Source organism: Pseudoalteromonas porphyrae (assembly GCF_001298125.1).
In the GTDB taxonomy this organism is placed as follows: Bacteria; Pseudomonadota; Gammaproteobacteria; order Enterobacterales; family Alteromonadaceae; genus Pseudoalteromonas; species Pseudoalteromonas neustonica.
The window spans coordinates 1-57,671 of record NZ_LHPH01000031.1 but is presented as its reverse complement, the minus strand read 5'-3'; the positions used below and the strand labels follow the sequence as shown (position 1 = coordinate 57,671).

Sequence of the window (57,671 nt, the reverse complement as noted above, 5' to 3'; positions counted from 1 at the left end):
AGTACTGTTCGTTCATTATTTAAACCAAACACTGCAAAACCAAAGCTTTTAACGTTTAAATAACCCTAATAACGGGTTTTAAATGTAAAAAGCCCAGTGATATATCACTGGGCTTTATTTAAATAACTCTAGTTAAGCAATACCATATTGTTCACGGTATGCTTTTACTGATTCTAGATGCTCATCCATAGTACCTTTACTCTCAAGGTAACTGATTAAATCAGCAAGCTTAACGATTGAAACTACTTTAGTTCCAAAGTCACGCTCTACTTCTTGAATTGCAGAAAGCTCTGCTTTTCCTTTTTCTTGGCGGTCTAGTGCTATTAACACACCGCTTAGGTCTGCACCGTTTTGCGCGATGATCTCCATAGACTCACGAATTGCTGTTCCAGCAGTGATCACGTCATCAACTAACATGATTTTACCTTTAAGCTCAGAGCCGACTAATGTGCCACCTTCGCCGTGTGCTTTTTTCTCTTTACGGTTAAAACAATAAGGCACATCTTTATCATGATGATCAGCAAGTGCGACTGCGGTAGTCGTTGCAATTGGAATACCTTTATAAGCAGGGCCAAATAATACATCATATTCAATTGCAGCATCTTCTAATGCTGCGGCATAAAAACGACCAAGGCGTGCAAGGTCACGACCAGTATTAAATAAGCCCGCATTAAAGAAGTAAGGACTAGTACGGCCAGACTTTAAAGTAAACTCACCAAACTTTAGTACCTGCTTTTCAAGGGCAAATTCAATAAACTCTATTTGATAATCTTTCATTGCTATAAACCTATCATTTATTAAGCTAATGCTTGTTTTTGAATATCGATAATTTCGCGAATTGAATGTTTTGCAAGTGTTAGCAGCTCATCAAGCTCGTCAAACGAAAATGGTTCGCCTTCCGCAGTACCTTGAATTTCGATCACTTTGCCTGTTTCAGTAAGAATTACATTCATATCTGTTTCAGCGGCTGAATCTTCTAGATACTCTAAATCACTAATAGCCTGGCCTTTATAGATGCCAACAGATATAGCAGCGATCATATATTTAAGAGGATTCGAATTGATCATACCTTTACTACGCATATGTGTAAGTGCATCGACTAACGCAACACATGCGCCGCTGATAGATGCGGTACGTGTTCCGCCATCAGCTTGAATAACATCACAATCAATAGTAATAGTATTTTCACCTAACGCTTTTAAATCTACAGCAGCACGAAGTGCTCGTGCGATTAGGCGTTGAATTTCCATAGTTCGACCGCTCTGTTTGCCGCGCGCCGCTTCACGACCATTTCGAGTATGGGTAGAGCGCGGTAACATACCGTACTCAGCTGTGACCCATCCTTTGCCTTGGCCTTTCATAAAGCGTGGTACACCTGATTCAACAGTTGCTGTACAAAGTACTTTAGTGTTACCAAATTCAACCAACACAGAGCCTTCAGCATGCAAGGTGTAATTACGTGTAAATGTAACCGGTCTAATTTGGTTAGGTGTTCTTTCGCTTGGACGCATTCACGATCCCCTTAATTCAGAATTTTACGTATTATAAGTCGATGTGTGCTTAGATGCCATGCTGATTTAAACAAAAACCAACTGTAAAATTCTCATCAACAAAAATTTCCGCTAGAGCTTATACAGTGTTACGGTATAATCACTTTAATATTGTCTAAATAAAACTAGGAAACCATCCATGATCCACAGTATGACTGCTTACGCGCGTCGCGAAATTAAAGGCGATTGGGGCACTGGCACCTGGGAAGTTCGTTCAGTAAACCAACGTTACCTTGAAACCTTTATCCGCGCACCTGAGCAATTTCGTGGAATGGAGCCGGTTATTCGTGAGCGCTTACGTAAACATTTGCAACGCGGTAAAGTTGAAGTGTTCTTAAAGTTTGTAGCAAACCCAGCTCATGTTGGTGAGCTGTCGATCAATGAAGCATTGGCAGCGCAGCTTATTAATAGTGCTAAATGGGTGCAACAACAAAGTAATGGTGACATTAATCCTGTTGATATCTTACGCTGGCCTGGTGTTATGGAAGCAGAAGAACTTGATATGGACAGCGTTAACACAGCACTTATATCGGGTTTTGATCAAGTGATCGAAGACTTTAAATCTGCCCGTGGTGATGAAGGTGCTAATCTCGAAGAAATGATAGCGACCCGTCTTGATGCTATTTTAGAACAAGTGAATATAGTAGAAACTCACATGCCGGAAATAGCAAAATGGCAACGTGAAAAACTCGCTCAAAAACTAGAGGATTTAACCGCTAATATTGACGAATCACGCCTTGAGCAAGAACTTATTTACCTAGCACAAAAACAAGATGTAGCTGAAGAGCTTGACCGTTTAAAATCTCACGTAAAAGAAACAAAAAAGATTCTTAAAAAAGGCGGAGCGTGTGGTCGTCGTTTAGATTTTATGATGCAAGAGTTTAACCGCGAAGCAAATACTCTAGCGTCTAAATCTATTAATAGTGATATCACTAGCGCAGCTGTTGAACTTAAAGTATTGATTGAACAAATGCGCGAGCAGATCCAGAACATAGAGTAATGCAATAAGAAGACCCAAATAAATATTTTGCTCTTTCCGTCTATCTATAGGTACTTAAACTAGCATTTAAGTGCCTTTAAATAGACTCTGGTTTTGCAAGAAAAGTATTTAGCTCCCTCCCCTCCCTCCACTTTTTTATTTTAWAAATTCACATTATTTATCATAAATAATTCACTGCCAATAGAATATAATGGGCTATACTTACGTCTAAATAAGCAACAGTGTTGAATTTAGATAAGGTTATACCTATGAAGTTAAATGTTAAATTATACTCTGCATTTTCGAGCATCATCATTTTGATGTTAGTCTCGAGTACTATTGTTTGGTTTAAAGTATCTACTGAAACTCAACGAGCTTTAGAAATTAAAGGCGATGACTTACCTGGGCTTATTTTATACATGGCGCAGCTTGATGAAATGTATCGTATGCAAAATGAAGCTTTAGAGTACTTATCTGGTGATGTGAATAAAGTTAAAGATTTTAATGAGCTATTTACTCAATTCAAGAAAACTAATTCAGAGTTAAGGAAATACGAATCAGCAAAAGCTTCTGATCGTATAAAGATGGATAAAATCTCAAGTCTAATGGAACAGTATCATCAAAGCGTTAATAATAATATTTTTGAAAAATACAATCCTGCAACGCACCAACAAGCTATTGCTCAAGCAAAAAGCCTGAAAAATACATCTGGTAAGCAGTTAGAGACTCTTTTAGATAAATTAAAAGACGAAGAGTTTGCCGACGCCTTTAACACAACTGAAATAAACGAAGCCCTAAACGATGATTTACCCGGGGTGCGTTATTATTTAGAAATGGTTGATGAAGCCGGTGATATGCTGTCGTCGATTAATTCACATCTAGCAGGTGATTTGTCTGCGCAAAATGATTTTAAAAAGGATGCAGCAAGCTTTGCTGAATACCTAACATTAATAAAACCGCTAGAACAAAAGCCCAATGAAATTCAAAATATCAAACAAATTGAAAGTTACTTTGAAACGATAAAACGTGAAGCTGCTGTTGTTTTTAATGCTTATAATCCACAAAACCATACAGCTGCAAAAATCGCAATTAATACTCTAGAAGAAAGTATTATTAATGAATTAGTTGCAATTTTACAATCATCCGCTGATGAAGAAAGAGATGATGCTACTTCTGCTCTAGATCACTTAGATACCGGATTAAATTTTACTTTAACTATTATTATTATAATAACCTTAATAGCAACCATCATTGGATTTAGTGTAGCTTACCTAATTAGTAAATCTATTTTATCAAGACTCTCTTTGGTACTAGATACCGCTCATAGCATTGGTAATGGAGATATATCAAAACCAGCAATCGAACATCGTAATGAAGATGAAATTGACGCACTTGCTGATGCAACCAACAAAATGTCGTTATCATTAAATAACTTACTTGAAGCCATCAGTGGAGTTGTTTCTGATGTGAAGCTTTCAAGTGGTGATATTGCAAATACAAACACCCAAATAGCAACCCGCAGCCAAGAGTCTGCCGATCAATCAACACAGGTCGCGACAGCTATTGAAGAAATGAGTTCAACGGTCTCCGAAGTTGCGCGTCAGAGTCAGCAAGCCTCCAGCCAGGCTGAAAATGCAAAAGATCTCGCAAGCAATGGGGGTATATCAGTAAAAAGTACGGTTGATGAAATCAAAAGTGCCTCAGCGCGCGTACAAACTACTGCAGATACGGTGACTGAACTTGGTGATTTAAGTGCGCAAATAGGCAATGTGATAGGGGTTATAGGCAGCATCGCAGAGCAAACTAATCTGCTAGCATTAAACGCTGCAATTGAAGCTGCTCGAGCCGGTGAACAAGGTCGTGGATTTGCCGTTGTAGCCGATGAAGTTCGTACTTTAGCTGAGCGAACAACTAAAGCAACTGAAGAAGTAGTTAATACTGTGCAATCCATTCAAAATCAAACGCAAGTTGCAGTGAACTCAATGCAAAGTAGTGTTGAACAAGTAAATATGAGCGTAACTTTAGCTGAAGAGGCTGGTAATCAGCTAGAGAACATTGTGATTGGCGCAACTGAAATCGCAGCAATGATCCAATCTATCGCAACAGCCACAGAAGAGCAGTCTGTTGTTGCAAGTGAAATGGCTAAAGATGTGTCACTCATTGAGCAATCAAGCCAAAGCTCACTCCGTGACACTCAAGTTGCTGCGCACTCCGCAAACTCATTAAATAGCCAAGCAGAGCAACTTGCGCAATTAGTTGCTAAATTTAAACTAAGGTAATGTGTAGTTGAGCTAGTTTAGTCATTTACAGTACAATGCTCCTATCAAAGGCTTGGGTAATAGTTAACCCAGGCCTGTTTACTTTATGTAGAGAATTAAATAATGGCGCAAACTCGTGGTAACCTGTTTATTTTATCAGCCCCATCTGGCGCAGGTAAATCAAGCTTAATCAATGCATTGTTAGCTAAGTATAGTGATATGAAAGTGTCTGTATCACACACTACCCGCTCACCTCGCCCTGGTGAAGAAAACGGCGCACATTACCATTTTGTGAATGTTGATGAATTCAAATCATTGATCGAAAAAAATGATTTTTTTGAATGGGCCCAAGTCTTTGATAATTACTACGGCACATCAAAGCAAGCAATTGAGGAGCAACTCGCTGCCGGTATTGATGTGTTTTTAGATATTGACTGGCAAGGCGCGCAACAATTACGCAAACTTGTTGATGATATAGAGACCATTTTTATCCTACCGCCATCAAAAGCAGAGCTTGAATCTCGCTTAAATAACCGCGGACAAGATTCACAAGAAGTGATTGCAAGTAGAATGGCTAAAGCACAATCAGAAACCTCTCACTACGATGAATATGATTATGTCGTCGTTAACGATGACTTTGCCAGTGCATTGAATGAAATTGAAACAATTGTGCTAGCAAAACGCCTATCACTACAAAGCCAAGCTATTCGTCATCAAGATTTACTCGCTGACCTACTGAGTTAAATCTTAATTTAAGCTCGGTAAGTATTTTATTTGTTTAAATTAACCACAAGCTATTGGCGAATCTGGCTCGGTGCAGTAAACTACGTCTTTGCTTAAAAATTTATTTGGAGTGCTGAAGATGGCTCGCGTAACTGTTGAAGATGCAGTAGATGCAATTGGTAATCGTTTTGACTTAATTTTAGTTGCGGCTCGTCGTGCCCGCCAAATTGCAGTTGGTGGAAAAAACCCACTAGTTGACCCTGAAAACGATAAGCCAACAGTTGTTGCTTTACGTGAAATTGAACTTGGTTTAGTTGATAGCTCATCGATGGATCTTATTGATCGTGAAGAGCAACAACACCAAGAAGCAGCTGAAATGGCTGCCGTTGCTGCTATTGTAGGTGGCAACCAATAATCTGACTTCCCGGTCCGATTTAGCCAACGACGTAGTATTTCTACTCTAGTCGTTGGCAATCCCTCCTTTTCATCGTATATTCTTAACTTACCGTTACCTATTTGCTTCACTCGAACATTGGAGTGTGAATGTATCTTTTTGAAGGTCTAAAAAAGAAAATATCAGAATACTTACCTGCTGCTGATGTAGAGCTGGTACAAAAAGCCTACGTGGTAGCCCGAGAGGCCCATGAGGGTCAAACTCGCTCAAGCGGCGAACCTTACATAACCCACCCTGTTGAAGTAACCCAGATTTTGGCTGGCATGCACTTAGATCACGAAACATTAATGGCAGCATTGATGCATGACGTGATTGAAGATACCGACTTTAGCCAACAAGATTTAGCCGAAATATTTGGCGAAACAGTTGCTGAATTGGTGGAGGGCGTCAGCAAGCTTGATAAACTAAGCTTTAAAGATAAAAAAGAATTTCAAGCTGAAAACTATCGAAAGATGATTATGGCCATGACCCAAGATATTCGGGTTATTTTAATCAAACTTGCAGATCGTACTCATAATATGCGAACTTTAGGGGCACTTCGTCCTGATAAACGTCGTCGCATTGCACGTGAAACGTTAGAGATTTATGCACCGATTGCCAATCGTTTAGGTATTCATGATATTAAGAATGAATTAGAGGATTTAGGATTTCAAGCCCTCTACCCAATGCGCCACCGCGCACTTAAATCAGAAGTTGCCAAAGCGCGCGGAAACCGTAAAGAAGTCATTTCAAATATCCAAACAGAAATCACAGCACGTTTAGAAGAAGCCGGCATTAAAGCAACCGTCTCAGGTCGTGAAAAACATTTATACAGTATCTATAAAAAAATGCTGAATAAAGAACTACTGTTTAATGAAGTAATGGATATTTACGCATTTAGAATTGCGGTTGATTCAATGGATATCTGCTACCGTGTATTAGGGGTGGCTCATAACCTCTATAAACCAATTGAAACTCGCTTTAAAGACTACATCGCAGTACCTAAAACCAACGGTTATCAATCACTACACACTTCATTAGTCGGTCCTCATGGTATACCTGTTGAAATCCAAATTCGTACTCATGATATGGATCATATGGCAGATAAAGGTGTAGCGGCGCATTGGATGTATAAAAAATCAGGTGACAGTGCCGGTCACACTGCACAGCAACGTGCTCGCCAGTGGATGCAAAGCTTACTCGAATTGCAGCAGAGCGCAGGTTCATCGTTTGAATTTGTTGAAAATGTTAAAACAGAGTTATTCCCTGAAGAAATTTATGTCTTTACCCCTGATGGTCGTATTGTCGAGCTACCTATGGGTGCAACTGCTGTAGATTTTGCTTATGCCGTACACACTGACGTAGGGAATACCTGTGTTGGTGCACGTGTTAATCGTAAACCGTACCCACTAAGTAAAGCACTGGATACAGGCCAAACAATTGAAGTTATTACTAGCTCAGGCGCGCATCCAAATGCCACTTGGCTAAACTTTATTGTTACTGGTAAAGCACGCTTAGGCATTCGTAATTACCTCAAAAGCCAGCATCATGAAGAAGCATTATTACTAGGCCGAAGATTGCTCGATTCAGCTTTAGGTGAAACTAAATTTGATGATATTCCGATTGAAAATATTAATCGTGTACTAGAAGAACATGAACTTAATAGTGTATTAGAGCTACTTGTTGAAATTGGTTCTGGTAATTTAATGAATATGCTTATTGCACGACGTTTATTGCAAAATGATGATTTAGGCGATATTGCCAAAAATGCCAAAGCGACCATTATTGGCACTGAAGGTATGCTAGTTAATTATTCTAAATGTTGTAGACCAGTACCAGGGGACGCTATCACTGCGCATATAAGCCAAGGTAAAGGGGTAACCGTTCATCGTCAAGAATGTAAAAACATTCGAGGCTGGGAGTCAGAGCGATCAAAATACCTCGTTGTAAAATGGGATGATAATCCAGAGAAAGAATACATTGCAGCACTGCGTGTTGAAATTATCAATCACCAAGGTGCATTGGCAAAATTAACCAATGTTATTGCTACAACCCAAGCAAACATTGTCGAAATCGCTACCGATGAAAAAGAAAGTAATTTATACGTGATAGATTTAGGGGTTACGGTTAAAAACCGTGTCCATGTTGCCAACATTATGCGTAGAATTCGTGTGATGCCTGACGTGCAAAAAGTCTATCGTAAAAAATAAAATAGGAAAATCATGAACAAAGCATTTATTTCTACTGATCAAGCACCTGCGGCAATCGGTACTTATAGTCAAGCCGTTAAAGTTGGCACCGCAGTTTACCTTTCAGGGCAAATCCCATTAGTGCCAGATACTATGGAAGTGATTTCTGAAGACTTTGCGGAACAAACACATCAAGTTTTTAAAAATATTCGTGCTGTGTGTGAAGAAGCCGGTGGTGAAATTCAAGACCTAGTAAAAGTTAATATTTACCTAACCGATCTTTCTAACTTTGCGACAGTAAATGAAGTAATGAGTCAGTATTTCAAAGCGCCTTATCCTGCGCGAGCAGCAATTGGGGTTAGAGCTTTACCAAAAGGCGTACAAGTTGAAATTGATGGCATTATGGAACTACCATCAACTAACTAACCCACTGTTGATAGCGGCCAAAATTAACTTTTGTCCGCTATCAACATTAAAGCCTCAGCGATTTTCTTGACAGTTATACAATTCTCTAGCACTCTTAAATTCATAAACCTTTAATTCTAGCGTTGCAAAAGGATAGTGTGTGTTTAAGCTTGCTCATAATGGTAATGTACTACTCGATGTTATTGAACATTCGCCCCCGAGTGCGGCTTTTGTTATCGAAGCCCTTGAAAAATCAAAATTCTGCGATTGCAAAATTGAGCTGAACACAATCAATGCTTACTTCAAGAAACCGAATAAAGAACGCACATTAGTCGTAGCAGTTAAATATGATGCCTCGTTTAATGTCGTTATTAGCGACGATAAAATGCTTGCTACAGGCGAATTAACACTCGCACAAGGTGGTAGCATTATTGATCTTGATACTGCAAAGCAACACCTAATCAAAGCTGGTGTTGCAAGAGGGTACAAACAAGTATTTTTAGAACAGTTACTACAACAACAATTTGAAATACCTGCAGGTCAAATAGCAAAAGGCACTTTAGCCAAAGGTCGCCTGCCAACCGATGGTCAACCATCAAGATTAATACCTCTCGTGAAAACCTTAAAAGAGCGCCTCAATGCACCGACACTACGTGAAGACGGTACCGTTGATATGCGAGACTTTGGCAAACTAGCGAGCGTCGAGCCAGGTGTATTATTGATCCGCCAACAACCTGCAACCCCAGGTAAAGAGGGCTTTACTGTTTTAGGGGATGTGTTACCCGCAAAACCAGGGGAGAGCTCTCCTTTAGTCGCGGGTGAAGGTGCTGAAATATCAAAGAACAATCCATTAGAGCTCGTTTCAACTATTCCAGGGGTTCCTGTTGATATTCGTAATGGCATGCGAGTTGATGATATTTATACCATTGGAGATGTAAATGTTAAAAGTGGCCATGTTTACTTTGATGGCAGTGTAATTGTTACTCACAACATAGAACCTGGTATGAAGGTAACAGCCAAAGGTGACATTACTGTATTAGGTACTGTTGAATCTGGTGAGCTCATAGCCCAAGGAAATGTAACAATAAAGCAAGGTGTTATTGGCCACCAGCTCGATGATAAATCTTTGTCTTGTAAAATAACCTGCCAAGGAGACATCCACCTTCTTCATGCACAATATAGCCATCTTGCTGGCAACAATATTTTTATTGAACGCCAAGCAAGTCATTGTGAAATGAAAGCAACACGACTTTTGCAAGTAGGCCAAAGCGATCACCCTAAGGGTAAATTATTTGGCGGTGAAATTTTAGACGCAGGAATGATTATCGCCGGAGAGATCGGCAATGAATCCGGCGCTAAAATGATGATAAATATGGCTGTTTCGGGACAAAACATTATCAAAGAAACAGATGACTGTTTTAAAGAACTCGCTCGTACTGACGAACAGCTCGACACTCTTCAAGCAGCCCTTGAAAAAGCTGACTTAGTGAAAGATAAAGAAAAGAAAAAATTATTGATGACTAAGATTGGAGCCACTCAACAACATTATTGCCAACAAGCGGAACAGCTTGAGCAGCGCTTATCTAGCCTTGATCATCATTTAAATAAGCTGCTTAGCGAAGCTAACTTGGCTGTGAACCAAAAGCTTCATTCCGGAGTAGAAATTCACATTTTTGATAAAGTCTTAAAAACTAATCGTACCTACCCCCCTTGCAATGTAAAACTGCAAGAAGGGAAAATAGAAATTGAATTTAAAACCAGTTGATCATTAATTTCTTAATAGAGGCTAAATCAGATTTAGCCTCTATTCATTTCAATATATTTTATAAAATACCCGTTACTTGCAGTCTTAACTCTTCAGGCCATACACTCGCTTGTACTTGGCCAATATGTGGTTTTTGCAATAACAGCATTGCTAACCGAGATTGACCAATGCCACCGCCTATTGTTTGCGGTAACTCCTTAGCTAGTAGCTGCTTATGCCAGTCAAGCTCTAGCCGCCCTTCATCACCTGTAATTGCCAATTGTGCGACTAGCGCTTCTGGTGATACACGAATACCCATTGACGATATTTCAAATGCGTCTTCAAGCACTGGGTTCCACACTAAAATATCCCCATTCAAGCCCGCGTATTGATCACATGTTTGAGTGGACCAATCGTCATAGTCAGGGGCACGTACATCATGAATTTTACCATCAGCAAGTGCGCCGCCAATGCCGATTAAGAATACCGCGCCATATTCTTGAGTAATTGCTTTTTCACGTTGTTTAGCTGTAAAGCCAGGATACATTTGGCGTAATTGCTCGCTGTGTACAAACGTAATCTCGACAGGTAAAAATGGGGTGATCCCAAATTCATCAGATACAAATTGCTCAGTGGCCTTTAAACCTTTATATAAAGCATCCACCGTTTCTTTTAATTTATCCAAAGAGCGCTCACTGCTTGCACAAATCACTTTTTCCCAATCCCACTGATCTACATACACTGAATGTATTGGACTTAATGAATCCTCATCTGGGCGTAGAGCTTTCATGTGGGTATATAACCCTTCGCCTAAAGCAAAACCATGATCGGCTAATGTTTTACGCTTCCACTTTGCAAGTGAGTGAACAACTTCAAACTGACTGTCGGGGATAGTTTTAACATTTACAGCAACGGCATTCTCAGTACCACTAAGGTTATCCTGAATACCATCACCAACTTTCGCAAGTATAGGCGCCTGCACTTCAATCAACCCTAGTTGCAGTTCTAATTGCTGTGAAAAAAATTGTTTAACTTTACTAATTTGTTGCTGTTGCTGCACAAAGTGTGAACTCATAATAATTGGCCTCATTCCCAGTTATTGTTACTTGCATGATTGCGTTCAAAGCAGCCATGTCGTTAAAGCAATCCTCAAGCATTTCGTACTTTAATTCAATAACCAATAACAAAAACACCTTTAATATGTAAATTTAATCAATTTAATGGTATAAAAAATAAAGATTCAATAATTTAAAGCGGGTATTTATATGGAAAATTATCAAATCGATAATCTCGATAAACAGATCCTCCACGCATTAATGGATAATGCTCGTATAGCCTATGCTGAATTAGCTAAACGTTTTACCGTTAGTGCAGGTACAATTCATGTACGGATTGAAAAAATGAAGCAGGCAGGGATCATCACAGGTACCCAAGTAAGCGTAAATGCCAAGCAATTAGGCTACGATGTATGCTGTTTTATAGGTATTAATCTCAATAATGCCCGCGACTACCCGCAAACCTTATTGTACTTAAAAGAGCTTGAAGAAGTCGTTGAAGCTTATTACACCACAGGTAATTACAGTATTTTTATTAAAGTAATGACTCGTTCGATTGATCACTTACAAGATGTACTAATTAACAAAATTCAGGCCATCGAAGCAATCCAGTCAACTGAAACCTTAATTTCATTACAAAACCCAATTAGCCGCAGCGTAATGCCTTAAGGTATAATGGCGTTAATTTATGAGTTCAGACAAGGCTAAAAATGGAAAACACTCGCTATCACCGCATTAAAAGTGTACTAGATCGTCGTCAAACTGATTTAACAGTGTGCTTAGAAGATGTGCACAAACACCATAACTTGTCTGCTATTGTACGCAGCGCTGATGCTGTAGGGTGTCATAATGTTCACGCAGTATGGCCAGAAAACCAAAAATGGCTGACTAATAACACGTCCGGTGGCAGTAAAAATTGGATCGCCACACACTTGCATAAAGATATCGACGATGCCGTCACACTCATGCGTCAGCACAACCCTCAGGTGCAAATATTAGCGACCAACTTATGCCCTGATGCAGTTGATTATCGCGAGATTGATTACACGCTTCCCACAGCGATTATCGTAGGCCAAGAAAAAACGGGGATCTCCCCACGAGCCCTTGCCCATGCAGATAAAAATATCATCATCCCGATGCAAGGTATGGCGCAATCATTAAATGTATCTGTTGCGGCTGCATTAATTTTATTTGAAGCTCAAAATCAACGCCTTAAAGCGGGTTTATATGAGTCAGGTAGGCTTGATGAAACCATAAAGCATAAAATGTTGTTTGAAGGCTGCCATCCTATCATCGCCCAAAAATGCAAAGAGAAGTCACTTCCTTATCCTGGTCTTGACGAAAATGGTGAAATTATTGCCGATGACGCGTTTTGGCTACGATTAAAACATGCTTGATGCCCTCAGCAATCGCACGTAAACTAAAAACTATCTAAAAATGAAAGATTTGAGCGTACAGTGTCCAAGCTAACGTTAAGCCGCTACCCCATTACCGATCTAAAAGGCGTTGGCCCTAAAATGGCCGAACGACTAAAGAAATTAGGCATTAGCACAGCGCAAGATATGCTCTTTCATTTACCCCTGAGGTACGAAGATCGTACTCGCATTTATGCCATCAGCGATTTAGCAGTCCATAGCCATGTAAGCATTGAAGCTACCATTGAAACGAGCCAAATTACTTTTGGTAAACGTAAGATGCTTGTTTGCCAAGTTAATGATGGCACTGGCCGTTTAACACTGCGGTTTTTTAATTTCACTGCAGCACAAAAGAATGCCTTCAGCAATGGGAAAGTGATCCGCTGCTTTGGTGAGGTACGCCGTGGTCGTGTTGGGTTCGAAATGACACACCCTGAATACAGTTTAAGTGAAACACTATTAGAGCAACCTACTGCGACCACACTCACTCCCGTCTATCCGACAACAGAGGGGTTAAAACAACTCTCTATACGTGCATTGAGCGATCAGGTCATTTCCTTGCTTGAAAAATATCAAATAGAAGAGTTATTGCCTGCGCAATTTCAACATGCAGGCATGGGTTTAAGTCACGCTTTATTATTGTTACATCGTCCAAGTAATGATGTTGATTTAGCGGCGCTAGAGCTAGGGCTTCATCCAGCTCAACAACGTTTGGTATTTGAAGAATTACTTGCGCAAAACTTAAGCCTATTAAAGTTACGTCAACAAGGGCAACAAGTAAAAGCCGTAGCCCTTGCGCCAATTAACCACTTAGAACCAGACTTTTTAGCACAACTTCCGTTTGCCCCCACCAATGCGCAAAGCAGAGTCGTTGCCGAAATAAAAAGTGATTTGCAACACCCCTACCCTATGATGCGTTTAGTCCAAGGGGATGTAGGGTCGGGTAAAACTTTGGTCGCTGCACTAAGTGCTTTAACTGCAATAGCACAGGGCTACCAAGTCGCACTTATGGCTCCTACAGAGATACTTTCTGAGCAGCATGGCATAACCTTCAAAAATTGGTTTGAGCCGCTTGGGATCACTACAGCATGGCTTGGCGGTAAAACAAAAGGCAAAGAGCGTACAGCGACACTTGAAAAAATAGCCTCAGGTGACGCGCAAATGATAGTAGGCACCCATGCGTTATTTCAAGAACAAGTCGTTTTTAATAATCTAGTATTAATCATCATTGATGAACAACACCGCTTTGGTGTTCACCAGCGATTATCGCTGCGAGAAAAAGGCCGCTTTGGCGACTGCTTTCCTCATCAACTGGTGATGACTGCCACGCCAATCCCTCGCACGCTCGCTATGACTGCTTATGCTGACTTAGAGACATCGGTGATTGACGAACTTCCCCCTGGGCGAACCCCAATCACAACCGTTGCACTGCCCGATACTCGTCGGGATGAAATTATTGCACGAGTAAAAACAGCCTGCACAGAACAGGGACGCCAAGTTTATTGGGTATGCACCTTAATCGATGAATCTGAAGTACTGCAGTGTCAAGCAGCTGAAGATAGTGCAGAGCAATTAACTCGTGCTTTGCCCGACTTAACCGTAGGGTTAGTTCATGGCCGAATGAAAGCAGCTGAAAAACAAGCCATTATGAGCGAATTTAAAGCGGGTAACATACATATATTGGTTGCAACCACGGTGATTGAAGTAGGTGTAGATGTGCCAAACGCCAGTTTGATCATTATTGAAAACCCAGAACGACTTGGCCTTGCCCAACTACACCAATTACGGGGCCGAGTTGGTCGTGGAGCAACCGCATCTCACTGCGTTCTTTTATACCATGCACCACTGTCATTTACCGCGAAAAAACGCTTAGCCGTATTAAGAGACAGTAATGACGGGTTTATTATTGCTGAGAAAGACTTAGAGATCCGTGGCCCAGGTGAAGTGCTTGGCACCAAACAAACAGGGTTAGCCGAATTTAAAATAGCGGACTTAACTCGCGATAAACACACGCTCAATCAAGTAAGACCAATAGCACTGCAAATGCTTAATCAATATCCTGAGCAAGTTGATAAATTAATCAACCGATGGCTAGCAGGAAAATCTGATTACGCCTTAGCCTAAAACCAAAGAGAATATATACCCAAGCGATCTCAAAATGCGAGCGTCGTTGAAATTAAAAGCGATTTAAACAAGTGCAAAGTAACGCCTTGATATTAAACACCAGTGAAACACTGAAGTCTGCATCTTGAGGTGGCTTGGGTATATTGGGGTTGCTTAGATATAAAAGCCTTATTCAAGTATGAATAAGGCCATGAAAGAGGGGAAGCTATATCGACTAATTAAAACTTGTATTCAATACCTAAACCTAAGTAATCTTGATCAACATTACTATCCATATCAAAGTTAGAATAGAAGGCAAATAGTTTAGTATTTTTACTTAATTTATGATCAACACCAGCTGATATCGCCGTCTTCTTATCCGCGTCATCAAAATCCATTACCTGATACTGCACTTTAAACGTATTGCTATCTAACGTATAAGCTGCATTAACCAAGTAACCATCAGCATCACCGCTGCCATCTACTTTTTCTTGGGTTTGATACATTGCGCCTAATTTAATATCAGCCACTTTACCCTGTACGGTAGCACGCACTACATCATAGCCATTCACTTCACTGTCAGCTGCAATAGATGCGTACACCTTGCTTTTCTTTAAACCTGAATCGCCATAAGTAAGCGCCAATGAGTAACCATTTTCGCCTTCACTGTCTTTTTCAGCGACGTAAGTGGCAAGTACTTTAAAACCGCTTAGGTCATTTGATGAATACGTTACTGTATCGCTTAAGCGATTTTCACCTTTGAATAAATTTTTAATATCGCCTTCAAGGTCATTAAATAAATCAAGCTTACCTTGCGATTGCTTTAGCGCAGTATCATTACGACCAAGCACAACTTGACCAAAACCACCTTTCAAACCAACATATTGGTTGCGTGAAGTTAACGTATCTTTTGAATCATCTGAAACATTTACTTGGAATTCGAATTTATAGACCGCTTCAAGGCCTTCACTGAGTGTTTCAGAACCCTTGAAACCAATGCGTGATGCATTACTCTTAATTTCAGTGAATGACCCTTCACCATCATCAGATGATTGTACAGAGACATTTGCTTTACCATAAACATCAACATCAGCTAATGCAGAAAAAGATACACCACTCAATACAGCTAATAACAGGCTCGACTTTGCAAAATTCATATTATTTCCTCAATAAACGCAACAGGCTAATTTTTAAAACAGCTGCAGTTTGCCAGCGATAAATTACAGTAATATTACAACAGAAATATTTATGACTTATTTAATTCATAAAAAAGAATAAAAACTGCAATTCATTTAACACTAAAATTTTGTACACCGTTTATTAGTCTATGCGATCTTGAGTATATCGCTATTTTTTCTCGCTAAAATCACTGCTAATGTTTGGGGTTAGCTCAACCAGTAAGTTAACAAGGGTTTCAAGCAATGGTTTTTGCTCATTATCCCTATGATAAGCAACAAAAATATCGCGAGATGTGTGCTCTACATCCGACACTTCAAATAACTCTCCATTCTCAATATGGCTTTTTGCTAACACTTCAGGAATAAATGCACTACCACCACATTGCAATATTAAATCTAATGCAATACGCCCTGTACTTGTACGAAAATACGGAGGCGTACGTCCGGTAAATTGACGTGCGTGCCACAGCGAAAAAGTAGTGCCCCAGTCAACATAAACATATTGGTTATCAAAAAAATTATCATTGGCTGCAGATTCAAAAGCACTCACAGGAATGATGGGTAATGCGCAAATACGCTCTACAACTAATTCATCCACTTTAGGCGGATCAAATAATATAGCCAAATCCAGTGTACGTTCTAACAATAAACGCGTACTTTCTTGCTGTGCTTTAACTTCAGCAACGAGTGACACACCGGGCATAGCAGATACAATATTTGAAATACCAAATTGTAAAAAAGCATCCCATATATTAGGTGTACCCGCTAAACACACTTGCTTATGCATGTTGTCAGCAAGTGCCACATCAACTTTTGCACGTTGCATACCTGTAATAATCATTTGTGCGTGCGGTAATAGACGCTCGCCAGGTGCTGTAAGCTGAATATTGTTACGTTGTCGAATAAACAGGTTAACACCTAAACCTTGCTCTAATTGACGAATTCTAAAACTTACCGCCGATTGCGTGATATAAAGGTTTTCAGCCGCCTTACCAAAGTGGCGAGTTCGCACCACCTCAACAAACGTTTTTAATAAATCGATATCCAATATTTTATCCTCACGATAAAAATTTTTTGTTTAATAAATTACGTAACTTGATCCATACTCCAGCTTAAGATCCGGGTATGAGGAAACAGCAATGAACATTAATATTTCACTACTTCGTCAAGCATTTGTAAGCCAACGTCAGTTCTATGATGATTACAATTTTCCACGCGGATTTTCGCGCAGCGGCAACTTTACGTTACTTGAAGCCAGTATCCTTGAGCAACACGGTGTTGTTCTACAGGGGTTATACAACAAAACCCTTGAACCACAAAATGAAATTCAAGAACAATTTATATCTGTTACTGCAGGTAGCCAAGAGCCGACGAATCCAATCGAGCGTGCTTGGATCAAATACTTAAAATTAACGACTTCAAAAACAAAATTTCACACTTTATTTGGTCGTTCAAAAATGTCGGCACCTACGCTGCCAAGTAGCGACTATTATTCAGAATCTGATAGCATCTAAAATTTCTTTTTAGGCCACTTTCGCGTTGATTTATAAGTGGCCAAAAGACATTGTTATTTGCTTTTTCTTGTTTTAGCGGTTACAACTTGTATAAGCAATTATATTCGGCAAAGCCGAAAACAAGGTGTTACGTGACACGAAAAATACTTATCATTGAAGATACACCTACAATAGCGCGAGTACAAAAGCATATAGCGATGAAAATCGGTTATGATGCGGATATTGCAGGTTCGTTAGCTGAAGCTAAAGAGCTGATCAGTAAAAACTCATATTTTTGCGCTGTAGTAGATTTCATATTACCCGATGCCCCTAGGGGAGAAGCGGTGCCCTGCACTATAGAAGCTGAAATTCCAACTATCGTCATGACCGGAAGTTTAGATTCAACAACGCGTGACACTGTTGAAAAGTATCCAATTATTGATTACATCACTAAAGAAAATAAACAAGCCTATCAATACTTAGAAAAACAATTGCAGCGCCTACCTCGTAACGAAAATGTTAAAGTACTCGTTGTAGATGACTCAGCTGCTACACGTCGTCATATTTGCAGCTTACTTAGCCGCCATAAATACCAAATACTCCAAGCAAGTGATGGTATTGAAGCCTTAGCAATGCTAGAAAAAACACCCGATATAGCTGTCATTATCACTGATAATGAAATGCCCAATATGAATGGTGATGAACTGTGCGGCGAAATTCGCCGACTTTACAGTAATGATGAAAAAGCAATTATTGGTATTTCTGGCTCTGATGCTTCTCATCTTTCAACACGTTTTCTTAAAAATGGTGCTAATGACTACTTGCGAAAACCATTCAACAATGAAGAATTTTATTGTCGTTTAAGCCAAAACGTCGACATGCTAGAGCAAATAGCCACAATCCGACTGCAAGCAAATACTGATTTTTTAACTAAGCTACCTAACCGACGTTACTTTTTTGAAGAAACAACAAAGTCACTGAAAAAAATAGAAAAAAGCAGTCAAGTCTCCTCTTTAGCTATGCTTGATATTGACCACTTTAAATCAATCAATGACACGCATGGACATGATGTGGGCGATGAAGTACTTAAAGGACTGTCTATTTGCTTTGCTAAATATTTTGAAAAGCAGCTCGTTGCTCGTTTAGGTGGTGAAGAGTTTGCTGTTTATTTTGGCGAAACAAGCAAAGAAGAAGCACTGAAACGCCTTGAAGGGTTTAGGCACTTTATTGAACTAAGCAGCTCAGAATTTAGTAATTTAAAAATTAAATTCACAATCTCCATTGGGTATGTACACGGGCCTGTTTATCAAATTGATGAATTATTAAAACAGGCCGATATAAAACTTTACGAAGCAAAAGAGTCTGGTCGTAATATAGTTATTTCTTAAACTAATTCTGCTCGCGCAAGGAGCGCTGCTTTCTTGCGCTTTTGTGCTTGTCGGTACGAGTCCCAGCTAAATATTGCCAGCGCACTCCAAATACATGCAAAAGTAACAACGCGCTCCGCGCTAAACACTTCACCGTAAAATACCACCGCGAGTACAAACATCAGACTTGGACCAATATACTGAAAAAAGCCTAATGTTGTATATTGCAATCTTTTTGCAGCTCCCGTGAAACACAGTAAAGGTAATGTTGTTATAACACCCGCACTTATCAACAGTAGATTTGTATGCCAATCATTAACAATGAGATCTGAACTTGCTGTAGGAAGCATAAACCACCAATAAATAGCTGCAAATGGTAATAGTATAAGCGCTTCCAATAATAGACCTGGTAACGATTCGATAGGTAACTTTTTACGTAATAATCCATAAATAGCAAATGAACTAGCGAGTGAAAATGCCACTACCGGAAATGAACCAAAGCTAATTAATTGAATAACGACCCCGCCAAGCGCCAGAGCGACAGCAAAACCCTGCCATTTTCGTAGCTTTTCGCCTAAAAACAACATACCTAGCAACACGTTTAAAAGTGGATTAATATAATACCCAAGACTGGCATCAAGCATATGGTTATTATTAACTGCCCATATAAATAATCCCCAGTTAAACCCCAGCAGTGTAGCTGTTAGGGTAAGCATTAAAATTAACTTTGGTTGCTTAATGACATGCTGGATTTTATGCCACTGCTTTAAAACAGCGACAATAATCACAATAAATAACACCGACCACACAACTCGGTGCATTAATATTTCAAAAGCCGATATGTGCTGTAATAACTTAAAGTAAATGGGCGCAAGACCCCACATAAAAAAAGCCATGCAGGCTAAAATAACACCCTTGCGTTGTTCTTGATTAGTAGGCATAAATAGAATCTAGATGCTGAAAAAGGCCGCTAGTTTACCCCCTGAACACATTTTATCCAACTAAATACGTTGCTGTACCAAACGCTATTTGAGTTCTTTTTTCATTATGCAATTCCATCCGACAAACACACACTTTATTGCCTGAACGAATCAGCTTTGCACTCGCGGTAAACTCTACTCCCTTACCTGGACGTAAATAATCGGTACGTAAATCAATAGTACCTAAAGTCGCTAATTTCTGCTGAATGCTCACTATATCGAATTCAGTAAGCTTATCAATCATCGCAGCGGCAGCAAGCATACCACCTACATTATCAAGTACCGCTGAAATCACACCACCATGAAGAATTTTTTGTGCTGGGTTACCAATAAATACATCTTGCCAAGGGAAACTAATTTGCGCTTGCTCAGCATCAAGCGATACAACCTTAATTTGTAAGAATTGATTAAACGGCATTTGCTCTACGAATACCTTAGCGACTTGCTCAATTAATATAGTTTTATTCATTATTATTATCTATTATTTGAATCTGGTAGGATGAGTAAAGCATAGCATTGTATAAAGTGCGATATAAAAAGCGTATAGGTAGCTATGCAAGGTCACTTAAAAGCTCTAAAATAAGCGCAATGAATACACAAACCCCCACATCAAGCACCATAGTGCGCACTCCCGCAGCCATACTTAAGCAAGTGTTTGGCTATAGTGAATTTCGTGATGGCCAAGAAACGGTTATCAATGCAGCATTAAGCGGGCAAGACTCATTGGTGTTACTGCCCACTGGTGGCGGTAAGTCAGTATGTTACCAAGTCCCAGCTTTAGCTTTTGAAGGGTTAACGGTAGTTATTTCTCCGTTAATCTCTCTAATGCAAGATCAAGTAACACAATTACAGGCATTAGGTGTGAAAGCAGCTTACATCAATAACAGCCTTAATCGGGATGAGCAGCAGCAAATTTACCAACAGTTACACAGTGGTTTAATTAAATTACTTTATGTTGCACCTGAAAAAATTTTACAACACGAATTTTTAGAGAGGTTGCGTCATTTAAATATCAGTTTATTTGCGATTGATGAAGCTCACTGCGTTTCTCATTGGGGTCATGATTTTCGTCCACATTACTGCCGTTTAAGCGAACTTAAGCATCATTTCCCTCATGTCCCCATGATGGCTCTAACTGCCACAGCAGACACCGCTACTCGCTTTGATATTGTGCAGCAACTTGGCTTAAACGCCCCCTATATACACACGGGCAGTTTTGATAGACCAAACATTCGCTATACCATTGAAGAAAAATTCAAGCCTTTAGCACAATTGTTACGCTACTTAAAAGAACAACAAAATCAAAGTGGTATAATTTATTGCACCAGTCGTAAGCGCGTCGATGAAATAGCCGAAAAGATTGCCGATGCAGGAATGAATGCAGCGGCCTATCATGCAGGGATGAGCAACGAACAGCGTCAATTTGTACAAACCGGCTTTGCCCGTGACGATATTCAAATCGTTGTCGCAACGGTTGCTTTTGGAATGGGTATAAATAAACCGAATGTGCGCTTTGTATTGCACTATGACATTCCTAAAAGTATTGAATCTTACTACCAAGAAACCGGCCGAGCAGGACGTGATGGCTTAGCCGCTGAAGCAATTATGTACTTTGACCCTGCTGATATCGGCCGCGTAAGACGGTTCTTTGAAGATATAGAAGATGAGCAACGCCGTCGCGTTGAAGAACAACGTTTCAATGCCATGGCTAGTTTTGCAGAGGCACAAACTTGTCGCCGACAAATACTGCTTAACTATTTTAGTGAATATCAGCGAGAGCCATGTGGCAACTGCGACATATGCCTTAACCCGCCAAAAAGTTTTGATGGCACTTTAGTCGCACAGCAAGCACTATCCTGCGTATATCGAGCCGAGCAACGTTTTGGTTTAGGTTACATTGTTGAGTTATTGCGTGGCGCGAACACCAGTAGAATTCGAGATAACAACCATCATCAGCTCAGCACTTATGGTATTGGTAAAGATCATAGCAGTGAGTTTTGGCTCAGTATTTTACGCCAACTTATTCATCAAGGCTTATTGAGTCAAGATATAACCCAAGGCTCATCTCTTCGATTAACTGAAGGTGCGCGAGCAATTTTAAAAGGTGAATTCGCCTTACAGATGGCTGAACCTCGCCTGCAAGCAAAGCACGTATACCAAGATAAATTGGCACAGTTTAATTACGATAAAAAGTTATTTGCGAAACTCAGAGCCTTACGTAAAGAACTTGCCGATGCAGATGATGTGCCACCCTATGTTGTCTTTAATGATAAAACACTTGCTGAAATGGCACAATTAATGCCCACTAACGACAGTGAATTTCTTAAAGTGTCGGGTGTAGGCTTTACTAAGCTCAATAAATACGGCGGCCCATTTTTGCACGCAATTCGTAACTATTTAGCACAATCCTAAGTACAGAGTAATGTCATGACTCAATACCAATTTGATAACCGCCACAATGTGATTATAATCACTCCAAGTGAAATGCCCAATGACGACGACTTTGAGCTATGGGCACATTTATTTTTACACAGCTCTGAGATTAAAATAGGTGAGTTTGAAGCTGGAGCCGACCGCCATCAAATGCGCTTTAATTATGAACAGCAAGGTTTTAACTTAAACTTCGAGCATTATAGTAACAGTGTCTGGATCAATGGCGAAGGCCAAGAAGCCAATCACTTATTAGCCGCATTAACGCATTATTTCCTAACACAAATGCAACAATGAACTAGACTTATACTATGAGTTAACCTGTATACCCAAGCCACCTCAAGACGCAAAATTCAGCGTTTCAAAGGGCTTAATATCAAGGCGCGACTTTGTAAAAATGGATTGATTTTAACAATAGAACGACTATTACTTGTAATCAATACCTTGTTGCCTAAATCGCTTTTAAATCCAACTGAAACTAGCATCTTGAGGTGGTTTGGGTATAGTAAGATAATACTAACTACGCATACCTAAGGTGTTTGAATGGTCGCAAACAGTTTCACTACATTTATTTTTCTCTCCTGTGCCAGCACTATGCTCTATAGTCAAAGTGGGCAAGCACAATCAATTGATCTAGGGAAAAGCAGTTGTAGTAATCAGCGCACCATTTCACCCAGCGAAAATAACCTTCGTCGTCAGCTTGATGGCGATGAATTATTACCTGAAAAAACCGCAAATGCTCGTATTGGGAATATCAACCTAGAACAGCTCAATGTATTTAACACGGCGCTTGAAGAAGAAGATAATTTCCTGTTCCGTTTTGCCAATCGTGTTCACATGACTACAGAACCAGAGGTAATAAACAATCTTTTGCTATTTCGTTCTGGTGAAGAATATGAACCTAAAAAACTCTCCGAATCTGAACGCCTCCTAAGACGTCAAGGCTATCTATATGATGCAAAAATTGATGCTGAGATTAACTGTAATGGCGAAGTTGACGTAAACGTAGTTACCCGAGACCTATGGACCTTGCTCCCTGAAATTAGCTTTAGCCGCAGTGGCGGAGAGAATAAATCAAGCATTGGTTTTCGTGAATCAAATTTACTTGGTTGGGGGAAACGCCTTTCATTTTCACGCACTACAGACGCTGACCGCAGTGGTTATTTATTTGTCTATGACGATCCAAATATACTATCAACTCGTTATCGAGGGCGCATTGAGTATTCCGATAACAGTGATGGAAAACGCCACCTACTAGAGCTTACATATCCTTTTTATTCAATTAATACACCATACAGTTATGGCCTTGTCAGCTACTCGGATCAACGCACTGAATCGCTCTACCAACGTGGCGAAGTGTACAGCGAATTTGAACAAAAAACTGATTATAACCGTATTCATTTTGGTCACTCAAAACAACTAGGGAATAGCTGGACCCAGCGCTTAAGCGTTGGCTATGTGCACGAACAACACTCGTTTAATAAAACTGTGAATACATTTTCACCATTGGCAGATGAACGCCAACTTAGTTACCCATACGTAAGCGGGCATTGGTTTGAAGACCACTTCATTAAAGTACGAAACTTTGACAGTATTTACCGCACCGAAGATTTAAATCTAGGCTGGAATATTCAAAGCTTGCTCGGGTATTCAAATAAGCAAATTAGTGATGACGATAGCCGTGCTATTTATTCATTTAATGCGAGAAAAGCCCACTTTAGCGGTGATAACACGCTATGGCGTTTTCAAGCTAGTCTTGATGGCAACTGGAATGAAAAGCAAAGTAAAGTTGAAAACCTATTCGCCAGTAGCCAAATACAATATTATTTAAATACCACAACTAAGCAGTCATGGTATGCAAAAATACGTTTAGACTATGCCAAAAACCTTACTCACGATAAACAACTAAGCTTAGGCGGAGAAAACGGCTTGCGTGGCTACCCGCTTGACTATCAACAAGGTGATCGTAGCTTTTTAATAAATTTAGAAAAACGCTATTACTGGGAATATGATTTACTGCAACTATTTAAAGTCGGTGGAGCTGCCTTTGTTGATATTGGTCGCGCTTGGTTTAACGACCAAGCCAATACTAATCACGGTAAAGTATTAAAAAATGCAGGTATCGGATTAAGGCTGGCCCCTAGTCGCGCTAATGCAGGAACAGTCATTCATTTAGATATTGCAGCACCACTGGACAAGAGCAATGACGTTGACTCAATTCAATGGTTAGTCACTGTAAAAAATACCTTTTAAAGTACACCAAAAACGCTAAACTACGGAGCTATTAACACCTTTTTGGATTCATTGTGGAACTGCTCGAACTCATCGAACTTTTTAGTACGCAATATAAACTTATTGTTACAGTCGTGGCGCTTTTAGTTTTCCCTGTACTTTTAAAGCTGACTAAAAAGCTGCTTGAGAAAACAATTAAAGGTAAAATCGACATTCATCGTAAATACCGCGCTGAGTTACTTTTAAAAATTATACTCGCCATAGTAATGATTTGTTTAGTGCTGGTGTTTTGGGGTATAGAGCTGCGCGGTTTGCTTGTACTTGGTTCATCATTATTTGCCATGTTAGGTGTCGCACTATTTGCTGCTTGGTCACTCTTAAGCAACCTCACCTCATTTTTACTGATGTTTATTCAAAATGATTGCCGTGTTGGCTATTGGGTACGCATTATTGACGGTGCTAACTTTATCGAAGGCCGCATTGTCGAAATGGGTTTAATGAATGTCGTGCTTGAACATATTGATGGTCACCGCGTTATTTACCCTAATAATCTCTTTGTTACGCGTCCTGTGATGGTGTTAAATAAAGAACCTAAACCTACAAAGCCCGTCGCTATAAAACGTGTAATTGGCCCGAAAAAAACGCTATAAGATAAAAAGCCATTTAAAGATATCCTCAAATGGCTTTTAAAATAACGTTTAGCTTACTAATTATTTAATTCAGCTGTTTTCAACTCATCTTCAATATCGCTGATTTCATCGATAAAAGTTTCAAGTTGCTGCTCAACCAAGCTGTTTGCATGAGCAAAATACGCTAAGTGGAACACCGCATCACCTTCATTAACAAGCGGCATTGTCTGTTGACCAATAACAATACCACTGCGTGGTGCTAATAGTTCTAACTCAGAGTCGCCTAATGGGCTACTTATATACGCTAAAATCTGCCCTTTATTAACCTTCTCGCCAAGTGATACCTGCGCACGTACAATACCGTCCACTTCAGCACGTACCCAACTTGTTGAGCTGGCAATAATTGGCTCTGGCAATTTTTTAGCACGTTTACCGCGGCTCATTTTTAAGTGGCGCATCACATAATCAACACCTTGTACACCTGCTGCTATCGCAATTGGATCAAAGCGAAGTGCTTCACCAGCTTCATAAGTGATCACAGGGATCCCTAAGTTAGCCGCTTCACTGCGTAGTGAACCATTTCGTAGTGATGCATCTATCACCGCTGGCGTGCCAAATGCTTTTGCCATTTGTGCGGTAGCATCATCACTTAAATCTGCGCGAATTTGCGGTAGATTCGTACGATGAATAGCCCCTGTATGTAAGTCAATAATATGAGTGCAATGCACTGCCACTTGACTGAAAAACATGTGCGCCATGCGACCCGCAAGCGAGCCACGGATAGAGCCAGGAAAACTGCGATTCATATCACGGCGATCTGGTAAATAACGCGACTTATGGATAAAACCAAATACATTTACGATCGGTACCGCTATAAGCGTACCACGTAGCTGCGTAGGATCGATTTTAGCCAATAACTGACGAACAACTTCAACACCATTGAGCTCATCACCATGAATGGCTGCACACACCATCAGTACAGGCCCTGCATGAACGCCATTTACCACTTCAATAGGAATATTTAGCGGCGAGTGTGTATAAAGCTTTGCAGCCTCTAATGCGAGCGTTTTACGCTCACCCACACCAACAGTTTCACCTAATAAAGTAAAAGAGCTATTGATTTTAACCTTTGCCACGTGTTGCCGTTCCTTTAGTTGCAGCGGCTTTTTCGATAAAGTCGATCACCATACCTGCAATATCTTTTCCTGTTGCTACTTCAATTCCTTCAAGACCTGGTGATGAGTTTACTTCCATCACTAATGGGCCACGTGATGAACGAAGTAAGTCAACCCCAGCTACATTCAAGCCCATTGCTTTAGCTGCAGCCACCGCTGTTTTGCGTTCTTCTGGTGTAATACGCACTAATGTTGCACTGCCACCGCGGTGTAAATTAGAGCGGAACTCACCTTCTTGTGCTTGGCGCTTCATTGCGGCAATCACTTTATCACCTAGTACGAAGCAGCGAATATCGGCACCACCAGCTTCTTTAATGTATTCTTGTACCATGATATTAGCTTTTAAGCCCATGAATGCCTCAATAACACTCTCAGCCGCTTTACGTGTTTCAGCTAATACAACACCAATGCCTTGCGTGCCTTCTAGTAACTTAATAACAACTGGTGCACCGCCTACCATTTCCAATAAGTCTTTCACGTCATCAGGCTTGCTTGCAAACCCTGTTACTGGCATGCCTACACCTTTGCGTGATAATAACTGTAATGAACGCAATTTATCGCGAGAGCGTGAAATAGCAACTGACTCATTAACAGGAAATACATTCATCATTTCAAACTGACGTAATACAGAGCAGCCATAAAATGTTACTGACGCACCAATACGTGGCACGATCGCATCGAAATCTTTTAAGTTTTCACCACGATAGTGGATCTCTGGTTGTTCAGAGTTAATGTTCATATAACAACGTAGTGCGTCAATCACTTTAACTTCGTGCCCACGTGCTTGAGCGGCCTCAATTAAGCGACGCGTTGAGTACAAGTTTTTGTTGCGAGATAAAATACCGATTTTCATAATCAAATCCTTTACTAGTGCATATTCTGTTTTAAGTTATTATGTAGTTAAAACTTTGGCACATTTTTATAATAAGTGAGATAAAGCCGGGTCTACGACTATACGATTTTCCATGGCTGTACGCCCTAATAACATTCTAAACTTCATACTTGCACGACTTGTTAAAGTCACCTCAATTGGCCAACTTTTATCTCCGGCATGAAGCATTGTTTCAATAAAATAGCGTAACTCTCGCTGCCCACTTGAGCTTGTTACATACTTCATTTTTTTTACTTTAACGTCACACTGTATTTTAGTGTGTTCGTCGTCCTGCAATGGCTGAGCAATAAACTTTACCCACTTTTCCCCATCGCGTTCATATTCTTCAATATTAAGAGCATGAATACATGAAGTACGGGCGCCCGTATCAATCTTAGCTTTAATTTTATTTATGCCAAGTTCAGGTAAACTTAACCACTCACGCCAACCAACAATTATCTTTGCCGTCATAAATGTGCCCTTTAATAAAAAAGTGTCTTATACGCTACACACACAAAAAGACCAATGAAATAATTTTATCTAATCAATCAATCGATTTGATTGACCTAATCTGCTCAATAGTCAACCATATAAACAATACACTAATAATGAGAATTTACTATGTTCGACGGTTTATTACATGCACTCATACTTGATGAGCAAGGCGGTTCACGTGCAATCGAAAGCAGTGCCGAACTTCACAATTGGCAGCCATCTCATGGGAAATTATGGGTGCATATGGATTATAGCCAAAGCGACGCTGTTGAATGGCTAAAAAGCTGTGATTTTTTAACTGATTACGAGCTAGAATCATTGACTGCAGAAGAAACTCGTCCTCGTATAGCGAGAGCGACAAATGGCTGTATGCTGTTTTTACGTGGTGTAAATTTAAATCCGGCACAAAGCCCTGAGGACATGGTGTCTATTCGTTTGTTTATTAATGAAAATGTAGTAATAACAACACGCAAACGTAGATTGCTATCGGTGCAGGATATTCTTGCTTCATTACATGAAAATACTGGGCCAAGCAGTATTTCTGAATTAGTGTGTCAATTAGCGCAAAACCTTACGTCTCGTATGCAAGGCGTTATTGATGGTTTAGACGATACGTTAGATATATTTGAAGATGAAATTGATGAACCTACCAAGCGTTTTGATAATCAAGGTTTGTCACAATTACGCCGCCAATCAATTGGCCTAAAACGCTATATTAGACCGCAAAAAGAAGCACTGAGTACATTGATGGCAAATAAATATAGCTGGCTTAATGAAAACGATAAAGCGAAACTAAACGAAACAACGAACATGCTTATTCGTTTTATTGAAGAGTTAGACAGCTCTATCGAGCGCGCGCAGATAATTCAACAAACGATTACCAACCAAATATCTGAGCAATTAAATCAACGTATGTATGTGATGTCGGTTGTCGCGGCTTTATTTTTACCTCTGGGGTTTTTAACTGGTTTGCTCGGCGTTAATGTTGGTGGTATTCCAGGCACTGATAGCCCTTATGCCTTTAGCTTATTTGTGCTTTTTTTAGTTGTACTTACGAGCAGTATTGGTATTTACTTTAAAAATAAGAAATGGCTTTAATATGATCTAGGCGAACTCTTTGTTCGCCTTTTTCTTGATGTTCAATAAGTAAAAATTCACCTTCCCCTTTAAGGTTTAGTAAATTTTTAGCATTACCTACTACCAGTGTATTATCCGTGGTAATTATTTTAACCATTGAAAAGTGCATACAAAACAATTCATATTGATCGTAATCACTGCATTTTATTGGTTGATAAGTCATTGGCGTCAATCATTGATAAAACTAAAGTGTAGCAGGAAGAAAAAGAGAAGAAAAATAATAGCAAATGGCGCTCTCGGTAGGGATCGAACCTACAACTCAGCCTCCGGAGGGCCACGTGATATCCATTTCACCACGAGAGCACATTTGTGCCGCCACACCAACTCGCGATATCAGTGCTTAGGCATCAGCAATAATAAAGGCATCTGCAACTAAATGCTAGCTTCTATCGCCTATATGCCTATTAATTCAGCAAATTATAATAAATTGCTTCACAAGCAAGCAAAAAACAGCTATTAAATTATACTTAGTAAAAATTAATAACCATTTTGCAACATATCTATACTAGAGACGTACTTATCAAGCACGTGTAAAAGGTTTAACAAGAGGAAGTATTTATGAGTTTAATGTCAACCGAGCAAGTCGCTGAATTTTTAGGTGTAAAAACAGAACGTGTTAAGCGCCTTGCGCGAGAAAGTTTGTTAATTTCAAAATCAGTCGATGAGAACGGTGAGCCTTTATTTGATTCTGATGAAGTCACTAAATATAAAGAACTTGCAGCACGCTTTGGTGGCCTTTAGGGCTTACTAAAGCGTAAATTAATTAAACGGTCTAATTGCGTACGTAAAACGGTTACCTTATCACCCACCGAACGTGCGCTATACCAAAGAATACATAACAGCAAAAATATTAATTGGTAGCACTCAAGCTTTCTAACCGATACTGTAAATCGGTGTTGTATAGGCAACGATCGCTGATACGTCTCGAGTAAACCTACCTTCTCAACTGGATCAAGCTCACAACTGACTACAATCGCGGCTAAATCAAAGTATACGTCATTGGTCTTCGCGTATTCAAAATCAATTAAAAACATTCCATAGGGGTTTTCTATAATGTTTTCTTTAACTAAATCATTATGACAAAAACCACTATCACGTGGAAATAGTTCAACCTGTGATAACGTTTGCTCAATGATAATTTTATAATGTTGATAAAGTGAGGTATCACGATAGTGATCAAGCTCTTGTTTGATGTCCATAGGTAACGTAACGACTTGATGGTGATGTAAAGCGACCAATTTATTTATTAACTCAGGGGTATAATTATTATTGGTGATAGCGCCTTCAATATACTCAAAAATAGCAAATTGGTTAATTTCATCTACCCATAAAAGCTCAGGGCACACCTGCTTTTTGGCAAATAAAGCTTGCGCCGACAAGCCGATGGTAGGCCAATGTTCACGGTAAAACTTTAGCAAATAAGCATGTTGCTTGGTACGTACTAGAAAGTTGTCGTTACTTAAGCCGTTATGAAGACGCTCAATACTGAATATTTTTAATCGAGAATTAAAAGCGGCAAAAATACCGCTAATTTCATTATCAGTCATACAGCTCCTTATAATTGCGCTAAGGGTTTGGCTTGATTTTGTTCATATTCTTCGTACCAGGTTTTAAACCCCCACACAGCCATAATGGTATAAAATACAAATAATGCTAATGTTGGGTAGTAGCCTTTCTCGTAATATAAATACATCGAAGCTGTATCAATAACTATCCAATACAACCAATTTTCGAGTACTTTTTTAGCAACTAAGTAAGTTGTTACCACAGCAAAACAGGTAGTAAAGCTATCTAAATAAGCAAAATCTGCATGGGTGTAATTAGTCATAACATAGCCCAGTATTACTGCAACGATTGAAGTCGCTACAATAATCACTAAGTGCTGATTTAGCGTCCATGAAGTAATCACTAACTCACGTAAATTGTCCCCCCCTCTACGCCAGGCTATCCAGCCATATACTGCCATATACATATAATAAAAATGTAGCAGTGACTCCATTAACAAGGCACCATTCCAATACATTATTGTATAAATAAATGTGCTTAAGAATGCAGCAGGCCAACACCAAAGGTTCTCTTTTATTGCTAACAATAAATACGCCATTGAGAGTGCTACAGCTATATATTCCCAATACGACATCGCGGTAAACCCTGCGAGCGTTTGTGTTATAAATTCCATAATTGATCCGTTTAGACTTTAAAGTTCAGGAGAGAGATCACCATTTAGAAATTTACAAACAAAAATAGCCTTACCAAACTCTTCGTATGAACGTTTTATCTCTGTATTTAACACTGACATTACCAAATCGTAATCACCAAAAATCTGTGTTGATAGCGTATTTGTTATTACTTTTAAATCATCATATTCATTTAAACGATCAATAAAACCTTTAATAAATGGAATATAATCTTGATGAAGTGGGTATTTACTGATCTCTACTGATAATTTCATGATAATCCTTGATATTAACGACGAAAATTATAACTATTGTAACGTGACCCCAGACACAAGTCATTCAAAGGTAGAGTGGATGTAAAAGAAGGTGTAAAATCACTGTAATTTAATTCCGTTTACGAGTTTCTCATGGCACGACGCATTACTTACAAATTTAAAGATCAACCTCGCGAAATTAATTTTGCAAAAGATAAATACCACGATATGTATCAAGCGATTGCAGCTGCTGAAGGTATTGATTTAACTAACTACCTCAGCATGGTTCAGCAAATTGAAATGACATCGAAAGGCTCAGCGTCTGTTCGTAACTTTCGTGATCAAGAGTTTGCACGTATGGGATTTAGCGATGTGTACTTTATTAAAGAGTAGCGATATTAAAGAGTCGCTATAAATTTAGCTACTCTAGGTATTCATAGCTGACACGAGGGGTAATATTACAGAGTAACTCGTAAGGAATTGTCGTAGCACATTGGGCGACTTCTTCAACGGGTAACTTTGGCCCCCACATCTCGACTTCATCGCCTACTTTAATGCCAGCGGTGTTTTCACCAATGTCCACACTAATCATATCCATTGAGACACTTCCTGCGATAGGGTAACGTTTAGAGCCTATTACCACAGGCGTCCCTTGCTTTGCATGGCGCGGATATCCATCACCATATCCCATTGCAACCACAGCAAGCTTAGTGGCCTTAGTGCTTTGCCAGCGCCCGCCATATCCTACACATTGCTGCGCATCCACATCACGAATTGCTATTACTTTAGTGGTTAAACGCATCACAGGCTTTAATCCATGTTCTTTACCTGTGGCATTAAGCATTGGCGATACGCCATACATCATTAAACCTGGACGTACCCATTCACCATGACCGGCAGGCCACGCAATAATACCCGCTGAATTTGATAAACAATGCGCTTGTTGTTTACCTTGTACTAAAGAGTCAAATAAGGCAATTTGCGCAGCTGTTTTTGGATCTTGTAGATCATCAGCGCAAGAAAAGTGTGTCATCAAATTGATTGTATCTTTAGCATTACTCGTTGCTTGCAAGCGCTGGTAAAAATCATTGAGTTGCGCAGGCGCAATGCCAAGACGGTGCATACCGGTATTAATTTTTAACCAGCAACTAATTGGCTCATCAAGGCTTGCCTCTTCAAGTGCTTTAAGCTGATTTTCATCATGAATAATAGTTTGAAAGTTATTAGCCAATAAAATAGGTAAGTCATCTTGATGAAAAAAACCTTCGAGCAATACAATTGGCTTAGTTAACCCACCCGCTCTAAGTGCTAAAGCTTCATCAATGCGCGCAACAGCAAACGCATCAGCATCATTAAGATGCTGCGCTATTTTTACTAAACCATGTCCATAAGCATTGGCTTTTAATACCGCCATGACCTTACTTTTCGGCGCAAACTTGCGTACTTGCGCTAAGTTATCTGCAAGTGCTGTTAAGTTGATTTGAGCAATAGCTAAACGCATATTAATATTCGTCGTCTACCGCAGGCCCAGCGTAATTATCAAAACGCGAGAACTGACCTTGGAAGGTTAGCCGCACCTTACCAATTGGGCCGTTACGTTGTTTACCTATGATGATTTCAGCAATACCTTTGTCTGTACTGTCTTCGTTATAGACTTCATCACGGTAAATAAACATGATTAAATCGGCATCCTGCTCGATAGAGCCTGATTCACGTAAGTCAGAGTTAATTGGACGTTTATCAGCACGTTGCTCTAGGGTACGGTTAAGCTGAGACAGTGCTACCACAGGGCATTTCAATTCTTTTGCTAATGACTTGAGTGAACGTGAAATTTCAGCAATCTCTAAGGTACGATTGTCCGACAAACTTGGTACACGCATAAGTTGTAAGTAATCCACCATGATCATACTGATACCGCCATGATCACGCGCAATACGACGTGCACGTGAACGTACATCAGTTGGTGTTAAGCCTGATGCATCATCGACAAACATTTTACCTTTTTCCATGAGCAGTCCCATGGTTGAAGATAACCGTGCCCAATCATCATCATCTAATTGACCAGTACGTACTTTGGTTTGGTTAATACGACCAAGCGATGCCAGCATCCTCATCATGATTTGCTCAGATGGCATTTCTAATGAGTAAATAAGTACGGGTTTATCTTGAGTCATCGCTGCATGTTCAGCTAAGTTCATCGCAAAGGTGGTTTTACCCATTGATGGACGCGCTGCAACAATAATTAAATCTGATGGCTGTAAACCAGTCGTCATTTTATCTAGATCAGCGTAACCGGTGCTTACCCCTGTCACACCATCTTGTGGTGACTGGTATAGCTCTTCGATTTTATCGACAGTTTTTTCTAATATGCTGTGGATACTTTGCGGGCCATCGTTGCTTTTTGTGCGTTGCTCAGCAATTTTAAAAACTTTACTCTCTGCAAAATCAAGTAAGTCATGACTGGTGCGCCCTTCAGGGTTAAAACCAGCTTCGGCGATTTCATTGGCAACACCTATCATTTCACGTACTACAGCACGTTCGCGTACGATATTCGCATAAGCATCGATATTCGCCGCACTAGGAGTGTTTTTAGCAATCTCAGCTAAATAAGCAAAGCCGCCTATACCGCTGAGTAAATTCTTTTTCTCTAAACTCTCTGAGATGGTGATCAAATCGATTGGATCACCAATCTCGGCAAGCTCAACCATCGCTTCAAAAATAAGCTTGTGAGTACGTGTATAGAAATCTTGCGAAACGACTAATTCAGCAACACGGTCAAAGGCTTGATTATCAAGCATTAAGCCACCTAAAACAGATTGCTCTGCTTCAATGGAATGAGGAGGAACTTTAAGGGTGTCGACTTGTTTATCTGGTTTAGCCATAACTTCGCAATACTAAAATACAATTGCGTCTATTCTATCGACTTGGTAACGCTGTGCAAATAGCAAAGCGGGAATTCTTTTCCCGCTTGCTACTTTTTAATTAAGTAGAATTGTTATTTTTTACGTAACTCAATTCGCCCACTGATGGTGTCTATTTCAATATCCCCATCACCACCATTAATTGAAAACTCCAATTCACTTGATGGGCCGTATTTTGCTTTTTTAACTTTATCATTACTCAATTCATTGACGATTTTACCATTAGCATGTGCTTCAATTTCAAATCGTGCTGAGACATTCGCAGGAAAGAAAAACTCGGCATCACCACTAACAGACTCATAGGTTATTTGTGCACCTTTGATTAACTCATTAATCCGCACTTCGCTTTCACCATTTACGGTATTAATACGCAAACTTTTTAGTTTATCAAACGTAAAATCTATATCACCGTTTACATTCTCTAAACGCACATCTTGCGCGCGGGTTGTTGATTTTATATCGCCATTGACCGCTGTAAACCTTAATGTGCCTTGAGAGTTTTTATCGTTAATTTCACCGTTTACAGTTTCAAAGCGAATATCGCCATTAAGATCTTGCGCACTAACGTCGCCATTAACCGTGTCAAAGCTCAAGTCACCACTGAGACTTTGCACATTGATATCGCCATTGACCGTATCTATCTCAGCGCCCGCGTGTAAATCTTTGGCGCTAATAGTGACATTAACACCTGCGAACTCAAGTTCACTTGTTTTCGGCATATAGATAGTCAGTTTAGAGCCATCACCACTGTTCCAGCCATTGTTGACGTTCCGTGGCATTTTTACAATAAACTCAATCCGCCCATTGCTATTTTCTAACCTGTACCCATTGGCCTTATCATCCAGCTCACCTTCTATTTTAAGTTGCGCTTTATCCCACCCTTCGATGCGAATGTCACCTCGTTGATTTTCAATAAATACACGCTTGTTTACAGGGACATCAACTATTTCATTGATCTTTTGACCTGCTAATGCTGATAAGGGTAATACACTTAATAATAAACATAATACTTTCATAATAGGGACTCCTAAATTTGTTGCCATTTGGGTGCGTGCACCTTATTGATTAAATCCAATTGCTGTTGATATATCTGAGCAAGCATTTTCAATAGCGCTGGGTTTTCAGGCTCATTCTCAAGCGCTTGCTTTATCGCGCTTTCAGCCTCTTCCAGTTCATTTAATTGCTGCTGCCAATTATTCGTTAATGCCGGTTGATTTTGATATTGCACTAACAAGCTTTGCTTTTGCTCTGTAAAATAATCACTCATAGCAACACCCGTTTTTTGCTGCGGCGTATTAAAAAGTAACTGAGCAGTCAATAACGCTCCGACCGTGCATGCAGCAACACCAGCTAGTTTAGGCCACACAGCCACTTTAGTTTGTTGCGGTAGTTTGTGTGATAGTGCTTTTTCAATACCTGGCCACAAATCTTTTTGCGGCGGGAGTTCAGTTTGCGAGCGATTTAATGACTCAACTAAAAATTCTTCAAAATCAAGCTTGCTCATTTTCATACCACTCTTTTAATAACTGTCGTGCGCGATGAAACTGCGACTTACTAGAACCAACTGCCATACCTAGCATGGTTGCAATTTCCTCATGGCGATAACCTTCAATAGCGTGAAATACAAATACCATTCGGGCTCGCTCTGGGAGCCTTAAAACCAATTTATCGAGTCCATTTAAACCTTGGCAATCATCAGCGCTTTGCTCATCCATACCACTTTGTTCAAAACTCACTACTTTTTGCAGCCAGTTTTTATGTTTGCGTAAGTAACTAATGGCAATATTGCTGGTAACGCTGTGCAGCCAAGTCGAAAATTGTGACTGCCCTTCAAAGCTAGCAATTTTATGCCATAACTGTACAAACACTTCTTGCGTGGCATCTTCAGCGTGCTCTCTATCAGCGAGTAATCGTAGGCATAATGCGTATACTCGCTTAACATGCAGTGTATACAACGCTGCATAGGCTTGTTGATCGCCACTTTTTACTTTCTCAATCAACACAGTTTCACTGTGTTGATTAAAAGCATGTTTTGCATTTATCAACATCGCAGATGTTGTCCCTTTATGATTATTATTCTGAATGTAGTTTATACTTAAGCCATGTAGAAATACGATATTTCAGGTTTTTAAGTTTCTTGCATAGTTAGACGTGAAAAGAGGTGAAAAAGGTTTAAAGGACGTTTAATTATTTTTAATTTAATCTCAATTTTGGTTAAAGTATTTCCGCGTATATTTAACTATATGAAAATAATCTCAACTGTCCAACCGAAGATTTTCAGGTATTACGGGGCTAATCTCGCTAGGGGCTTTTTATCATCAGTCGATTCAACATAGTTATACCAATCTGCGTAGATATGGAGTCTATTTAATGACAAGAAAATTGCGCTATAACTAGGCTAAAATTTTTATATCTAGTTGTTCTAAATAAAAATTTTTAACAACGTTATAGCGTGATTTAATTCGTTAAATTGTTCAAATATTTATGCAGATTGGTATTAACATTGAAAATAGCCACAAGGCCTGATTTTTCAGCTAAGACTCAGAACTTAATTTATTGAAATAAAAACGACTAACCTAAGTTAGCCGTTATAAATATAAACACAATTAAGGAGTCGGTATTATGGGGTCTACCACTGCTTTTTGAGGAGTTTTATAGGACCAACCAAGGAAAATTAACTCGCCTGCAGTTTTACCTCCCCCGCCACCGCCAACATTAGTCAAGTTAACATCATGGTGAATACCACCCTTACCTGATGCGGTGACCGTTTTTCCTCTAATAGAACCACTAAAACCACCATTAGCAACCACTTTAACATCCGTTTTAGGCGCATAGATTGCAGCATACAAATTAGCATCAGCGTCTATATCTATACCATTATTTTGCTCATTGCTTGAATAGACACTAAATACAGGCTTGCCTGTGGCTGTTAAACCATGCTTCATGGTTATAGAGCCTGGTGAAGCTTTCATTTTAACTTTACCTGTTACGTAAAGAGTTAAACTACTCCCTTCTGCAATATGTATTTCTGACGACCCTTCCATTTTAAAGTCACCATTAACAACTAAAGTAACGTCACCACCGGCCACTTTTAAATTACCATTATTTAATGAAAGACTACCCATCTTGAGCACTTTAACATCAACCTCTTTATCTATCGTGGCAAGCGCATAAGTAATTGTGGCTGGGCGAGCACCTAACCAATTTTCCCATACATAGCTCCCCTGATTTTCAATTTTAGATTGCGCAATCTCAGGTGTTAACTCATAAATAACACGCGTTTCAGGCTTACTAGGAACAAGTACCGAGTTACCGTGCTTAACTATAATTTTTTCAGCCGCAGGATCAACAAGCGCAGTAACAAGTTTGGTTACATCAATTGGATCACACTTTACTTTACCGCCTTCAAAATTAGTCGGATCTTGTGAAGGAACTAACTCGACATTTGGGTTAACGTTATAGCGCAGATCTGAGTAAGGTATACCATCTTGTTCTAGTTGGGACGCCAAATTTTTTGCAGTGAATGTTCCACCATACATCACATCTAACCCATCATTATTTCGATTCACTAAGATTGTAGTTGCGCTATTGTTAGGGATAATAAAGTCCTTATTAGCCCGAATAACACCTAACACCTTGCCTTGCTTCCAAGTCACGTGACCTGCAGATAAAACATCACCACCTACAGCAGTATCAAGGGGGAAGCCGTCCGGTAAAACAGGATCGGTTGATACAGTGAAATTAGAATCAATAATAATATGATTGTTTGCGCGTAAAGTACCCGTTATAGGCGATGACCCCGAAAAAATGATACTGCCTGTTGCATGCACACTACCCCAAATTGCTGACGCTCCTGACAAGGTAACATCCTTATCTTTATAGACAGTACCTATCACCGCACCAGCTTCCGCTTTACTGGGATCATAGTCCCCCTTGCTTGAATCGAAACTATCAATTCGACCGCTCGCACTGAGTGATACGCCTTCACAGCCAACAATTGCATTTTGAAAAAGTGATTCGGCTTTACCTGGTTTAAATCCAAATCGTGCCACTAAATTGCTTTGCGCGTCACCGCTATAGCGCTGACCAAGACTAGCTATTTCTAATTCCCCAGCAAGGTTTTTACTTATGCTTGCATCATATGTTGCGTCGATTCCAATCAAACCTCTGCCACTGGCATTACCCGCTGCGGCAATTAATCCATCAATGTCTAATTCTCCATTATTATTCAACGCTTGCTGCATTAGTCTCGCTTCTTCGAACACACCTTTTTCTGCAAGCAAACGACTATTCATTTTCTTTTGAAAATTACCACTCATGCGCTCTTGTACAATATTTTCGCGTAATGAATTAAGTACTACAATACTTGCCATACTGGTCAATATAAGCACCGTAATGAGTGTAAAACCTTGCTGTTTATTGTTCACTACACACCACCAAAAGCATTCGTTAAAATAACATTAGAAACCGCAACATCAATACTTATTGCGTTACCAAACTGACTCGGTAAATTTTCAGGCGCCACATTGATTTTTACTACGTTGTTATTAATAGAAAAATTTAACCTTTCAACACCTGTTAGTAACCGCTCTGGAGCAGCAGCTCCTAACGTACACATTAAGTTATTGCCCGTTAATGTGTATATTTCCGTCGTAGGTGCCACAGCGACACTTCCATTACAGGTAATTACGCCTGCGGGTTGCCCAATACTAATAGATAACCCGTCAGCGGCGACAATAGGTAGAGTCGGTGTTTGCTTTATGCTCCGAGTAAATACTTTGCTTGTATAGCGTATAACTTCTTGTGCATTTTCAAGCTCCTTACTGACCATAATGGTACCTTTAATCGCAGAATACGACAGGCTCACCCCTGCCAATAAAAATGATCCAGCGGCCAAAGCAACCATCAATTCCACTAATGTATAGCCACGCATTGAAGAAGAGCTCATAACTAAATACACCCAGCTGGTAAAGTAGGATAACTTGCATTAAGCGATATTTGATTTACAGCTGCATCCGTCATCCGCTCATCAGCCCATGAAACTGTAATTTGCATGTCATCAGCATAAGCCGCAGGTAATGTGAGCTGAAAGTCTGTTGTTTGAGGCCCTAGAAAGGTCCGAAAGTTTACATCAGTAAATAGTGCTGGGTTTGTCGTTTGCAACTCACATAAGCGTGGCCAAATACGTTCGAGAGTATTTTGGCCTTGCACCAAAGAAACCGTATAATTGAAACTGTTATTTGCGAACTGCAACGACTTTAATTGCGCGGCAGCTAAGCCCAACAATGCTATGCCAGCAATGACAACTGACAGCATAACTTCTAACAATGAAAATCCATTTTGCTTTATCATTATGCACAACCTACCGATTTTTCAATCAGCCAATTTTGGCCGCTTTTTAAAATACACAAATAATAATCAACGGTATCAGTTGACGTATCTTCAACTAAAATTGTACTTGCAGCAGATATTTCACCAGTTGATAACACTGTACGATTAACGAGGGATACAGTAACCCCCTGATGTTGAATAACAAATTCTTTTAAAACAGTTTCGACACCATCAACAGGAGCCCTCACTTGCCACTTAGTACCGCTAACTGCTAATGTTACATCCTTATCGCGTTTCACAGCTTCACTGCGCGCATATTTATATACGCTATTAAGTTGGTTTGCAGTAGTGACTACGCGATCTTGCATAATCTGCTGGCTAAATGAAGGGAAAGCCAAGACAGCCATAATACCTATAATGCTAACTACAACCATTAATTCAACTAAAGTAAAACCAGCCGTCTTGTTCATTATTATTCCCAACAATTCGTCACGGCAAAACCACCTTTAGTAGCGGATTGTGTTCCATCTTGCTTTATAGCGAGTGCACCACAACGATCGCCTTTTTGTGCCGATGTTGATTTTGGAGTTGCTGTTAATGTAAATTGGCGATTTTTAAAATCAACATTAGCGGCGGCTCCTGGTACGCGATCTGAGGCTACATAACTAAAGCTGTAAAAGTCGGTATTGACAGCCCCATTAAAAGCATCTGGATACCCTCCATTACGAGAATAAATACGCTCTAATACTGCGCCATGTTGGAGTATTACTTGCTGAATATCAGCGCGTCGGCTACGTTCCATTTGCTCGGTATAGGCAGGCATAGCCACGGTATATAAAATACCTATAATGGCTACAACTATTAGTAACTCAACTAATGTAAAACCATTCTTTTGGCGTACATTTTCTCTCATCTTATCTTTCACTCTCTAGTTCCTTTACACTATGCCCAGTGCACAAACAATATACAGTGACAACGCTGTCAATGTCAATTAACTACGATTTATTTACAAAAAAATATCATTTAATAGTGATAAATAATTAGTTTTTATTATTGAAATATTAAATCAAGAGTGGAATACACACTTAGCCAAAATGGGTACTCTAATCCATTTTTTCTAAAAATGATACAAAATGACGTCTATTTGCGGGGATTAAACTATTTTATTACATAAGCTGTACACAACAAAAAAGCCGTGCGCAATGCACGGCTTTTATACTTAATTATAAAAATTAAGCTTCAGCGATTACGATTACTTTAATAGTAGCCGTTACGTCTGAATGTACTGCGATTGATACGTCAAATTCGCCAGTCTCACGGATAGTTCCTAGAGGTAAACGAACTTCTGACTTAGCAACTTCAACACCAACAGCTGAGATAGCGTCAGCGATGTCGCGAGTACCAATAGAACCGAATAACTTACCTTCGTCACCAGCTTTAGATACTAATGTAACTTCAGCTAATGCTTCAAGTTTCTCAGCGCGTGCTTGTGCAGCAACAAGCTGTTCAGCGATTTTCGCTTCAAGCTCTGCACGACGTGCGTCAAAAGTTTCAACGTTAGCTTTAGTTGCAGGAACTGCCTTACCTTGCGGGAAAAGGAAGTTACGTGCGAAGCCAGATTTAACTACAACCTGGTCACCTAGGCCACCTAGGTTAGCGATCTTATCTAGTAGAATAACTTGCATGTTTCTACACCTTTTAAAAACGTGTTAATCCGCTGCTTACTTATGTAAGTCAGTGTATGGAAGAAGGGCTAAGTAGCGAGCACGCTTAATAGCTGTTGCTAGCTGGCGCTGGTATTTAGCGCTAGTACCTGTAATACGGCTAGGTACGATTTTGCCACTTTCTGTAACATAGTTTCTAAGAGTAGCTAGATCTTTATAATCGATTTGTTGTACGCCTTCCGCTTTAAAGCGGCAGAACTTACGACGTCTGAAATAACGTGCCATGAGATTAATTCCTCAAATAATTCTTTCGATATGCTGAGCATGCAAAACCAATTGGCTAAGGCCGTTACGACCTTCATGGCGGTTTAAAAAACCGCTCACTTGCAATGCCTGCCCAACGTGCAAATGTTGAGTCTGTTGTTGCATTTGCTTACCACTAGCAACCACTTGAAGCTTTACATAACTATTACGGTTAAGGTCTGCTTCAACTTGCATTGATTTATGTTCTACAACAAAAATACAATGCGGTATACCAGCAGGGCTTTGACTATATTTGGGCGTTTTACAAACGACTCCAGATAGTGTTAGTTGATTCATATAAGGACTAAGCGTTTGGCTCATCTTAATTACTCAACTGAACAAGCGCCATGCTTGGACTCAAAACAATTAAGCAGCTGGTGCTTCTTTCTTCTCTTCTCTTACAAGAGGAGACGCTTCAGTTACAGCATTTTTAGTACGCATAACTAAGTTACGAAGCACTGCATCGTTGTAGCGGAAAGTAGTTTCTAGCTCGCTGATTACTTCAGTAGGTGCTTCAACGTTCATAAGAACATAGTGAGCTTTATGAAGCTTGTTGATTGGGTATGCTAATTGACGGCGACCCCAATCTTCAAGACGGTGGATAACACCACCAGCTTCAGTGATTGAACCAGTATAACGTTCGATCATACCAGATACTTGCTCACTCTGATCAGGGTGAACCATGAATACGATTTCGTAATGACGCATGGATATTCCTTACGGTTAATAGAGCCTTCTACCGTTTCGGCCGGTCGGTTTAAGGCAAGGAATTAATAGTTTAAAAGCCGAAATGAGCGCGCATTTTACGCTTAGTTGGAAAATTAAGCAAGCAGGTTTTTTAGCTTTAAGTGGGGGAGCTAATAAATCAGCTATCAGCTATCAGCTATCAGCTATCAGCTATCAGCTATCAGCTATCAGCTATCAGCTATCAGCTATCAGCTAGAAATTTTGCTCATATTAACTTACGTGTCAAGACGAGCTTGTCTTAAACTGACGGCTGACGGCTGACGGCTACAAGCTTAAAGCTTTTTAAGCTTGTGTTGCATTTCTCTGGCGTAGTACTTCAAACAAACAAATGCCTGTTGCTACAGAAACATTTAAGCTTGAAACGGTGCCGGCCATTGGGATTTTAACGAGTACATCACAGTGTTCGCGGGTTAAACGACGCATACCTTCACCTTCTGCCCCCATAACAATCGCCATTGGGCCTGTTAAGTTAGCATCAAATACATGAGTGTCTGTTTCGCCAGCCGTGCCAACAACCCATACACCCGCATCTTTAATCTCACGTAAAGTACGCGCAAGATTGGTTACTTGAATAAGCGGTACTGTTTCTGCTGCGCCGCAGGCAACTTTACGGGCGGTGCCATTTAGTTTTGCTGATTTATCTTTTGGTACAATAATCGCGTGAACACCCGCCGCGTCAGCACTGCGTAAACATGCACCTAAATTATGCGGATCAGTGATGCCATCTAGCACCAGTAAAAAAGGAGTTTCTTCACGCGCAATGATCTCATCAAGATCTTTTTCATTAAATGTAGGTGCAGCTATAACGTTTGCAATAATACCTTGGTGCTGCTCACCCTTTGATTTGTTATCAAGTGCTTTACGTTGCATGAATTGTACTGAGATACCAAATTTACGCGCTTCTTCAATAATTGGAGATAAGCGTTTATCATCACGACCTTTAAGAGCATATATTTCAATAAAACGCTCAGGCTCACTTTCAAAAATTGCTTCAACAGAATGAAAGCCAAAAATTAATTCATTACTCACGTATTACTTGCTCCTGAACTCGTACTTTTACGGGCGTTTTTGCCGGGTCTTTTTGGCTTTTTCACAGCCCTTTTCTTCGGTTTTTTAGCGGTTGTAGCAGCTACCGCCCCTGACTTTGTAGTCGGTTTCTTTTTTCCTCTACTCGCACTGCTTTTTTTTGGCTTTGGTTTACCTTGGTCAGTGCGATTTTTTTGCTCAGGGCTAACTTGCTCGGTTTCTTTTTTAGCTGGTATTTTACCGCGCTTTAATTGCGAACGAACACTTGCAGGTTGATGCCCTTTAGGCTCACTACGACGACGGGCGTATCTATCCTGTGCAACATCGCCACTGAGCGTTAAGTTAATTCGGCGCTCATCTAAGCTGACAGATGCCACTTGAACCGTCACTTTATCACCTAGACGAAACACTTTATGAGTGTGCTCACCTATTAAGCAGTGCTTAGAAGCATCATGTTGAAAGTATTCATCACCTAAGTTGGTGACATGAATAAGGCCATCAATTTGTAAATCAGCTAAACGAATGAATAAGCCAAAATTAGTAACCGAGGAGATAACCCCTTCAAATTCATCGCCAACATGATCTTGCATGTATTCACATTTAAGCCAATCAGCTACTTCACGGGTTGCATCGTCAGCACGGCGTTCGGTAGTTGAGCATTGCTCACCCAATTGCGCAACTTCTTCCTCACTATAGGCATAAGCGCCAGAAGTAACCATCCCTTGTGCTTTTAAAATACCTTTAATAGCACGATGTACAACTAAATCTGGGTAACGACGGATTGGCGAAGTGAAATGCGCATATTCATCTAATGACAAACCAAAGTGACCAATGTTTTCAGCCTGATATACGGCTTGCTTCATTGAGCGTAACAGCATTGTCTGAATGAGTTCCGCATCAGGGCGATCACCAAGCTTTGCTAATACATGGGTAATTTCTTTTGGTGTAGGTTCATCACTAAGCGTTGATTCAATACCCAGCTCAGATAAAAACTGCCTAAAGTTACTTAATTTTTCACCATCAGGTTCAGCATGAACACGGTAAAGCGCACTGGCTTCGTGTTTTTCAAGCATTTTAGCAGCTGATACATTGGCTAAAATCATACATTCTTCAATCAACTTATGCGCATCGTTACGTACAACAGGCACGATTGATTCAATTTTGCGTTGAGCGTTAAATACAAAACGCGTTTCAAGCGTTTCAAACTCAATGGCACCACGATCTTGTCGTGCTGCTTTTAGCGCCGTATACATTTGCTGTAAATCAGTCAAATGTGGCACAACTGACGCATATTCTGTACGCAGTTTCTCGTCACCGAGCAAAATATTATTTACTTTTGTGTACGTTAAACGAGCGTGCGAGTTCATCACTGCTTCATAAAAACGGTAGCCTGATAGTTTACCAGCCGCCGATACCATCATTTCTGCAACCATACATAAACGGTCAACTTTAGGGTTCAGTGAACATAAGCCGTTTGACAGCACTTTAGGCAACATAGGAATTACTTGTTCAGGGAAATACACTGAATTACCGCGCTCTATCGCTTCTTTATTTAGAGGCGTGTTCATTCCTACGTAGTGTGATACATCCGCAATAGCAACCCATAAGCGCCAACCACCTGATTGTTCTGGTTCACAATAAACGGCATCATCAAAATCACGGGCATCTTCACCATCAATCGTTACTAATGGTAAATCACGTAAATCAACACGATTTTGTTTGTCAGCTTCTTCAACAAACTCACCTAAATGCTCAACTTGCTTTTCAACCTCATCAGGCCATACATGAGGAATATCGTGGTTACGCAGTGCAACTTCTATTTCCATACCTGGCGCTAAATGCTCACCCAATACATCAATAATTTTGCCTACCGCATTCATATTACGATTAGGGTTTTGTGTAATTTGCACTTGCACCATTTGATTATGACGCGCGCCGTTATCACTGCCTGGTAAAATAATGATATCTTGCGTGATGCGTGGATCTTCGGCCACCACAACAGCAACGCCATGCTCTACAAAATAGCGACCGACAATAAGTGCTCGTTCATTAGGTAGTACGCGAATAATACGCGCATCGCATTTACCACCTGAGCCTCGCTTAGTGCCTTTAGCCAGCACAATGTCACCATGGAGCACCATATTCATTTGATGCTTGGCAATAAACCAGTCTTTACTTTCGCCTTCGACTTCTAAAAAGCCAAACCCATCACGGTGACCTATGACTTTTCCTTTTACAAGCCCTGCTTCGTCAATTAAGGCGTAGCATTTAAATTTGTTAAAGAAGAGTTGGCCATCACGTTCCATAGCACGTAAACGGCGCTTGAAAGCAATTTGACGCTCATCATCGTTTACCGCTAACTCTTCACATAATTGATGGAAATTAGCTGGCTTGGCACGGTCTTTTATGTGAGTAAGTATAAACTCACGACTTGGGACAGGGTTTTCGTACTTTTCTTGTTCTCGACTGAGATTAGGATCTTGGTTTGACATTCACTATCTTGTTAATTGGTTATGACGTTATTTTAACCCAAAATAGCGCAATGAGACAGTGCAGCAGCATTAAAGTTTTATGTTACGAGAAATTGATTAAACACTCCCTCTAATTAATTGAATTATATTAACAATTAAATATAACGGCGCGAAGAAGGTTTTTTAGCGTTATAAAAAAACCCAAACAAAGTGATCTTGTTTGGGGGGGGATACACCCAAACCTCCTCAAGATGTGAGTTCCAGTTGGAATTAAAAGCGATTTAGGCAAGGCATTGATTGCAAGTAATAGTGAGTCTATTGTTAAAATCAATCCCTTATAAAAGTAACGCAGTATAAATCGCTTTTAAACCAACCCCATGGACGCTTCACAGGCACTTACTCTTTGCGTTGTTACTTCTTGCCATTGTTGCAAAGTAACGCCTTGATATTAAGTCCCTGTGAAACGCTGAATTCTGTATCTTGAGGTAGTTTGGGTATAGGCTAAAACTTACCAACCATATTGATAAACCAACCTTTTGAATCATAATCTAAGTCGGTCAAATCATCTGAAAAATTAGTGAAGTTATAGCCTATACCTATCTTCATATTCTCACCAATATGACGATGAATAGCGCCGAGCGCTCCACTTCGTCTATCTTGCGATTCGCTGACTTTGAGCATGCGCCATTCTAGTGTTGCGTCCCAATTATGCTGTAAATGATAATCAGCGCGCAGTACACTTAAGGTTGCTGTTGAATCAAACCAAGGGCCTTCATCTCGCACTAAGCGTATTTCGCCTGTACGCTGCGCAAGCTTAGTTCCAAACCGCCATCGTGGTGAAAATTGATAATTTACATCAACCGCCCACACGGTGCTGCGCTGCTGTGGCGTGTTATCTCGACCAATGCCACTAAGCTGCTGCGCTGGGGCTAAATCTTCAAGATAGGTTAAGCTTGCTAGGCCTGACCAAGGGCTGGCATCAATAGGGCGATATGCGAAACCAAGCTGCGCTTCGGTAAAATCGCTATTAAATGCGCCACTTTGCGCTTCTTGATCGCTATCACTGATCGCGGTGTCAACACGTAATTGTCCGCGCCAGTCTTCATTTAATTTAACGCTGAAATTATTACGCATTAACCAATTAGTGCGTTTTTCCTGCTCAGTTTCGTCTGTGCGATATTCTAATGCGCCTGCCCAACGAATATTTTCAAACTGATAGCCTAATCCGAGGTTAACTCCCGATCTTTCTAATCGACCATTTTCAAACATGTCAATATTGCCGTTTTCAAGGCCTAACTGTACCTGCCAACGTGAATTTATGCTGTGATCGACACCATAGGCATGTGTAAGACCTTGCTGCCTATCGTCATGCTGCCATTGTTGCTCGGCATAAACGCTGGTTGAATCATTAAAACGATGCCTTGCCCCGCTTACCCACTGCTTTTGCTCAGCATTATTAAACAAATCGCTACCATCAGGATCTAGGCGGTAATTAAGATACACATTACCTTTATCACTGTAGGCATAATCAATACCTGCAGTGCCTGCAAACCCTAAATTACCTTCTGAAACTTCACCATTTAGGCTAACACTTTCGGTAATTTGAACTTCTGTACCCAAACCAATGCGATTATTTCGTAAGCGAGTAGCGTCATTGGCAAGTGTGCCTTGTACAAAGCCGTAAGCTGACCAGTTTGCATCTGATTGATATGATAACTGAACAACGGTATCTGTTCGCTTACCTTCATCATTTCGGGCTTTACTTGACGCGGTATTTTGCGATTGATTTTGCACCTGAGTAAGGTTTCGACGTTCATCTTGTCTGATCCCCGCACTGGCTTGCCAATGTTTATCGATTGTTTCAGTGACGTTTATTTCTGCAGCTTGACGCTTGTAGCGATTACTTACTTTATTGTCATCGGCTTTCACTTTAACTGCTGTAGTTTCTGTCGCTTGCCATTGCATCATTATACCAGCGGTGTTTGCTTCATCCGCATTAACTTGGCCAAGCCCCGCAAAACCTTGCTCTAAACGTTGCCAATAAAATTGCGCTTGCCCGTCGCTTTCTAAACCAAATTCTTTAAAGCTGGTTGCCGCTTCTAAGCGTATTCCGTTTGCTTTAACAGGTCCTTGTCCTGAGCGTATTTCATCAAAACTAAACCCACCGTTAAACGAATTAAGCTGACTTGCAATGCCATCTGTTTGAGCAACTTCAACTTTAACGTAGCTGCTGGCGCTGTGACGATAGGTCGCATCTAAGCCGATGAGTGTGTCGTCATACTCGTCAAGTTGTTGCTTATTGGCTGTGATCCCAAGTTGAACTTGATCAGTCAACCACTTGCTTACTCGCCCACCATAAGTCAAATTATCTAACTCTGAAAAGCCTGGTGTGTACTCATAGCTTGTAACTAAATACGCTGGGTTATCGTCAAAACTTGCTGCACGAACAAGTAAATCATCTGCTGCAAATGATGAGAGTGGTCGCGTCAGTAAGATGCGCCCTTGCAATGCATCCATGTCGTAGTCTTGACCTGGTGTTAAATTACGACGGATCAACACTAACCCTGATATTTTATCGCGGATCTCTATGGCAACTTGATCAGAGCCAAGCACTATATCTTGATGTTGTAAATAATAAAGCGACCCGCCAGTTGCCCTATGTGTTTCATATGCTGGGAGTGTTTCAGCTTCTGCTACGTAGATTTCTGCTTTACTGTTATGTTCACCAAAAGAGGTGACATCATTGCTGCGGTATTGGGTTTGCAAACCATATAATCCGCGCTCAACACGGCTGAGTTCAGTATCACTGACTTGTGTATTAAAGTTACCCCACATAACTTGTGAGTGATCTTTCGCTATTTTTAAATACACTTTACCGTTACTCGGTGCATCATCAACAACCGTTGAATCATCACCATACTCAGCTACATATTTTTGCTCTTCTAAGCGACGGAATAAGCTTTTTGGATCTTTTTCATGGAGATTAGAAAATAACTCGTTTAACGGCGCTTCGCGGGTGTCAATACGCGCTGTTACTTTGTATTCATCTTCCCATTTACCTGTTATGTAAGCGGCTAAACGCCCTTCGGCAAATAAGTTATTGTCTTTATTATGGGCGTCACTTAATAGCTCTACAGGGCCATTATGACTATTTTGACCCACGGTGAGATCGGCCATCGCAACATAGAACCAGTCACTCTTTGGTAGTGCTAAATCACGTTGAATTAATGCGCCATTGCCTTCTTCATTCAATACCGCAACTTCTGCTTTATGATAGCCAGTGCGCACAATTTGTTGATGTACAAATTTACGCTCTCGGGTAATAGCAACAACACGCCCTAAGAAATAAACGCTGTGACGATCTGGCACCTCTTCACCAAATAAGGTTAAAGTGCCACCATCAACTTTAATATTTTGTTTAGCGAGTTGCGATTTACCATAGTTTGCCATTAAGTAGCCATTGACTTTTTCATTTGCTACGGCAAATTTCGGTCTAAAGTCCGCGCTACTGAAAGAGGTTTCGTCAAAGCGGCCACTTTTATCATATACCCTTAAGCGGTAATTTAGGCTCATACCTAACATATTGCCTGGTAAGCGCCATTTACCTTCTAGGTTTTCGCCCAATGGTACTTTTTTAAGTATGTCTGTGCCATTCGGTGACATGATGTGTACTTCGGCATATTCAAAAAAGTTTATGTAGTTACTGTAGCCTTTTAAATGCAGCATTAGCGTATCACCAGATTCAGTAATGGCGTGCGCCACACTGAGCTTTGGTAATGCATCCAATGGATTATATTTTAACTGAAGTTGCATTTTTTCTAACGCCACATCGGCACAACGCTGAGCATCGGCATTATTGGCACTGTCACTGCTAGCAAAAGGTTTACCATCTAGTGTGATAGCCATTGCAGCTTGTTGACGAAAATCACCATCACAAATTAATCGTCGATCTGGGCCTGCATTGACAATCGTTTTTACTGAGGTTTTTTCTTCTACATACACTGCAATTACTTCAACTCGGCGGTTACGCGCCATACCTTCAAGAGTGTCGTTGCTAGCAACGGGATCGTGATTTGAGCGCCCTTCCATTGTCGTAGCTGAGGGCAATATACCTAGCTGCTGACGAAAATATTCGGCCACAATATTGGCGCGATGCTCTGATAAACCTTGGTTAGTTTTATAAATACGTTTTGCGTTAGGACTTAACCTTTGGCTATCCGCATGGCCTATAAAGTGGATATTCAGCTGTTTTTTACCCTGCAAAAAATCAATAATTCGATCCATTTCTTGCTTGGTTGAGCCCGTTAAAAAGTGCTTACCAGAAACAAAGCGGATTGCTGAATCCTTAACGAATTCAGCACTTGCAGGAGTTTGCTTTACTTCACTAAGCTGTGTTGTAGTCGGCTTTATTTCAGGCAAAGCGTGAAGTACAAAGTGCCTCTGTACTATCACTTCTTCAGTATTACTGTGGTAGCTATTTTCGCGTACTTGATCATTGCTCAGGCCGTTTGTGATCCCAGCCGCTTTTGCTACAGGTGATAAACCAAATAACGTAACGAGTGTTAATGATATTGGCGTAAATTTATGTGACTTAGTCATTTTTACGCCCCTCTGTAACAACTTCTTGCGGTAAAACATATTCGACAACTTCCGCCTCTAGGGTAAGCTCATGCTCAGTATTTGAATTGTTCCACTGAGCAATAAACCATTGATTAAGTTCAGCAATACGTTGCTTTGCTTGACGTATATTTTCATTTTCGGCCAATTGATAAGCCACCCTGACTGTAATTGGCTGTTCCACAATAACAGTTAGTAATTGCTCCAATTGCTGTCTATGCGTGGCAATTAATCCCTGCTCATCAAACGCACTTTGACTTAGCTGTACACGTGCAACACGATGGATGCTCGCTGCAAAGTCAGCCGTTACATTTTTTCCTCGTGTTAAACGAACTACACGCGGGTTTTCAGATGTGATTCGATACCCTGATGGTAAACTGCGCACATCAACCTTGATGATAAAGTTACTACCACGCGCTTGATGCGGCACATCTGCACACGCTAAATGATAGCGGCCATGCTGATCTGTGGTGATCCACAAACCTTGAGCTGTGGCTAGCTTCACGCCAGGTAAACCAGTTTCACCTTGCTCTTGTATGCCATTGCGGTTGTGATCATCAAACACCTGGCCAGTTAAGTCACTACAATCCATGATGGTGTCTGGAATAACGCGGATACTTGCAATCGCAATATTTGAAACGCGCTTTCCTTTAGGAATTTCATCACCTGGTTTACCGCCGCCACCTGGCGTGCCACCGTCATCTGGATTGTCCTGATCGCCAGAGCCTGTGTATTCAACCCATGCTTGGTTTATGTATTTGCCTTCGCTAACGCCTGCTCCTACAACAGTGAGTAACTGAATGCTTACTGTTTGTTGAGGCAGTAATTCGCGAACTGGCCAAATCAACTGTCTACCGAACACGCGAGGTTCAATGCTAATACCATCAATACGTGCACTACCAATGACATACTTTAGACCCGCTGGAAGCTGATCAATAAAGCTAACCGGCTGTAATACTTTGTCTGAGCGGTTAAAAATAACAATCTCATACGGCACCATTTCACCAACAACCACATCTTGTTTAAGGGCTGTTTTAGTCACTTGCACTAAATCATCACCGTAACCATCTACTGGTATGTGGTTATTCACCACGTTTGCTGATGGTAATTGTGGATTGATATAAAAACGCGTGTAGTACTGTGTAGACGCATTACTTTGTGCCACATTGCTAGATTGGGTAGGACAACTTGCCGCATCATGAATTGCAGAAGAAGCCACTGGCGCTTTATTGGTTTGATGAACCAATACTGGTAACGATTGAGCACTAACTTCTAAGCGCGCTGTACATGCGGGGATCAATTTTGACTCGCCCTGCAAGAAACCAACCGGTGCTGTTACCGCGAGTTGATACTCTCCAACCGGCGCATTTGCAAATAATAAGAATTGATAAAAACCATCATCTGCTGTTGTTTGCTCAACATTATCAAGACCACCAACTAGGTGTAAATCAGGTTCAAACCCAGCAGGCCCTGTAATGCTAACCTTGGCGTTTTTGATTGGCTCTCTTGAACGTGAATCATAAACAATACCTGACGGATCAACTGGCAGAGATTGCTCAACCACTTGCTCTCCGGCACTGAGAATAATATTCAAAATGGTGCCTTTATCAGTTGATGTGTCAGCATCATTTGATACCGGTATTCCGTAGATCACGCCACCTTGAGGGTGTCTAAAGCGCACTTCATATACCCCTACAGGTAAACCTGCGAAAGTATAATCACCTTGCTCATTCGAGCGAACCACAATTAATGGTTCAGCCTCAAGCGGATTAGCTTCGCCTGTTTGCGGATCTGCTAAGAGTTCAACTAACCATCCTGATTTACCGTTATTATCATCATCAGCTCGGTTGTGGTTGTTATCTTGCCATACAGAACCACTGATAGATGCAGGGTTGGTTAATTGCTCACCAAAGTTATACTCTGTCGCCAGGGTGATATGCTCATTGATATTGATGTTTTTAATTTCATCAGCACCAATTTGCTGCGCAACAACACCCCCTAATGAACCCGCTGAATCTTTACCATCTTGGGTTTGTTCTGGTTGCGTTTGCGTAATAGTGAAACCAGTCGCATCTGATAATGGAAGGTGCTTAAATTGATAACGACCATAGGTATCAGTAGTTGTCATTCTTACTACTGCTTGCCCATCTAAATCAATACCTTCGATGTGCATTTGCACTTGTGCAATACCAATTTCGTTGTCTTCTTGCGTTGCATTATCATTTAAGTCAACGTAAACAGTTCCTGATAAATAGCTGCCTGTCTCAGCAAAGTTATAATCGTTACCTTGTTGTCCAAGTTCAAGTTGGATTTCACTAAAGTTGTCATTTGCAATTACACCTGATAGAGAACCTAACTGCTCTTTACCATCTAGCCAAGCACTTGGTTGTGTTTGCGTAATTGCGTAAGTTCCTGCCTTTAATGAATCAAAGGTGTATTGACCTTGCTCATTGGTTTTCGTCACGCGAGTGACATTTTCACCATCAAGTGCGACACCTGTTAGCGTGACGGTTACATCACGAATACGCAGTGTTTCTTGCTCATCTAAAGTGCCACTTTCATTCGCATCAACCCATACTTTACCTGCTAACGAAGAAGCTGGTAATTCAGCGAAGTCAAAGTAGCCGACTTCTCCCGTTCCTTGTAGTTGACCTACAACGATTATATTTGACCCTCTAGAGTCCGCAATTACTTCACCTTGTGCTGACTCTAACCCATCGAGGTAGTCTTTAGGTTGTTGTTGCTCAAGTGTGTAACCTTGTTCATTACTTGGAGACAATTCAGGGAATTCATAATAGCCAAATTCATTGGTCATGACCGTTTGCAGAATATCGTTTTGACGATAATCTTTACCTGATAGCGTGATCTCAACGTTTGCTAAAGCAATACTTTGTTGAGCTGAACTATCAGCTAAGACAGGGTAGAAACCGTCATCATCATGGTCAATAAACACACGACCTTTAACTGATAAACCGTAATTTTCTGCAAAGTTATACTCTTTGCTTTCTTGTGACGGCTTAACATTGATAGCAGTAATTATGTCGCTCTGATCACTTCTTCCGATAACATCTTGGCCAATACTTTCAAAGCCATCAATGTAGTTCTTCGGCTGTGTTTGTTGGATCTGATAACCTTGCTCATTACTTGGCGCTAAGTTTTTAAATGCATACAAACCTAAGCTATCGGTAGTCGCTGACTGGGTTACAGGGTTGTTATTATAATCACGCCCCGAAACCGTTAACTCAACACCCTCAATCGCTAAATCTTGGGCTGTTCTGATGTTATTTTTATCCGTATCAACAAAAACATAGCCCGATAAGCTTGCTGATGCTAATTCTGCAAATCCAAGCGCAGTTAACTGCTCAGACGCACTTAGAGTCACAGTAAATTCATCGTTAATACTTTGCGAATTCACAACACGGCCTGCAAGTGATTCTAAACCGTCTAACCAGTTTTCTGGCTGAACTTGCTTAACCACATAACCTCGTACGTCACTCGCTGATAATCCAACAAAAGCAAACTCGCCTTGCGCATTTGTTAATACTGTTGCATTAATAGCATTACCATAAATGTTTTGCCCAGCAAGAGTAATAACAACGTCTGAAATGCCTTGCTCGTTCGATTGACGTAGCCCATCCATATTTTCATCGCTAAATACAAAACCAGCTATGCGCGCATCATCTTTTGCCATTTCGGTAAAATCAATTAACTGATTTTCGTTAGCAATTAATTGCACCGTTACAGTATCGCTAGTGTCTGAGCCTGCAATAACACCTGAGCTATTACGCTCAACACCGTCTTTATAAAGTGCAGGTTGTGTTTGCGTCACGTTGTACCCATTAGCATCGGAAGCAAATAAATCAGCAAACGTGTATTCACCTTGCACATTCGTTTGCGCTGTCAGGTTAATGTCACTCCCGAAGATGTCTTTGCCTGTTAAGGTAATGTCTACATTGGCTAGTAACTTGTCGTTATCTGTAATGGTGCCGTCTTGGTTTGCATCGAAATACACACGGCCTGACACGCTTGCTGTATCTGGGTTTTGCTCTGTGAAGTCAACAAGCTGATTGCTTGTAGAAAGCACAACGGTAACCGTATCTGTTAGATCAGAGCCTGCAATCATGCCTGTATTGTTACGCTCAACACCGTCTTTATAAAGCGCAGGTTGCGTTTGCGTGACGGTATAACCGCTGGCATCTGAGGCAAATAAATCAGCGAACGTGTATTCACCTTGCGCACTTGTTTGTGTCGTTAACGAGATTGTTGAACCGAAGATGTCTTTACCCGTTAAGGTAATGTCTACATTAGCTAATAACTTATCGTTATCTGCAATCACACCGTCTTGATTTTCATCGAAGTACACACGGCCTGAAATAGTCACTGTATCGGGGTTCTGCTCTGTGAAGTCAACAAACTCGTTGTTGGTGGTCAGCACAACAGTCACTGTATCCGTTAGATCAGAGCCTGCAATAGCACCCGAGCTATTACGCTCAACACCGTCTTTATAAAGTGCAGGTTGTGTTTGCGCCATGGTGTACCCATTGGCATCTGAAGCAAATAAATCAGCGAACGTGTATTCACCTTGCGCGCTTGTTTGCGTTGTCAGGTTAATGTCAGTCCCGAAGATATTTTTACCTGTTAAGGTAATATCGACATTCGTTAATAACGTGTCGTTATCAGCAATGGTGCCATCTTGGTTTGCATCAAAATACACACGCCCTGAAATAGTTGCTGTATCTGGGTTTTGCTCTGTGAAGTCAACTAGCTCGTTGCTTGTCGTCAGCACAACAGTCACTGTATCCGTTAGATCAGAGCCTGCAATCACACCTGAGCTGTTACGCTCAACACCGTCTTTATAAAGCGCGGGTTGTGTTTGCGTTACGATGTAACCATTAGTATCTGAGGCAAATAAATCAGCGAACGTGTATTCACCTTGCGTATTCGTTTGTGCGATAAGATTAATGTCTAAACCGAAGATATCCTTACCCGTTAAGGTAATATCGACATTCGCTAATAACAGATCGTTACCAGCAATAACACCGTCTTGATTTTCATCGAAGTACACACGGCCTGACACGCTTGCGGTGTCTGGGTTTTGCTCAGTAAAGTCAACAAGCTGATTGCTTGCAGAAAGCATAACAGTAACTGTATCTGTTACATCAGAGCCTGCAATTACACCTACATTGTTACGCTCAACACCGTCTTTATAAAGTGCAGGTTGGGTTTGCGTTACGGTGTAACCATTAGTATCTGAGGCAAATAAATCAGCGAACGTGTATTCACCCTGCTCATTCGTTTGCGTTGTCAGGTTAATGTCTGAACCGAAGATATTTTTACCCGTTAAGGTAATATCGACATTCGCTAATAACTTATCGTTGTCTGCAATCACACCGTCTTGATTTTCATCGAAGTACACACGGCCTGAAATAGTCGCTGTATCTGGGTTTTGCTCTGTGAAGTCAACAAGCTCGTTGCTTGTCGTCAGCACAACAGTCACTGTATCCGTTAGATCAGAGCCTGCAATAGCACCCGAGCTATTACGCTCAACACCGTCTTTATAAAGCGCGGGTTGTGTTTGCGCCACGGTGTATCCATTGGCATCTGAGGCAAATAAATTCTCAAACGTGTATTCACCTTGCGCGCTTGTTTGCGTTGTCAGGTTAATGTCAGTTCCGAAGATGTCTTTACCTGTTAGGGCAATATCTACATTAGCTAATAACTTATCGTTGTCTGCAATCACACCGTCTTGATTTTCATCGAAGTACACACGGCCTGAAATAGTCGCTGTATCGGGGTTTTGCTCTGTGAAGTCAACAAACTCGTTGTTGGTGGTCAGCACAACAGTCACTGTATCTGTTAGATCAGAGCCTGCAATAGCACCCGAGCTATTACGCTCAACACCGTCTTTATAAAGCGCGGGTTGTGTTTGCGTTACGGTGTAACCATTAGTATCTGAGGCAAATAAATCAGCGAACGTGTATTCACCTTGCGCGCTTGTTTGCGTTGTCAGGTTAATGTCTGAACCGAAGATATTTTTACCCGTTAAGGTAATATCGACATTCGCTAATAACGTGTCGTTACCGGCAAGTGCGCCATCTTGGTTTTTATCAAAATACACACGCCCTGAAATAGCCGCTGTATCTGGATTTTGCTCTGTAAAGTCAACTAGCTGATTGCTTGTTGAAAGCACAACAGTCACTTTATCCGTTAGATCAGAGCCTGCAATTACACCTGCATTGTTACGCTCAACACCGTCTTTATAAAGCGCAGGTTGCGTCTGCGTTACTGTGTACCCATTGGCATCTGAGGCAAATAAATCAGCGAACGTGTATTCACCTTGCGCGCTTGTTTGCGTTGTTAACGAGATTGTTAAACCAAAGATATCCTTACCCGTTAAGGTAATATCGACATTCGTTAATAACGTGTCGTTACCTGTAATGGTGCCGTCTTGATTTTCATCGAAGTACACACGGCCTGACACGCTTGCGGTGTCTGGGTTTTGCTCAGTAAAGTCAACAAGCTGATTGCTTGCAGAAAGCATAACAGTAACTGTATCTGTTACATCAGAGCCTGCAATTACACCTATATTGTTACGCTCAACACCGTCTTTATAAAGTGCAGGTTGGGTTTGCGTTACGGTGTAACCATTAGTATCTGAGGCAAATAAATCAGCGAACGTGTATTCACCTTGCGTATTCGTTTGTGCGGTAAGATTAATGTCTAAACCGAAGATATCCTTACCCGTTAAGGCAATATCGACATTGGCTAATAACGTGTCGTTATCTGCAATGGTGCCATCTTGGTTTTCATCGAAATACACACGTCCCGAAACGCTTGCTGTATCTGGATTTTGCTCTGTAAAGTCAACAAGCTGATTGTTTGTAGAAAGCGCAACGGTAACCGTATCTGTTAGATCAGAGCCTGCAATCATGCCTGTATTGTTACGCTCAACACCGTCTTTATAAAGCGCAGGTTGCGTTTGCGTTACGGTGTAACCATTATCATCTGAAGCAAATAAATTCGCGAACGTGTATTCACCYTGCGYATTCGTTTGCGTCGTTAACGAGATTSTTGAACCGAAGATATTTTTACCCGTTAAGGTAATGCCTACATCGGCTAATAATTTGTCGTTATCAGCAATGGTGCCATCTTGGTTTTCATCGAAATACACACGCCCTGCAATAGTTGCTGTATCTGGGTTTTGCTCTGTGAAGTCAACAAGCTGATTGCTTGTAGAAAGCACAACGGTAACTGTATCTGTTAGATCAGAGCCTGCAATCATGCCTGTATTGTTACGCTCAACACCGTCTTTATAAAGC

The 57,671-nt window shown here is 40.6% G+C and carries 52 protein-coding genes and 1 tRNA gene; 20 read left to right on the top strand and 33 right to left on the bottom strand.

Going from position 1 to position 57,671, the window contains the following annotated elements; genetic code table 11:
* Positions 1-132: 132 nt before the first annotated feature.
* Positions 133-777: an orotate phosphoribosyltransferase gene (gene pyrE, locus ADS77_RS19870; protein WP_054206701.1), complete on the bottom strand. Its 645-nt coding sequence runs from the start codon at positions 775-777 to the stop codon at positions 133-135.
* Positions 778-797: 20 nt separating this feature from the next.
* Positions 798-1,511 carry a ribonuclease PH gene (gene rph, locus ADS77_RS19865; protein WP_054455959.1) on the bottom strand — a complete coding sequence of 238 codons (714 nt, stop codon included), beginning with the start codon at positions 1,509-1,511 and terminating at the stop codon, positions 798-800.
* A 178-nt stretch (positions 1,512-1,689) separates the two neighbouring features.
* On the opposite strand from rph, the gene ADS77_RS19860 reads away from it, so the two are divergent.
* The 7 genes from ADS77_RS19860 (at position 1,690) to ADS77_RS19830 (ending at position 10,302) form a co-directional block, all read left to right on the top strand.
* The gene (locus ADS77_RS19860) at positions 1,690-2,550 is read left to right on the top strand and encodes a YicC/YloC family endoribonuclease (RefSeq protein ID WP_054206699.1); all 861 of its coding nucleotides are present in this window, start codon (positions 1,690-1,692) and stop codon (positions 2,548-2,550) included.
* Between the two features lie 248 nt (positions 2,551-2,798).
* A complete protein-coding gene (locus tag ADS77_RS19855) occupies positions 2,799-4,808 on the top strand; it encodes a methyl-accepting chemotaxis protein (protein WP_054206698.1) in 2,010 nt (669 codons plus the stop codon).
* Between the two features lie 102 nt (positions 4,809-4,910).
* On the top strand, positions 4,911-5,531 hold the full coding sequence (gmk, locus tag ADS77_RS19850) for a guanylate kinase (RefSeq protein WP_054206697.1): 621 nt from the start codon (positions 4,911-4,913) through the stop codon (positions 5,529-5,531).
* Positions 5,532-5,649: 118 nt separating this feature from the next.
* A complete protein-coding gene (rpoZ, locus tag ADS77_RS19845; RefSeq protein WP_054206696.1) occupies positions 5,650-5,925 on the top strand; it encodes a DNA-directed RNA polymerase subunit omega in 276 nt (91 codons plus the stop codon).
* Positions 5,926-6,053: 128 nt separating this feature from the next.
* Positions 6,054-8,153: a bifunctional GTP diphosphokinase/guanosine-3',5'-bis pyrophosphate 3'-pyrophosphohydrolase gene (gene spoT, locus ADS77_RS19840; RefSeq protein ID WP_054455958.1), complete on the top strand. Its 2,100-nt coding sequence runs from the start codon at positions 6,054-6,056 to the stop codon at positions 8,151-8,153.
* Positions 8,154-8,165: 12 nt separating this feature from the next.
* The gene (locus ADS77_RS19835) at positions 8,166-8,558 is read left to right on the top strand and encodes a RidA family protein (protein ID WP_054206694.1); all 393 of its coding nucleotides are present in this window, start codon (positions 8,166-8,168) and stop codon (positions 8,556-8,558) included.
* A gap of 139 nt (positions 8,559-8,697) precedes the next feature.
* The gene (locus ADS77_RS19830) at positions 8,698-10,302 is read left to right on the top strand and encodes a DUF342 domain-containing protein (RefSeq protein ID WP_054206693.1); all 1,605 of its coding nucleotides are present in this window, start codon (positions 8,698-8,700) and stop codon (positions 10,300-10,302) included.
* Between the two features lie 58 nt (positions 10,303-10,360).
* On the opposite strand, the gene asnA is transcribed toward ADS77_RS19830, so the two are convergent.
* Positions 10,361-11,356 (bottom strand): aspartate--ammonia ligase, encoded by a 996-nt coding sequence (asnA, locus tag ADS77_RS19825; RefSeq protein ID WP_054455957.1) that lies wholly within the window; start codon positions 11,354-11,356, stop codon positions 10,361-10,363.
* A 190-nt stretch (positions 11,357-11,546) separates the two neighbouring features.
* Between asnA and asnC the strand changes: the two genes are divergently transcribed.
* From asnC to recG, 3 genes are read left to right on the top strand one after another with little or no spacing between them, the layout of a single operon-like run.
* Complete coding sequence (gene asnC / locus ADS77_RS19820; RefSeq protein ID WP_054206691.1) at positions 11,547-12,005, top strand: transcriptional regulator AsnC; 459 nt, start codon at positions 11,547-11,549, stop codon at positions 12,003-12,005.
* A 41-nt stretch (positions 12,006-12,046) separates the two neighbouring features.
* Positions 12,047-12,733, top strand: coding sequence for a tRNA (guanosine(18)-2'-O)-methyltransferase TrmH (gene trmH / locus ADS77_RS19815; protein ID WP_054206690.1), 687 nt, complete (start codon positions 12,047-12,049; stop codon positions 12,731-12,733).
* A 60-nt stretch (positions 12,734-12,793) separates the two neighbouring features.
* On the top strand, positions 12,794-14,875 hold the full coding sequence (recG, locus tag ADS77_RS19810; RefSeq protein ID WP_054455955.1) for an ATP-dependent DNA helicase RecG: 2,082 nt from the start codon (positions 12,794-12,796) through the stop codon (positions 14,873-14,875).
* Positions 14,876-15,093: 218 nt separating this feature from the next.
* Here the strand turns inward: recG and ADS77_RS19805 are convergent, their stop codons facing one another.
* Both ADS77_RS19805 and ADS77_RS19800 read right to left on the bottom strand, forming a co-directional pair.
* A complete protein-coding gene (locus ADS77_RS19805) occupies positions 15,094-16,011 on the bottom strand; it encodes a porin (RefSeq protein ID WP_054206688.1) in 918 nt (305 codons plus the stop codon).
* A 190-nt stretch (positions 16,012-16,201) separates the two neighbouring features.
* Positions 16,202-17,080, bottom strand: a complete 879-nt coding sequence (locus tag ADS77_RS19800; protein WP_054455954.1) for a LysR family transcriptional regulator — start codon at positions 17,078-17,080, stop codon at positions 16,202-16,204.
* A gap of 91 nt (positions 17,081-17,171) precedes the next feature.
* Between ADS77_RS19800 and ADS77_RS19795 the strand changes: the two genes are divergently transcribed.
* Both ADS77_RS19795 and ADS77_RS19790 read left to right on the top strand, forming a co-directional pair.
* Entirely contained in the window at positions 17,172-17,546 is a 375-nt protein-coding gene (locus ADS77_RS19795) for a DUF413 domain-containing protein (protein ID WP_054206686.1), read from the top strand.
* Positions 17,547-17,677: 131 nt separating this feature from the next.
* Positions 17,678-18,913, top strand: coding sequence for a response regulator (locus tag ADS77_RS19790; RefSeq protein WP_054455951.1), 1,236 nt, complete (start codon positions 17,678-17,680; stop codon positions 18,911-18,913).
* Here the strand turns inward: ADS77_RS19790 and rarD are convergent.
* Positions 18,910-19,833: an EamA family transporter RarD gene (gene rarD / locus ADS77_RS19785; protein ID WP_054455949.1), complete on the bottom strand. Its 924-nt coding sequence runs from the start codon at positions 19,831-19,833 to the stop codon at positions 18,910-18,912. The genes ADS77_RS19790 and rarD overlap by 4 nt on opposite strands.
* 52 nt (positions 19,834-19,885) lie before the next feature.
* The gene (locus tag ADS77_RS19780; RefSeq protein WP_054455948.1) at positions 19,886-20,341 is read right to left on the bottom strand and encodes a thioesterase family protein; all 456 of its coding nucleotides are present in this window, start codon (positions 20,339-20,341) and stop codon (positions 19,886-19,888) included.
* Between the two features lie 119 nt (positions 20,342-20,460).
* Here ADS77_RS19780 and recQ point away from each other — a divergent pair, with 119 nt between their 5' ends.
* The 4 genes from recQ (at position 20,461) to ADS77_RS19760 (ending at position 25,184) form a co-directional block, all read left to right on the top strand.
* Positions 20,461-22,284: a DNA helicase RecQ gene (recQ, locus tag ADS77_RS19775; protein WP_054206706.1), complete on the top strand. Its 1,824-nt coding sequence runs from the start codon at positions 20,461-20,463 to the stop codon at positions 22,282-22,284.
* A gap of 15 nt (positions 22,285-22,299) precedes the next feature.
* Entirely contained in the window at positions 22,300-22,599 is a 300-nt protein-coding gene (locus ADS77_RS19770) for a DUF3630 family protein (RefSeq protein WP_054206683.1), read from the top strand.
* 246 nt (positions 22,600-22,845) lie between these two features.
* Positions 22,846-24,555, top strand: a complete 1,710-nt coding sequence (locus ADS77_RS19765; RefSeq protein WP_054455947.1) for a POTRA domain-containing protein — start codon at positions 22,846-22,848, stop codon at positions 24,553-24,555.
* Between the two features lie 53 nt (positions 24,556-24,608).
* A complete protein-coding gene (locus ADS77_RS19760) occupies positions 24,609-25,184 on the top strand; it encodes a mechanosensitive ion channel domain-containing protein (RefSeq protein ID WP_054206681.1) in 576 nt (191 codons plus the stop codon).
* Positions 25,185-25,240: 56 nt separating this feature from the next.
* On the opposite strand, the gene ADS77_RS19755 is transcribed toward ADS77_RS19760, so the two are convergent.
* The 3 genes from ADS77_RS19755 to ADS77_RS19745 all read right to left on the bottom strand — a co-directional run bounded on the left by ADS77_RS19755 (position 25,241) and on the right by ADS77_RS19745 (position 27,680).
* Positions 25,241-26,299 (bottom strand): succinylglutamate desuccinylase/aspartoacylase family protein, encoded by a 1,059-nt coding sequence (locus ADS77_RS19755; RefSeq protein ID WP_054206680.1) that lies wholly within the window; start codon positions 26,297-26,299, stop codon positions 25,241-25,243.
* A complete protein-coding gene (rimK, locus tag ADS77_RS19750) occupies positions 26,286-27,191 on the bottom strand; it encodes a 30S ribosomal protein S6--L-glutamate ligase (protein WP_054455946.1) in 906 nt (301 codons plus the stop codon). Before rimK ends, ADS77_RS19755 begins: the two co-directional genes overlap by 14 nt.
* 66 nt (positions 27,192-27,257) lie before the next feature.
* On the bottom strand, positions 27,258-27,680 hold the full coding sequence (locus ADS77_RS19745) for an ATP-dependent zinc protease (RefSeq protein WP_054206678.1): 423 nt from the start codon (positions 27,678-27,680) through the stop codon (positions 27,258-27,260).
* 150 nt (positions 27,681-27,830) lie between these two features.
* On the opposite strand from ADS77_RS19745, the gene ADS77_RS19740 reads away from it, so the two are divergent.
* Positions 27,831-28,802: a zinc transporter ZntB gene (locus ADS77_RS19740; protein WP_054455944.1), complete on the top strand. Its 972-nt coding sequence runs from the start codon at positions 27,831-27,833 to the stop codon at positions 28,800-28,802.
* Here the strand turns inward: ADS77_RS19740 and ADS77_RS19735 are convergent.
* Positions 28,780-29,004, bottom strand: coding sequence for a Rho-binding antiterminator (locus tag ADS77_RS19735; protein ID WP_054206676.1), 225 nt, complete (start codon positions 29,002-29,004; stop codon positions 28,780-28,782). The two genes, ADS77_RS19740 and ADS77_RS19735, sit on opposite strands and share 23 nt — an antisense overlap.
* A gap of 65 nt (positions 29,005-29,069) precedes the next feature.
* A tRNA-Arg gene (locus ADS77_RS19730) sits at positions 29,070-29,144 on the bottom strand.
* Positions 29,145-29,399: 255 nt separating this feature from the next.
* Between ADS77_RS19730 and ADS77_RS19725 the strand changes: the two genes are divergently transcribed.
* On the top strand, positions 29,400-29,582 hold the full coding sequence (locus tag ADS77_RS19725; RefSeq protein ID WP_054206675.1) for a hypothetical protein: 183 nt from the start codon (positions 29,400-29,402) through the stop codon (positions 29,580-29,582).
* Here ADS77_RS19725 and ADS77_RS19720 read toward each other — a convergent pair.
* The 3 genes from ADS77_RS19720 to ADS77_RS19710 are packed head-to-tail and all read right to left on the bottom strand — an operon-like array spanning position 29,579 to position 31,293.
* On the bottom strand, positions 29,579-30,388 hold the full coding sequence (locus ADS77_RS19720) for a phosphotransferase (protein WP_054455942.1): 810 nt from the start codon (positions 30,386-30,388) through the stop codon (positions 29,579-29,581). The genes ADS77_RS19725 and ADS77_RS19720 overlap by 4 nt on opposite strands.
* Before the next feature lie 8 nt (positions 30,389-30,396).
* Entirely contained in the window at positions 30,397-31,020 is a 624-nt protein-coding gene (gene pnuC, locus ADS77_RS19715; RefSeq protein WP_054206673.1) for a nicotinamide riboside transporter PnuC, read from the bottom strand.
* Positions 31,021-31,038: 18 nt separating this feature from the next.
* A complete protein-coding gene (locus ADS77_RS19710) occupies positions 31,039-31,293 on the bottom strand; it encodes a YkoF family thiamine/hydroxymethylpyrimidine-binding protein (protein ID WP_054206672.1) in 255 nt (84 codons plus the stop codon).
* A 132-nt stretch (positions 31,294-31,425) separates the two neighbouring features.
* Between ADS77_RS19710 and ADS77_RS19705 the strand changes: the two genes are divergently transcribed.
* A complete protein-coding gene (locus ADS77_RS19705; RefSeq protein WP_054206671.1) occupies positions 31,426-31,665 on the top strand; it encodes a DUF2960 domain-containing protein in 240 nt (79 codons plus the stop codon).
* Positions 31,666-31,693: 28 nt separating this feature from the next.
* On the opposite strand, the gene alr is transcribed toward ADS77_RS19705, so the two are convergent.
* From alr to rpsF, 14 genes are all read right to left on the bottom strand, one after another.
* Entirely contained in the window at positions 31,694-32,773 is a 1,080-nt protein-coding gene (alr, locus tag ADS77_RS19700) for an alanine racemase (RefSeq protein ID WP_054455940.1), read from the bottom strand.
* Between the two features lies 1 nt (position 32,774).
* Positions 32,775-34,154, bottom strand: coding sequence for a replicative DNA helicase (gene dnaB, locus ADS77_RS19695; protein WP_054206669.1), 1,380 nt, complete (start codon positions 34,152-34,154; stop codon positions 32,775-32,777).
* Positions 34,155-34,267: 113 nt separating this feature from the next.
* Positions 34,268-35,209 (bottom strand): DUF4097 family beta strand repeat-containing protein, encoded by a 942-nt coding sequence (locus tag ADS77_RS19690; protein ID WP_054206705.1) that lies wholly within the window; start codon positions 35,207-35,209, stop codon positions 34,268-34,270.
* 11 nt (positions 35,210-35,220) lie between these two features.
* Positions 35,221-35,703 (bottom strand): hypothetical protein, encoded by a 483-nt coding sequence (locus ADS77_RS19685; protein ID WP_082355730.1) that lies wholly within the window; start codon positions 35,701-35,703, stop codon positions 35,221-35,223.
* Positions 35,684-36,241 (bottom strand): RNA polymerase sigma factor, encoded by a 558-nt coding sequence (locus ADS77_RS19680; RefSeq protein ID WP_054455938.1) that lies wholly within the window; start codon positions 36,239-36,241, stop codon positions 35,684-35,686. The genes ADS77_RS19685 and ADS77_RS19680 overlap by 20 nt, the downstream gene beginning before the upstream one ends.
* 558 nt (positions 36,242-36,799) lie before the next feature.
* Positions 36,800-38,620 (bottom strand): hypothetical protein, encoded by a 1,821-nt coding sequence (locus tag ADS77_RS19675; RefSeq protein WP_054455932.1) that lies wholly within the window; start codon positions 38,618-38,620, stop codon positions 36,800-36,802.
* On the bottom strand, positions 38,620-39,141 hold the full coding sequence (locus ADS77_RS19670) for a PilW family protein (RefSeq protein WP_054206666.1): 522 nt from the start codon (positions 39,139-39,141) through the stop codon (positions 38,620-38,622). Before ADS77_RS19670 ends, ADS77_RS19675 begins: the two co-directional genes overlap by 1 nt.
* A gap of 2 nt (positions 39,142-39,143) precedes the next feature.
* Positions 39,144-39,545 (bottom strand): prepilin-type N-terminal cleavage/methylation domain-containing protein, encoded by a 402-nt coding sequence (locus ADS77_RS19665; protein ID WP_054206665.1) that lies wholly within the window; start codon positions 39,543-39,545, stop codon positions 39,144-39,146.
* On the bottom strand, positions 39,545-39,994 hold the full coding sequence (locus ADS77_RS19660) for a GspH/FimT family pseudopilin (protein WP_054206664.1): 450 nt from the start codon (positions 39,992-39,994) through the stop codon (positions 39,545-39,547). The genes ADS77_RS19665 and ADS77_RS19660 overlap by 1 nt, the downstream gene beginning before the upstream one ends.
* Before the next feature lie 2 nt (positions 39,995-39,996).
* Positions 39,997-40,449, bottom strand: a complete 453-nt coding sequence (locus ADS77_RS19655; protein WP_316244668.1) for a type IV pilin protein — start codon at positions 40,447-40,449, stop codon at positions 39,997-39,999.
* A 307-nt stretch (positions 40,450-40,756) separates the two neighbouring features.
* Positions 40,757-41,209, bottom strand: coding sequence for a 50S ribosomal protein L9 (gene rplI, locus ADS77_RS19650; RefSeq protein WP_054206663.1), 453 nt, complete (start codon positions 41,207-41,209; stop codon positions 40,757-40,759).
* A gap of 36 nt (positions 41,210-41,245) precedes the next feature.
* Entirely contained in the window at positions 41,246-41,473 is a 228-nt protein-coding gene (gene rpsR, locus ADS77_RS19645) for a 30S ribosomal protein S18 (RefSeq protein ID WP_002962753.1), read from the bottom strand.
* Positions 41,474-41,485: 12 nt separating this feature from the next.
* On the bottom strand, positions 41,486-41,788 hold the full coding sequence (gene priB, locus ADS77_RS19640; protein ID WP_054206702.1) for a primosomal replication protein N: 303 nt from the start codon (positions 41,786-41,788) through the stop codon (positions 41,486-41,488).
* 69 nt (positions 41,789-41,857) lie between these two features.
* Positions 41,858-42,199, bottom strand: a complete 342-nt coding sequence (gene rpsF, locus ADS77_RS19635) for a 30S ribosomal protein S6 (RefSeq protein ID WP_054206662.1) — start codon at positions 42,197-42,199, stop codon at positions 41,858-41,860.
* Between the two features lie 82 nt (positions 42,200-42,281).
* On the opposite strand from rpsF, the gene ADS77_RS22545 reads away from it, so the two are divergent.
* Entirely contained in the window at positions 42,282-42,434 is a 153-nt protein-coding gene (locus ADS77_RS22545) for a hypothetical protein (protein ID WP_200909660.1), read from the top strand.
* An 86-nt stretch (positions 42,435-42,520) separates the two neighbouring features.
* Here the strand turns inward: ADS77_RS22545 and rlmB are convergent, their stop codons facing one another.
* The 4 genes from rlmB to ADS77_RS19615 form a co-directional block, all read right to left on the bottom strand.
* On the bottom strand, positions 42,521-43,267 hold the full coding sequence (rlmB, locus tag ADS77_RS19630) for a 23S rRNA (guanosine(2251)-2'-O)-methyltransferase RlmB (RefSeq protein WP_054206661.1): 747 nt from the start codon (positions 43,265-43,267) through the stop codon (positions 42,521-42,523).
* Positions 43,264-45,756: a ribonuclease R gene (gene rnr, locus ADS77_RS19625; protein ID WP_054455930.1), complete on the bottom strand. Its 2,493-nt coding sequence runs from the start codon at positions 45,754-45,756 to the stop codon at positions 43,264-43,266. The genes rlmB and rnr overlap by 4 nt, the downstream gene beginning before the upstream one ends.
* Before the next feature lie 480 nt (positions 45,757-46,236).
* A complete protein-coding gene (locus ADS77_RS19620) occupies positions 46,237-50,334 on the bottom strand; it encodes an OmpA family protein (protein ID WP_054455928.1) in 4,098 nt (1,365 codons plus the stop codon).
* Entirely contained in the window at positions 50,327-57,634 is a 7,308-nt protein-coding gene (locus ADS77_RS19615; protein WP_235575817.1) for an SdrD B-like domain-containing protein, read from the bottom strand. Before ADS77_RS19615 ends, ADS77_RS19620 begins: the two co-directional genes overlap by 8 nt.
* Positions 57,635-57,671 lie beyond the last annotated feature (37 nt).

Bases quoted from the DNA above. Each gene is read 5' to 3' on its own strand.
- ADS77_RS19805 (WP_054206688.1), bottom strand. From the start codon at position 16,011: ATGAATTTTGCAAAGTCGAGCCTGTTATTAGCTGTATTGAGTGGTGTA.
- rpsF (WP_054206662.1), bottom strand. From the start codon at position 42,199: ATGCGTCATTACGAAATCGTATTCATGGTTCACCCTGATCAGAGTGAG.
- pyrE (WP_054206701.1), bottom strand. From the start codon at position 777: ATGAAAGATTATCAAATAGAGTTTATTGAATTTGCCCTTGAAAAGCAG.
- rarD (WP_054455949.1), bottom strand. From the start codon at position 19,833: ATGCCTACTAATCAAGAACAACGCAAGGGTGTTATTTTAGCCTGCATG.
- ADS77_RS19720 (WP_054455942.1), bottom strand. From the start codon at position 30,388: ATGACTGATAATGAAATTAGCGGTATTTTTGCCGCTTTTAATTCTCGA.
- ADS77_RS19795 (WP_054206686.1), top strand. From the start codon at position 17,172: ATGAACATTAATATTTCACTACTTCGTCAAGCATTTGTAAGCCAACGT.
- trmH (WP_054206690.1), top strand. From the start codon at position 12,047: ATGGAAAACACTCGCTATCACCGCATTAAAAGTGTACTAGATCGTCGT.
- ADS77_RS19745 (WP_054206678.1), bottom strand. From the start codon at position 27,680: ATGACGGCAAAGATAATTGTTGGTTGGCGTGAGTGGTTAAGTTTACCT.
- asnC (WP_054206691.1), top strand. From the start codon at position 11,547: ATGGAAAATTATCAAATCGATAATCTCGATAAACAGATCCTCCACGCA.
- ADS77_RS19855 (WP_054206698.1), top strand. From the start codon at position 2,799: ATGAAGTTAAATGTTAAATTATACTCTGCATTTTCGAGCATCATCATT.
- ADS77_RS19860 (WP_054206699.1), top strand. From the start codon at position 1,690: ATGATCCACAGTATGACTGCTTACGCGCGTCGCGAAATTAAAGGCGAT.
- ADS77_RS19770 (WP_054206683.1), top strand. From the start codon at position 22,300: ATGACTCAATACCAATTTGATAACCGCCACAATGTGATTATAATCACT.
- ADS77_RS19725 (WP_054206675.1), top strand. From the start codon at position 29,400: ATGAGTTTAATGTCAACCGAGCAAGTCGCTGAATTTTTAGGTGTAAAA.
- ADS77_RS19665 (WP_054206665.1), bottom strand. From the start codon at position 39,545: ATGATAAAGCAAAATGGATTTTCATTGTTAGAAGTTATGCTGTCAGTT.
- rimK (WP_054455946.1), bottom strand. From the start codon at position 27,191: ATGAAAATCGGTATTTTATCTCGCAACAAAAACTTGTACTCAACGCGT.
- recQ (WP_054206706.1), top strand. From the start codon at position 20,461: ATGAATACACAAACCCCCACATCAAGCACCATAGTGCGCACTCCCGCA.
- ADS77_RS19705 (WP_054206671.1), top strand. From the start codon at position 31,426: ATGGCACGACGCATTACTTACAAATTTAAAGATCAACCTCGCGAAATT.
- dnaB (WP_054206669.1), bottom strand. From the start codon at position 34,154: ATGGCTAAACCAGATAAACAAGTCGACACCCTTAAAGTTCCTCCTCAT.
- ADS77_RS19680 (WP_054455938.1), bottom strand. From the start codon at position 36,241: ATGTTGATAAATGCAAAACATGCTTTTAATCAACACAGTGAAACTGTG.
- asnA (WP_054455957.1), bottom strand. From the start codon at position 11,356: ATGAGTTCACACTTTGTGCAGCAACAGCAACAAATTAGTAAAGTTAAA.
- spoT (WP_054455958.1), top strand. From the start codon at position 6,054: ATGTATCTTTTTGAAGGTCTAAAAAAGAAAATATCAGAATACTTACCT.
- ADS77_RS19685 (WP_082355730.1), bottom strand. From the start codon at position 35,703: ATGAAAATGAGCAAGCTTGATTTTGAAGAATTTTTAGTTGAGTCATTA.
- rplI (WP_054206663.1), bottom strand. From the start codon at position 41,209: ATGCAAGTTATTCTACTAGATAAGATCGCTAACCTAGGTGGCCTAGGT.
- ADS77_RS19740 (WP_054455944.1), top strand. From the start codon at position 27,831: ATGTTCGACGGTTTATTACATGCACTCATACTTGATGAGCAAGGCGGT.
- ADS77_RS19660 (WP_054206664.1), bottom strand. From the start codon at position 39,994: ATGAACAAGACGGCTGGTTTTACTTTAGTTGAATTAATGGTTGTAGTT.
- priB (WP_054206702.1), bottom strand. From the start codon at position 41,788: ATGAATCAACTAACACTATCTGGAGTCGTTTGTAAAACGCCCAAATAT.
- rpoZ (WP_054206696.1), top strand. From the start codon at position 5,650: ATGGCTCGCGTAACTGTTGAAGATGCAGTAGATGCAATTGGTAATCGT.
- ADS77_RS19690 (WP_054206705.1), bottom strand. From the start codon at position 35,209: ATGAAAGTATTATGTTTATTATTAAGTGTATTACCCTTATCAGCATTA.
- alr (WP_054455940.1), bottom strand. From the start codon at position 32,773: ATGCGTTTAGCTATTGCTCAAATCAACTTAACAGCACTTGCAGATAAC.
- ADS77_RS19765 (WP_054455947.1), top strand. From the start codon at position 22,846: ATGGTCGCAAACAGTTTCACTACATTTATTTTTCTCTCCTGTGCCAGC.
- ADS77_RS19620 (WP_054455928.1), bottom strand. From the start codon at position 50,334: ATGACTAAGTCACATAAATTTACGCCAATATCATTAACACTCGTTACG.
- ADS77_RS22545 (WP_200909660.1), top strand. From the start codon at position 42,282: ATGAGCGCGCATTTTACGCTTAGTTGGAAAATTAAGCAAGCAGGTTTT.
- ADS77_RS19780 (WP_054455948.1), bottom strand. From the start codon at position 20,341: ATGAATAAAACTATATTAATTGAGCAAGTCGCTAAGGTATTCGTAGAG.
- rpsR (WP_002962753.1), bottom strand. From the start codon at position 41,473: ATGGCACGTTATTTCAGACGTCGTAAGTTCTGCCGCTTTAAAGCGGAA.
- ADS77_RS19670 (WP_054206666.1), bottom strand. From the start codon at position 39,141: ATGAGCTCTTCTTCAATGCGTGGCTATACATTAGTGGAATTGATGGTT.
- ADS77_RS19835 (WP_054206694.1), top strand. From the start codon at position 8,166: ATGAACAAAGCATTTATTTCTACTGATCAAGCACCTGCGGCAATCGGT.
- pnuC (WP_054206673.1), bottom strand. From the start codon at position 31,020: ATGGAATTTATAACACAAACGCTCGCAGGGTTTACCGCGATGTCGTAT.
- gmk (WP_054206697.1), top strand. From the start codon at position 4,911: ATGGCGCAAACTCGTGGTAACCTGTTTATTTTATCAGCCCCATCTGGC.
- rnr (WP_054455930.1), bottom strand. From the start codon at position 45,756: ATGTCAAACCAAGATCCTAATCTCAGTCGAGAACAAGAAAAGTACGAA.
- ADS77_RS19710 (WP_054206672.1), bottom strand. From the start codon at position 31,293: ATGAAATTATCAGTAGAGATCAGTAAATACCCACTTCATCAAGATTAT.
- rph (WP_054455959.1), bottom strand. From the start codon at position 1,511: ATGCGTCCAAGCGAAAGAACACCTAACCAAATTAGACCGGTTACATTT.
- ADS77_RS19735 (WP_054206676.1), bottom strand. From the start codon at position 29,004: ATGACTTATCAACCAATAAAATGCAGTGATTACGATCAATATGAATTG.